This is a genomic window from Pseudomonas guariconensis (assembly GCF_040822035.1).
Taxonomy (GTDB): Bacteria; Pseudomonadota; Gammaproteobacteria; order Pseudomonadales; family Pseudomonadaceae; genus Aquipseudomonas; species Aquipseudomonas guariconensis.
In genome coordinates this window covers 4358368-4414822 of sequence record NZ_CP162012.1, presented here as the reverse complement: position 1 = coordinate 4414822, position 56455 = coordinate 4358368, and the positions used below count along the sequence as shown (strand labels likewise).

Here is a 56455-nt window from a genome sequence, read left to right as displayed (position 1 = left end):
TGGAACTGACCAACGACCTCAAGCAGATCGAAGCGATCCGCCGCGAGGTGGGCATGGTGTTCCAGCACTTCAACCTGTTCCCGCACTTGAGCATTCTGGAAAACTGCACCCTGGCACCGATGTGGGTGCGCAAGATGCCCCGGCGCAAAGCCGAGGAAATCGCCATGCACTATCTGGAGCGGGTGCGCATTCCCGAGCAGGCGCACAAGTATCCGGGGCAACTGTCCGGTGGCCAGCAGCAGCGGGTGGCGATCGCCCGGGCCCTGTGCATGAAGCCCAAGATCATGCTCTTCGACGAACCGACCTCGGCGCTGGATCCGGAGATGGTCAAGGAAGTGCTCGATACCATGGTGGGGCTCGCCGAGGACGGCATGACCATGCTCTGCGTGACCCACGAGATGGGCTTTGCCCGGACCGTGGCGAACCGGGTGATCTTCATGGACAAGGGTGAGATCGTCGAACAGGCTGCGCCGGATGATTTCTTCGACCGGCCGCGCAGTGATCGGACCAAGCTGTTCCTGAGCCAGATCCTGCATTGATGTGACGGGGGCCGCGGCGCGGCCCTTTCGCAGGCTACGCCGGTTCACCGCTTTGGGAAGGGTGCAAGCCTGCATCAGGGCTGCAAAGCAGCCCTTTTTGTTACTTTTCTTCTTGGGCGGCGACCGGCGCAGGTGGCGGTCGCAGCCCCACCTCGGCGATCAGCTTGAGCTGTTGCCCGTTGCGCATCACTTCGATGGTGATCTTCTCGTTGGGCTTGATCCGCGCCACCTGGTTCATCGACTTGCGACCATCGCCGGCAGGTTCGCCGTTGATGCTCATGATCACGTCGCCCAGTTGCAGGCCGGCACGTTGGGCCGGGCCATCGCGGAAGATGCCCGCCACGACGATGCCTGGACGACCCTGCATGCCATAGGACTCGGCCAGCTCCTGGCTCAGCGGTTGCACCTCGATGCCCAGCCAGCCACGAATGACCTGGCCATGCTCGACGATCGATTTCATCACCTCCAGCGCCAGCTTGACCGGGATGGCGAAGCCGATGCCTTGGGAGCCGCCGGACTTGGAGAAGATCGCGGTGTTGATGCCGATCAGGTTGCCGTTGGCGTCGACCAGGGCGCCGCCGGAGTTGCCGGGGTTGATCGCCGCGTCGGTCTGGATGAAGTCTTCGTAGTTGTTCAGGCCCAGCTGGTTGCGGCCGGTGGCGCTGATGATGCCCATGGTCACGGTCTGGCCGACGCCGAAGGGGTTGCCGATGGCCAGGGACACGTCGCCGATATGGATATTGTCGGAGCGACCGATGGTGATCGCAGGCAGTTTCTTCAGGTCGATCTTCAACACCGCGAGGTCGGTTTCCGGGTCGCTGCCGATGACCCGGGCCAGGGTCTCGCGACCGTCTTTGAGCGCCACCACGATCTGGTCGGCACCGCTGGTCACGTGGTTGTTGGTCAGCAGATAGCCTTCGGGGCTCATGATCACTGCCGAACCCAGGCTGGACTCCCAACGCCGCTGCTTGGGCAGGTTGTCGCCGAAGAAGCGGCGGAATTGCGGGTCTTCGAATAGCGGATGGGCACTCTTGTTGACCACCTTGGTGGTGTACAGGTTGGCCACTGCCGGCGCGGCCAGCGTCACGGCATCGGCATAGGACACCGGGCCCTGCACGATCCGCGAGGTCTGCGGAGCCTGCTGCAGGTTGACGTCCTGGCTGGGCAGGCCGACCCACTGGGGAAAGCGCTGGATGATCAGCAGGGCGACCAGCACACCGGTAAGCAGGGGCCAGCCAAAGTAACGCAGAGCCTTGAGCATCGAATGAATCCTGGGAGTAGGGCAGGGGCCAGTGGCTACGCAGCAAGGGTGCGAGCGCGCGCGATCATACACGTGAAAGCGTTGATCAGGCGACGGTCTTGAACGTGGTGCAGCGTCCGCGGGTTTACTCGCGGATGAGCGTGCCACGAGCTGATCCCCAGGCGGGTTGCAGCCGGTTTCCCCGAAGCCGGCGACGGCCCATAATGGCGGCCATTATACGGGCGTTGTGCCCGCCGAACGTGCAGATTTCGAGGAGATTTTCCATGGCCGTCGCCCTGAACACTCTGGTCGAGGAAGCCGAGCGCTACCTGGGCAGCGCGAAGATCCAAGACTACTGCCCCAACGGCCTGCAGGTCGAAGGCCGTCCGCAGGTCAGCCGGATCGTCAGCGGCGTCACTGCCAGCCAGGCATTGCTGGATGCGGCAGTTGAGGCCGAGGCCGATCTGGTGCTGGTGCACCATGGTTACTTCTGGAAAGGCGAGAACCCGTGCATCACGGGCATGAAGCAGCGCCGGATCAAAACCCTGCTCAAGCATGACATCAGTCTGCTCGCCTACCACCTGCCGCTGGACGTACACCCTGAGGTGGGCAACAACGTGCAGTTGGCCCGTCAACTGGACATCACCGTCGAGGGGCCGCTGGACCCGCAGAACCCCAAAGTAGTCGGTCTGGTGGGCTCTCTGGCCGAGCCGATGTCGGCACGCGATTTTGCCCGCCGGGTGCAGGAAGTGATGGGGCGTGAGCCGTTGGTGATCGAGGGCGAACAATTGGTGCGCCGGGTCGGTTGGTGCACAGGTGGCGGTCAGGGCTACATCGACACAGCCATCGCTGCCGGCGTGGATCTGTTCCTCAGTGGCGAGGCGTCCGAGCAGACCTTCCACAGCGCCCGGGAGAACGGCATCAGTTTCATCGCGGCCGGGCACCATGCCACCGAGCGTTACGGCGTGCAGGCGCTGGGCGACTACCTGGCACGGCGCTTTGCGGTGGAGCACCTGTTCATCGACTGCCCCAACCCCATCTGATCTCGGCCATTTCAAAGGTGAATCCGCTCCCGCAGACGATTGGCTGTGGCAGCGGGTTTAGCCGCGAAGGCGCGCTCCACGTCCCCAAACCCGCAGTCATATCGTTAGATTCTTTCGGTCTAGTCAGCCTCCTAAATAGAATCAGGCGCTGTGATACAGTTCCTCGCTCGAACACGGCCCGCAGGCCGTCCATAAGATCGTTTTTCGTGAGTAGCCATGGTCGACAAACTGACGCACTTGAAACAGCTGGAGGCGGAGAGCATCCACATCATCCGCGAGGTGGCCGCCGAGTTCGACAACCCGGTGATGCTGTACTCGATCGGCAAGGACTCCGCCGTGATGCTGCACCTGGCGCGCAAGGCCTTCTTCCCAGGCAAGCTGCCGTTCCCGGTGATGCACGTCGACACCCAGTGGAAATTCCAGGAGATGTACCGCTTCCGCGACAAGATGGTCGAGGAGATGGGCCTGGAGTTGATCACCCACGTCAACCCTGAAGGTGTGGCGCAGGGCATCAACCCGTTCACCCATGGCAGCTCCAAGCACACCGACATCATGAAGACCCAGGGCCTGAAGCAGGCGCTGGACAAGCATGGCTTCGACGCCGCGTTCGGCGGCGCCCGCCGCGACGAGGAGAAGTCCCGCGCCAAGGAGCGTGTGTATTCGTTCCGCGACAGCAAGCACCGCTGGGACCCGAAGAACCAGCGCCCTGAGCTGTGGAACATCTACAACGGCAAGGTCAACAAGGGCGAGTCGATCCGCGTCTTCCCCCTGTCGAACTGGACCGAGCTGGACATCTGGCAGTACATCTACCTCGAAGGTATCCCGATCGTGCCGCTGTACTTCGCTGCCGAGCGTGAAGTCATCGAGAAGAACGGCACCCTGATCATGATCGACGACGAGCGCATCCTCGAGCATCTGACCGATGAAGAGAAAGCGCGCATCGTCAAGAAGAAGGTGCGTTTCCGTACCCTGGGCTGCTACCCGTTGACGGGTGCTGTCGAATCGGAAGCCGAGACCCTGACGGACATCATTCAGGAAATGCTCCTGACCCGTACGTCCGAGCGCCAGGGCCGCGTCATCGACCACGATGGCGCCGGTTCCATGGAAGACAAGAAACGCCAAGGCTACTTCTAATTTCAGGGTTACTCCATGTCGCACCAATCTGATCTGATCAGCGAGGACATCCTCGCCTACCTGGCCCAGCACGAGCGCAAGGAACTGCTGCGCTTTTTGACCTGCGGCAACGTCGACGACGGCAAGAGCACCCTGATCGGGCGCCTGCTGCATGACTCGAAGATGATCTACGAGGACCACCTCGAGGCCATCACCCGTGACTCGAAAAAGGTCGGCACCACCGGCGAGGAAGTGGATCTGGCGCTGCTGGTCGACGGTCTGCAGGCCGAGCGTGAGCAGGGCATCACCATCGATGTCGCCTACCGCTATTTCTCCACCGCCAAGCGCAAGTTCATCATCGCCGACACTCCGGGCCACGAGCAGTACACCCGCAACATGGCCACCGGCGCCTCGACCTGCGACCTGGCGATCATCCTGGTCGATGCGCGCTATGGCGTGCAGACCCAGACCCGTCGCCACAGCTACATCGCCTCGTTGCTCGGCATCAAGCACATCGTCGTCGCGGTCAACAAGATGGACCTGAAGAACTTCGACGAACAGGTCTTCGAATCGATCAAGGCCGACTATCTTAAGTTCGCCGAAGGCATCAACCTCAAGCCGTCGAGCCTGCACTTCGTGCCGATGTCGGCGCTCAAGGGCGACAACGTAGTCAACCGCAGCGAGCGTTCGCCGTGGTACACCGGCCCTGCGCTGATGGAAATCCTCGAAACCGTGGAAGTGGCGGCCGACCGCAACTTCACCGACCTGCGCTTCCCGGTGCAGTACGTGAACCGTCCGAACCTGAACTTCCGCGGCTTTGCCGGCACCATCGCCAGCGGTGTCGTGCACAAGGGGGACGAAGTGGTCGTGCTGCCGTCGGGCAAGAGCAGCCGGGTCAAGTCCATCGTCACCTTCGAAGGTGAGCTGGAAAACGCAGGCCCAGGCCAGGCCGTGACCCTGACCATGGAAGACGAGATCGACATCTCCCGTGGCGATTTGCTGGTGCATGCCGACAACGTTCCGCCGGTCACTGACCAGTTCGACGCCATGCTGGTATGGATGTCCGAGGAGCCGATGCTCCCAGGCAAGAAGTACGACATCAAGCGCGCCACCAGCTACGTGCCGGGCTCGATCGCCAGCATCACCCACAAGGTCGATGTGAACACCCTGGAGCAGGGCGCTGCCAGTGCCCTGCAACTGAACGAGATCGGTCGCGTCAAGGTCAGCCTGGATGCCGCCATCGCCCTGGACGGCTACGACAGCAACCGCACTACCGGCGCGTTCATCGTCATCGACCGCCTGACCAACGGTACCGTCGGTGCCGGCATGATCATCGCCCCGCCAGTCCTGCCGCACGGCAGCACCGGCCATCATGGCAAGCTGGCCCACGTCTCCACCGAAGAGCGTGCCCTGCGCTTCGGCCAGCAGCCAGCCACCGTGCTGTTCAGCGGCCTCTCCGGTGCCGGCAAGAGCACCTTGGCCTATGCCGTGGAGCGCAAGCTGTTCGACATGGGCCGTGCGGTCTATGTACTCGACGGTCAGAACCTGCGCCACGACCTGAACAAGGGCCTGCCACAGGACCGCGCCGGTCGTACCGAAAACTGGCGTCGCGCCGCCCACGTGGCGCGCCAGTTCAACGAAGCCGGCATGCTGACCCTGGCCGCCTTCGTGGCCCCGGACGCCGAAGGTCGCGAGCAGGCCAAAGCGCTGATCGGCAAGGAGCGCCTGGTCACTGTCTACGTCCAGGCCTCGCCGATCGCCTGCCGCGAACGCGACCCTCAAGGCCTGTACGCTGCTGGTGGCGACAACATCCCGGGCGAAAGCTTCCCGTACGATGTGCCGCTGGACGCGGACCTGGTGATCGATACCCAGACCACCAGCGTTGAAGACGGCGTCAAGCAGGTGCTGGATGTGCTGCGTCAGCGCGGCGCGATCTGATCCGCTTGCCATAAACAGAAAACCCCGCTTCGGCGGGGTTTTTTGTTTATGGCACCTGACTAGTTGCGCAACAGGCGCCGGGTCTGTTTTTCGGTCCTGATCATTTCCAGGTGCCGGTCATAATCGCTGTGTTGCGCGCACGCTGGGCTGTAGGGGGACATGTCGCAGTTGAAGTGTTGATCTGGGTTGTCTGGCCCGAGGTAGGGGCCGCCGGCGCTACAGGCTGATAGGAGCAGGAGGCCGGTGAGCGCTGACGTTTCATAAGGGGCCTTGACTGGCCCAATTTTATGAAGCTCTGAAGCCGTCCTTGCCATTTGCCAAGCGCCACTCTTTGACAATTCGAACAATTTGCTCTGGCTTTCCTAATTCAGCCGTTTCTGGCCAGAAAATTAGATCAGTCCCCAGCGGGTGTTCGGTAATGTTTTCAAAATGATCCAGTAATGGGTCCAGTATTTCATCAGGGCTGGACCCGTTTGTCTCGAATATTAATTTTAAAAAGTCGAGGAACTCTGATTCAGTATAGTCAGAGATTTTGCTTTTCTCTTTCATGGCTGCTCTCCGTAATGAATTTGTAAGTGAGCTTTTGGCGTTCAGCTTCAGCCCTCTGCTGAGCTTCTTTTGCTCTGCGTTCAGCCTCGGTTTTTTGGCGTGCGAGCTCTTCGGCTTTGCGCGCTGCGTCCGCTTTTTGCTGAGCCAACTCTTTGGCTTTGCGTTCAGCTTCTGCTTTTTTGCGAGCCGCTTCCTGCGCGTTGGCGGCGGTTCGCTGTTGCTCCACTCGTTTTGCACGGGCATTCAGTCCGGAAAATGCCGTCAGTGTGTCGTTCAGTATCCGAGCAGACTCTTTGTTGAGCAGTGACTTGTGATAGTCGAGCCAACGTGGCCCGACACCTTTGAGCTGTTGATGTTGGATCAGGCTATCAAGTGCTTCCAGCTCAGCGCTTGTCAGAGGGGCCTTAATGTTGGGATTGGCCTTGAGATAAGGGGTTATCGCTTTAGCCCTATTAGCAGCCAACGTCCGTAGTGCTTGTTCATAGTAGGCCAACGTTTGTACCGAGTTTTGTTGGCTTGCCTTCGGAGATGCCCTCAGTAAATCATTTTGTAAGAAGCCAGGGAGGGCCTGGAAATAAAATATTTGTTCGATCCGGATGGCGTCGGCTTTTTCATCGAGGGTTTTTATTGTTAGGGCGTAATCAAGTTGGGCAAGATTTTCAGTGGTTTCCAACGCTTTCGCTGTGGCATGAAGGTGCGGGCGGATGGCTTCGAATATTCGGTCAATTATTTTTCGCTCATGGGCGGATTGTAAAGAGGTTTCGTATCCCAAGAATGCCGCATCTAGTTTGTTTTTCTTCAGGAGCTTCGTGCCTTTGGAAATAAAATAGATTGGGGGTTTGTAGAAGATGTTGCTACCCCAGAATGAAAGCTCTCTTTCAAGGTGGGTGGGGACTGAACGAAGGCCCACGTAGGGGAGAGTGGCAAGGGTCTGATATAGAGGCCTTCATCTAGATAATAAGTGCTTCCGATTTTTTGTGGGGCCATGAGCCTCTCCAAGTTGAACGGTCATGGAGATTATTGAGAATTGGCTGAGAGGATTCTGTCGCGTATATAGCAGGGCTGTGAACGAAGGCGCGGTAAGCGCCGTAGGAGCACGTTGTAGGATTCATATGTACCTTCTAACTATGGAACTACACCCTGGGGAAAAATTTTCCATACGATGTGCCGCTGGACGCGGACCTGGTGATCGATACCCAGACCACCAGCGTTGAAGACGGCGTCAAGCAGGTGCTGGATGTGCTGCTGATCCGCTTGCCATAAACAGAAAACCCCGCTTCGGCGGGGTTTTTTGTTTATGGCACCTGACTAGTTGCGCAACAGGCGCCGGGTCTGTTTTTCGGTCCTGATCATTTCCAGGTGCCGGTCATAATCGCTGCGTTGCGCGCACGCTGGGCTGTAGGGGGACATGTCGCAGTTGAAGTGTTGATCTGGGTTGTCTGGCCCGAGGTAGGGGCCGCCGGCGCTACAGGCTGATAGGAGCAGGAGGCCGGTGAGAAGTGATTGTTTCAAGAGGCCTAGTGCTGGGGTTGCTTGATCCATCGAAAGTACTCCTGATAGTCCATTTGCCGTTCGTGGCCATGCCGGAAAGGATCCATGTCGCATTTGAAATGAACCGCTTATCGGTCCGGGAAGAATAAAGGCATTTGTTATTGCGTCCTGCTAGAAAGATTACTGATAGAGCGGTCAGCTCTTTAATGGTTGGGTAGGGTAAGCCGTTCATTGATTATTCTTTTGTGGGGGTGACGTGTTTTGGATTTCTAAGTCTGACAAGTAAGCCTGGTAAAATCTGGATTGTATGTTGTGCGACATCTCGGCTGCGGCTGTAGGGAGAGTCTGATGACTATAGGGGGAGGGTTTCCGGTTCGCTTAGGCTTTGCACGACTTGTAATTGTTGTGGGGCTAGTTTTGGTAGGCCGGCTTTACCAAGCCCTTTCAGCTCAATAATTAAAGGTGGTGTAATGGGGAAGTATTCAAAAGTGAAGGTTGCACGATTCAGCGGGTCTGGAGGCACCGTCCTTCCTCCCAACCAATCTATGCGTGCGGGCGATTTCATAAAATCTCCTAATGGGCGCTATGCGCTGCGTCTTCGCCCTGATGGAAACTTAGTACTTGAAGATCGTGGCGCTGTAATCTGGGTGGCTAACGAGAAACAACCGCACAGCGACACTTTCAAATTGAGACAGCGGGAAACACTTCACTTCGTTATCCAGAATTCTGGCTTTCTCTATGATCCATCCCGTGGTCGGGTATGGTCCGCTCAAGCTACAGAGACTCGAGACAAGTCCTATTGGCGTCATAATCACCTAGGGGTAACCGATACAGGTAATCTGGAAATTTATGATGGAAGGAATGGAGAGATTAGATGGGCGCGCTCAAGGTTTGTGCCAAGCCGCCTTCGGCGTAGGGAAAAGATATGGCCGCACTCTGACCTGCCTGAGCTTCCTCCGCTATTCCAAGTAAAGCATGATTATCCCTAGCTTTAGGGGTAGCCGAATATAAGTGGCTCCAAGTTTAATCTCCTGGGTCCGGTGACATGGCTTGGAGCTATCGGCTGACTTTAAGTAAGAAGTTGTGATGAACTTAGTGTCGCGGCTTTTGGATCAGTTTGTAATGCTCTTGATAATCTATTCTTCTTTCGCAACCTTGCCGATAGGGGTCCATGTCACATTTGAATTTTATGTCTTGTCTATCAGGGATCCACATCCAGTCGTTGCCGCACCCGGAAAGAAAAAACATGAGCATAAGGTTGAGGTGTTTCATGGTGTGCTCGCGCATCTAAGGGGGCATTTATTTTCACCACGAACCCTGTTGCGGGATACTTCATTTTTTCACAAGCTTAAGTAGGAAGCTCTCCTCGTTAGCGGGAGACGGGTCTTACATAGGAAGGTGGTGCATGCCTTCATGGGGGCATAGATGAATCGACCGGATGAAAACATGCGCTAGTTAGTTTTTGTGGTGTCGTGTGGAGTCGCTGGGTATAAGGTTTTCAGCTATTTCATATGTGTTTTTCCGACACCGGAATCACTCGGCGTTCCTTCACCGCCTTGTACGAAAAACTCGAATAGATCTCTTTAACGCCCGGCAAACGCTGCAACACCTCCCGGGTAAATTCCCCGAACGATTCCAGGTCCCGCGCAAGGATCTCCAACAAGAAGTCATAGCGCCCGGAAATGTTGTGGCAGGAGACGATCTCGGGGATTTCCAACAGCCGTTTCTCGAAGGCCAGGGCCATTTCCTTGGTGTGCGAGTCCATCATGATGCTCACGAAGGCGGTCACGCCAAAGCCCAGTGACTTGGGCGAGAGGATGGCTTGATAGCCGGTGATGTAGCCGTTGTCCTCCAGCAGTTTGACGCGACGCCAGCAGGGCGAGGTGGTGAGGGAAACCTGGTCGGCAAGTTCAGCGACGGTGAGGCGGGCGTTGTCCTGCAAGGCCGCGAGCAGGGCGCGGTCGGTGCGGTCTAGGGTCGAAGGCATGATTTGCCCTCCTGGTGTTTGGTTTGTTGTTTTTATGCCAAAAGATAGGCGAATGCGTGGGCGATTTTGGAAAATTACCCGCGACCCGGTGGCATAAGCTTATAACAAACCATCAGAGGCTGTTGCCATGCGCGACTCCAATAACAACACCGGTTTTTCAACACGGGCCATCCATCATGGCTATGACCCGCTTTCCCACGGCGGCGCGCTGGTGCCGCCGGTGTATCAGACCGCCACCTATGCCTTCCCGACTGTCGAGTACGGCGCCGCCTGTTTTGCAGGTGAGGAGAGTGGGCATTTCTACAGCCGCATTTCCAACCCGACCCTGGCCTTGCTCGAACAACGCATGGCATCGCTCGAAGGTGGCGAAGCAGGACTGGCGTTGGCCTCGGGCATGGGCGCCATCACCTCGACGCTATGGACGCTACTACGTCCGGGCGATGAGCTGATCGTTGGGCGTACCCTGTACGGCTGCACCTTTGCCTACTTGCACCATGGCATCGGCGAATTCGGAGTCAAGATCCAGCACGTTGACCTTAACGACGAAAAGGCGTTGAAGGCGGCCATAACCTCTAAGACCCGGATGATCTATTTCGAAAGCCCGGCCAACCCCAACATGCAACTGGTCGATATCGCGGCCGTCGCACAGGCGGTGCGTGGTCGCGACATCCACGTCGTGGTCGACAATACTTACTGCACGCCCTACTTGCAGCGTCCGCTGGAGCTGGGTGCCGACCTGGTGGTGCATTCGGCCACCAAGTACCTGAGCGGCCATGGCGATATCACTGCGGGCCTGGTGGTCGGGCGCAAGGCGCTGATCGACCGGATCCGCCTGGAAGGCCTGAAGGACATGACCGGCGCGGTCCTCTCGCCTCACGATGCCTCGCTGCTGATGCGCGGCATGAAGACCCTTGCCCTGCGCATGGAGCGCCACTGCAGCAACGCTCAGCAGTTAGCCGAGTACCTGGCGCGCCAGCCCCAGGTGGAGTTGATCCACTATCCGGGCCTGCCGAGTTTTGTCCAGCATGCGTTGGCTCAGCGGCAGATGCGCCTGCCGGGCGGGATGATCGCGTTCGAGCTCAAGGGTGGGATCGAGGCGGGGCGTCGGTTCATGAATGCCCTGCAGTTGTTCAGCCGGGCGGTGAGCTTGGGCGATGCCGAGTCACTGGCCCAGCATCCGGCGAGCATGACCCATTCGAGCTATACGCCGCAGGAGCGCGCGCACCATGGCATCTCTGAGGGCCTTGTGCGGCTGTCGGTGGGGTTGGAAGACATCGATGACTTGGTGGCTGATATCGCCCAGGCATTGAAGGCCTGCGCCTGAAGCCGCGCCAAGCGCTGTGCGAGCGGGTTTACCCGCGAATCGTGTCCGGAAACCGAAGGAAAAGCCCGATGGTGGCGATGATGAATCCGAACGAGCCGTTGACGGCCCAGGATACCGACCTGGACAGCGACCCGGCTGAAACCCGCGAATGGTGCGAAGCGCTCGAGTCCACCCTGGCCCATTGCGGCCCGGCGCGGGCGCGCTATCTGCTACAGCGTTTGCAAAGCCATGCACTGGAATTGGGGCTGGCGCGCGATACCTTGCCGTTCTCGGCCTACCGCAACACCTTGTCGGTAGACCAGCAAGGCGCCTATCCGGGCGACCTGGAGATGGACGAGCGCATCACTGGCATCCTGCGCTGGAACGCGCTGGCCATGGTGGTGCGGGCCAATCATGCCTATGGCGATCTGGGTGGGCATATCGCCAGTTATGCCTCGGCGGCGGAGATCTTCGAGGTGGGCTTCCAGCACTTTTTCCGGGGCGAGAGCGGTGGCGAGCGACGCTCGGCAGACCTGGTGTTCTTCCAGCCTCATTCCGCCCCGGGTATCTATGCCCGGGCATTTCTCGAAGGGCGTTTGAGCGAGGCGCAACTGGCCAGCTATCGCCAGGAAGTCGCCGGCAATGGCCTGTGCTCTTACCCACACCCTTGGTTGATGCCCGACTTCTGGCAGTTTCCCACCGGTTCCATGGGGATCGGTCCGCTCAATGCCATCTACCAGGCGCGTTTCATGCGCTATCTGCAGCACCGTGGTGTGCTCGAGACGGAGTCACGGCATGTCTGGGGCGTGTTCGGTGATGGCGAAATGGACGAACCGGAGTCCACCGCAGGCCTGACCCTGGCGGCGCGCGAAGGCCTGGACAACCTGACGTTCATCGTCAACTGCAACCTGCAACGCCTGGATGGCCCGGTGCGCGGCAACGGGCAGATCATCCAGGAACTGGAAGCGCTGTTCAGCGGCGCCGGTTGGAATGTGATCAAGGTGCTCTGGGGCTCGGAGTGGGATGCTCTGTTCGCCCGCGACCATGACCATGTGCTGCTGCGTCAACTTGCAGCGACGCCCGATGGCCAGTTCCAGACCCTTGGCGCCAACGACGGCACCTACAACCTGGAGCATTTCTTCAACCAGCACCCGGCACTGCAACAGCTGGTGGCGCACATGAGCTCCGACGAGATCAACGCCCTCAAGCGTGGCGGTCATGATTTTCGCAAGCTATACGCCGCCTATGCCGCGGCCAAGGCATGCAAGGGCCGGCCGACGGTGATCCTGGCCAAGACCAAGAAGGGCTATGGCATGAGCAGCGCTGGCGAGTCGCGGATGACTGCGCACCAGGCCAAGAAGCTCGACGTTCAGGCACTGCTGGCATTTCGGGATCGCTTCCATCTCCCCCTGTCGGACGAAGCCGTGGAGCAACTGCGCTTCTACCGGCCTGACGAGGACAGCCCGGAGATGCGTTACCTGCGCAAGCAGCGGGCTGCGTTGGGCGGGCCGTTGCCGATGCGGCGCAGCGACTGTCCTCGCCTGCCGTTGCCTGATCTTGAAACCTTCGGTGGTTTTGCCTTGCACGCTGAGGGCAAGGAAATGTCCACCACCATGGCCGCCGTGCGCCTGCTCGGCCACTGGTTGAAGGCGCCGGAGCTGGGCCCGCGGGTGGTACCGATCGTCGCCGATGAGGCGCGTACGTTCGGTATGGCCAGTTTGTTCAGACAGATCGGTATCTATTCGTCTTGCGGGCAGCGTTACGAGCCTGAGGATGCCGGGTCTTTGCTCACCTACAAAGAGGCGCGTGACGGCCAGTTGCTCGAAGAGGGCATCACCGAGGCAGGGGCGATTTCTTCTTGGGTAGCGGCGGCCACGTCCTACGCGGTACACGGCGAGCCTATGTTGCCGGTGTACATCTATTACTCGATGTTCGGATTCCAGCGGGTCGGTGACCTGATCTGGGCTGCCGCCGACCAGCGCGCCCGTGGCTTGTTGCTGGGGGCTACGGCCGGGCGCACCACCTTGGGTGGCGAAGGATTGCAGCACCAGGACGGCTCCAGCTTGGTGATGGCGGCCTTGGTGCCCAACTGCCGGGCCTGGGACCCATGCTTTGCCGGCGAGCTGGCCGTGATTCTCGATCATGCAGCCCGGCGCATGCTGGTGGAGCAGTGCGACGAATTCCACTACGTGGCGGTGATGAACGAAAACTATCCACAGCCCTCGTTGCCCGAGGCGATGCACGGCGATGTGCTTCGCGGCATGTACCGTTTCGCCAGGCAGCAGGCCCTGCAGCCACGTGCCAAGGTGCGTCTGCTGGGCTCAGGGGCGATTCTGCGCGAGGTGATTGCCGCCAGTGAGCTGCTCGCTACCGAATGGCAGGTGGACAGTGATGTGTTCAGTGTCACCAGTTTCAGCGAACTGGCACGCGAGGCACGGGAAGTGCAGCGAGCGGCGACCCAAGGGCGAGGCGGGGTCAGCCACGTGAGCCTGTGCCTGGCGGGTGATGACCCGGTGGTTGCCGCCACAGACTATGCCCGGGCCTGGCCGCAGTTGATCGCCGAATACGTACCGGCACCTTACATGACCCTGGGTACCGATGGCTTCGGGCGCAGCGATACACGTCAGCAACTGCGGCGGTTCTTCGAGGTGGATCGTTACGGTGTGGTGATGGCAGCGCTGTACAGCCTGGTCAGGCAGGGGCGGTTGGACGAGCAGGTATTGGAGCAGGCGAGGGCGCGGTACGAAATCGCTGGCGGGGTGGCCCCTTGGTGTCGATGAGCGGCAGCTTGGCAAGGGCTTGTGTTTGAAGGCAAGCCCATTTCGTCCTCGTGGTGCTTTGCAGCTCATCGCAGGCTTCGCCAGCTCTTATGGGCGTTGCTAGGAAGTTGCTTACAAACGCCCACAAAAAAAGGCCTCTTGCGAGGCCTTTTTCATGTTCAGCGTTTTAGGCCGTAGCTCTCGTCGAGCATGCCCGGCGAGTTCGGTGCCTTGGGCGCGTAGTCGCGAGGCACTTCGGCGGTGTCCTTCGGCGGAGTCAGGCGATCACGCGGGCCCTGGGCCGCTTCGGAGTGCAGGGCGGCCAGCAGGCGCTGGCGGGTCACGTCGTCGAGGGCCAGACGGTTGGCGCCGTCGGCCAAGTGGTCCTGGACGTCCTGGTAGCTCTGGGTCAGTTTCTTGACCAGCGCTGCTGTGCTGTTGAAGTGGGTGACCACTTCGTTCTGGTAGCTATCGAAGCGCTGCTGGATGTCATCCAACTGACGCTGGGTGCTGCTGGGCGCTGCGTTGGGCAGCAGACGGGCGACGACAAAGCCCACCACCACGCCGACGACGAGGGCCAGGGTCGGCAACAACCAAACAAGGAGCGAGAGTTCCACGAGTCCTTCCTCTATAAACGGCTTTGCTTTACGTTAACGGCTCAGACCTGCGCTGTATACCGCGAGCGATCGCAAATCAGAACAGAATTCTTCAGCTAGACGAGTCGACCTTCACCGAGGTCACGGAGTAGTGCCTTGCTTATCCGCGAAACCCCCTTGTTCATTGATGGCCCGAGCGGCCAGCTGGAAGCCTTGTACCTGGATGTGGCCGACGCCCGCGGTGCGGTGCTGATCTGCCATCCCAACCCGGTCCAGGGTGGCACCATGCTCAACAAGGTGGTCTCGACCCTGCAGCGCACCGCCCGTGATGCAGGTTACATCACCTTACGCTTCAACTACCGCGGCGTGGGTCAGAGTGCGGGCAGTCATGACATGGGGGCCGGCGAGGTCGCCGATGCCGAGGCGGCCGCGGCCTGGCTGCGGGCCAAGCACCCTGAGCTGCCGCTGGTGCTGATGGGCTTCTCCTTCGGCGGATTTGTCGCGGCCAGCCTGGCCGGACGCCTGGAAGCCGACGATGTGGCGTTGCAGCATTTGTTCATGATCGCCCCGGCGGTAATGCGCTTGAGCGAGCAGTTCCCGCTGGCCCAGCGTTGCCCGCTGACCGTGGTGCAGCCGGACACCGATGAAGTCGTCGATCCTCAGCTGGTCTACGACTGGTCCGACAACCTGCAGCGCCCCCATGAGCTGCTGAAAGTGGCAGAATGCGGACACTTTTTCCATGGCAAGCTGACCGATCTGAAGGATCTGGTGCTGCCGCGTCTTTCGAACTGAGCCAAGCCTGATCAAGCGAACACCCATGACTACGCGTATTCTCACCGGTATCACCACCACCGGAACCCCGCACCTGGGCAACTACGCCGGCGCCATCCGCCCTGCGATCGTCGCCAGCCAACAGCCCGGTGCCGATTCGTTCTATTTCCTGGCCGACTACCACGCCCTGATCAAATGCGACGATCCGCTGCGCATCCAGCGCTCGCGTCTGGAAATTGCCGCCACCTGGCTGGCCGGTGGCCTGGACCCGGACAAGGTCACCTTCTACCGCCAGTCCGACATCCCTGAGATTCCCGAGCTCACCTGGCTGCTGACCTGCGTCGCCGCCAAGGGCCTGCTCAACCGCGCCCATGCTTACAAGGCCTCGGTGGACAAGAACGTCGAAGCCGGCGAAGACCCCGATGCCGGCGTGACCATGGGCCTGTTCAGCTACCCTGTGCTGATGGCCGCGGACATCCTGATGTTCAACGCCCACAAGGTGCCGGTCGGTCGTGACCAGATCCAGCACGTGGAGATGGCCCGCGACATCGGCCAGCGTTTCAACCACCTGTTCGGCCAGGGAAAGGACTTCTTCACCTTGCCGGAGGCGGTGATCGAGGAAACCGTGGCGACGCTGCCGGGCCTGGACGGTCGCAAGATGTCCAAGAGCTACGACAACACCATTCCGCTGTTCACCAGCGCCAAGGACATGAAGGATGCGATCTCGCGCATCGTCACCGACTCCCGCGCGCCGGGCGAGCCGAAGGATGCGGACAACTCGCACCTGTTCACCCTGTTCCAGGCCTTCGCCACCCCCGCGCAGGCGGCCGAGTTCCGTGAAGAGCTGCTGCAGGGCATTGGTTGGGGCGAGGCCAAACAGCGCCTGTTCCAACTGCTCGACGGCCAGTTGGCCGAAAAGCGCGAACACTATCACCAATTGATCTCGCGCCCCTCGGACCTGGAAGACATTCTCCTGGCCGGTGCGGCCAAGGCCCGCAAGAGCGCCACGCCGTTCCTCGAGCAACTGCGCGAGGCAGTGGGCCTGCGTTCGTTCCGCACCAGTGTCCAGGCCAGCACCGAAGTGAAGAAGAAAGCCGCCAAGACCGCGCGCTTCGTCAGTTTCCGCGACGACGATGGCAGCTTCCGCTTCCGTTTGCTGGCAGCCGATGGCGAACAGCTGCTGCTTTCGCGCAGCTTCGCTGACGGCAAGAGCGCCGGCGCTGTTAGCAAGCAGTTGCAGCAGGGCGGTGAGGCCGATGTGCGCGTCGACGGCCTGGGCTTCTCGCTCTGGCTGAACGGTGAGCAGGTGGCCGATGGGCCACAGTTCCAGACCGGCGAGGCCCGTGACGCCGCCATCGAGAGCCTGCGCGCGGCATTGCAGCCTCAAGACTGAGGCGTAGGGTCCCGGCTGTTCGCCGGTATCGGCGGATGAATCCGTTGCCACAAGTCCTGCGGTGTCAATGAGAACGCTGCTGTACCTGTGGGAGCGGGTTTGCCCGTGAAAGGGCCGGAACAGACAAGCCGGATAGAGGCTTGTGTACCGGTAGCTTACGGCCCTGCGGCGCGATGGCCGTATGTATGATTGCCATTAAGCGGGCCTGTCGCTACAGTGACGGCCCGTTTTTTGTTGCCTCGCTAACGAATCATGACGCCCCTCGAACGATATCAAGCAGATCTGAAACGTCCCGACTTCTTCCATGATGCGGCGCAGGAAACTGCGGTGCGTCACCTGCAGCGCCTGTACGATGACCTGTTGGCGGCGCAGAACAACAAGCCGGGCGTGTTCGGCAAGCTGTTCGGCAGGAAGGAGCAGGCACCGGTCAAGGGCTTGTACTTCTGGGGGGGGGTGGGACGCGGCAAGACCTATCTGGTCGACACTTTCTTCGAGGCGCTGCCGTTCAAGCAGAAGATGCGCACGCACTTCCACCGCTTCATGAAGCGTGTTCACGAAGAGATGAAAACCCTCAAGGGGGAGAAGAACCCGCTCACCATCATCGCCAAGCGCTTCTCTGAGGAAGCCAAGGTGATCTGCTTCGATGAGTTCTTCGTGTCCGACATCACCGATGCCATGATCCTCGGCACGTTGATGGAAGAGCTGTTCAAGAATGGCGTCACCTTGGTGGCGACTTCGAACATCGTCCCCGACGGCCTGTACAAGGACGGCCTGCAACGCGCGCGTTTCCTGCCGGCTATCGCGCTGATCAAGCAGAACACCGAGGTGGTCAACGTCGACAGCGGGGTCGACTACCGCCTGCGTCACCTGGAGCAGGCCGAGCTGTACCACTTCCCGCTCGACGAAGCCGCCCATGAAAGCCTGCGCCAGAGTTTCCGTGCCTTGACGCCCGAGTGCACCCAGGCTGTGGAAAACGACGTGCTGGTGATCGAGAACCGCGAGATCCAAGCCATCCGCACCTGCGATGACGTCGCTTGGTTCGACTTCCGCGCCCTGTGCGACGGCCCGCGTAGCCAGAACGACTACATCGAGCTGGGCAAGATCTTCCATGCCGTGTTGCTGAGCAATGTCGAGCAGATGGGCGTGACCACCGACGACATCGCCCGCCGCTTCATCAACATGGTGGATGAGTTCTACGACCGCAACGTCAAATTGATCATCTCCGCCGAGGTCGAACTCAAGGATTTGTACACTGGCGGCCGCCTGAGCTTCGAATTCCAGCGCACGCTCAGCCGCCTGCTGGAGATGCAGTCCCACGAGTTCCTGGCGCGGGCGCACAAGCCCTGAGGGAAGCTACAAGCTGCAAAAAAGCCAGAGCAGTTCGCGAACTGCTCTGGCTTTTTCTTTTTCTCGTGGCTTGCCGCTAGAAGCTTGCCACTCAAGAAAGCCCTCAGGCTTCCTGCACGAACTGCTGCCGGTACTGATTCGGGGACAGTTCGGTGTGCTGACGGAACAGCCTGGCGAAGAAGCTGGCGTCGTCGTAACCCACTTCATAGCTGATGGTCTTGATGCTCTTGCGCGTACTCGACAAGAGCCCCTTGGCCGTCTCGATACGCAGACGTTGGAGGTAATGCAGGGGCTTGTCGCCGGTGGCGCTCTGGAAACGGCGCATGAAGTTGCGGATGCTCATGCCGTGGTTGCGCGCTACGTCCTCGAAGCGGAACTTGTCGGCGAAGTGCTCCTCCAGCCAGTGCTGGATCTGCAGGATGATCAGGTCCTGGTGCAGCTTCTGTCCGCCAAAGCCCATGCGTCCCGGGGTATAGCTGCGCTGGACTTCGTAGAGGATGTCTCGGGCCACGGCGCGGGCGACGTTGGGGCCGCAGAATCGCTCGATCAGATAGATGTACAGGTCGCACGCCGATGTGGTGCCACCAGCGCAATACAGGTTGTCGGCATCGGTCAGGTGCTTGTCCTGGTTCAGCCGGACATTGGGGAAGCGCTCTGCGAAGCTGTTGAAGAAGCGCCAGTACGTAGTTGCCTCCTTGCCATCGAGCAGGCCTGCCTCTGCCAGCCAGAACACACCACTGGCCTCGCCGCACAACACCGCACCGCGGGCATGCTGCTCGCGTAGCCAGGGCAGGACCTGGGGGTAGCGCTGTTGCAGGTTATCGAAGTCTTCCCAGAACGCCGGGAGGATGATCACGTCGGCATCGACCAGGCCGCTGTCGACCGGTACCTGCACATTGCTGAAGCTGTCCACGGGCTTGCCGTCCGGGCTCACCAGGCAGATCTCGAACATCGGTTGCAGCCCCAGGCCCAGCTGCTTGCTGTAGCGCAGGCTGGCCAGGTGGAAGAAATCCTTTGCCTGCATCAGTGTCGAGGCGAACACCTTGTCAATGGCCAGGATGCTGACGCGCCGCAACGACGCGGAGGGTTGGGTAAACATCATTGTCATTGTTCTTATAGGGTAGAGTGGTCAATCACCGGCTGGATCGTCTTATTTTTTCTGTTGGGCTGCAAGCTTCTTCAAGCGGTAAGTGGCACGCGGCAAGCGGCAAGAAAAAAGCCAGAGCAGTCCGCGGACTGCTTTTGCTTGCCACTTGCAGCTTGCCATTGCCGCAGCCCTCAAGGCGCCGGGTTGGGCTGGTCCTGGTGGATGGCCTCGATGGCTGCAAGCAATTCATCGCTGAGGGTCAAGGCCTGGCTGTCCAGGTTGCTTTGCAGTTGCTCAACGCTGGTAGCCCCGATGATGTTGCTGGTCACGAACGGCTGACGGGTGACGAAGGCCAGGGCCATCTGGGCCGGGTCAAGACCATGCTGGCGGGCCAGCTGCACATAGCGGCTGCAGGCGGACACAGTCTGCGGATTGGAGTAGCGCGAGAACCGGCTGAACAACGTCAGGCGTGCCTGTGCCGGCCGTGCGCCGCCTTCGTACTTGCCCGAGAGCATGCCGAAGGCCAGAGGCGAATAAGCCAGCAGGCCGCACTGCTCACGGATCGCCACCTCCGCCAGGCCTACCTCGAAGCTGCGATTGAGCAGGTTGTAGGGGTTCTGGATCGACACGGCTCGCGGCCAGCCGCGAGTCTCGGCCAGGTGCAAGAACTTCATGGTGCCCCATGGCGTTTCGTTGGACAGGCCGATATGGCGGATCTTGCCGGCGCGCACCTGTTCGTCGAGTACTTCGAGGGTTTCTTCCAGTGGCGTGAACAGGTCGTGAGGCAGATGCTGGTAGCCCAGTTTGCCGAAGAAGTTGGTGCTGCGCTCGGGCCAATGCAGCTGGTACAGGTCGATGCGATCGGTGTGCAGGCGCTGCAGGCTGTCGTCCAGCGCAGCGACGATATGCTGGCGGTTGTGCTTGAGCTGGCCGTCGCGGATATGGCTGATGCCGTTGCCGGGACCTGCGACTTTGCTCGCGAGGATCCAGTCGTCACGATCGCCATGACGGCGGAACCAGTTGCCGATGATGCGCTCGGTGGCGGCGTAGGTTTCGGGCCGTGGCGGCACCGGGTACATCTCTGCCGTGTCGATGAAATTGACCCCGCTGGCCTTGGCCAGTGCGATCTGGGCAAAGGCCTGGGCTTCGTCGTTCTGTTCGCCCCAGGTCATGGTGCCCAGGCACAGGGCGCTGACATTGAGGTCGGTTCGGCCGAGTTGGCGATATTCCATGGGGTACCGTCTCCTGCAAATCGAACCATCAAATCAGGTTGAATTTTTTTCTGCAATCTGGATAATTCGGCACCTCTCCGTGTGGCGGAAGTGATGCACCACCATGCAGGAGGAACCCTTGTCGAACATTGGACGCGCCGACCCGAGCCCCCAATAGCGTCCGTGTGCGGCTGCGCGCTTGCCCTTGGCAAGCTGTGCACTATCCAGTAAGATTCGCCGTCTATTTTTCGCTGGGCGGCCTCTGAGGCTTTAGAGAATGAAAACTTTTACTGCTAAACCGGAAACAGTAAAGCGCGACTGGTACGTAGTTGACGCCGCTGGTCAGACCCTGGGTCGTCTGGCTACCGAAATCGCTCGTCGTCTGCGTGGCAAGCACAAGCCAGAATACACCCCTCACGTTGACACCGGCGACTACATCGTCGTCATCAACGCCGAGCAGGTACGTGTCACTGGTGCCAAAACTTCGGACAAGATGTACTACTCCCACTCCGGTTTCCCAGGTGGCATCAAGGAAATCAGCTTCGAGAAGCTGATCGACAAAGCCCCTGAGCGTGTCATCGAGACCGCGGTCAAAGGCATGCTGCCGAAGAACCCGCTGGGTCGCGACATGTACCGCAAGCTGAAAGTGTACGCGGGTGCTGCTCACCCACACACTGCTCAGCAGCCTCAAGAACTGAAGATCTAACGGGATAGTTCATTATGTCGGCGACTCAAAATTACGGCACTGGCCGTCGCAAGACCGCAACCGCTCGCGTTTTCCTGCGTCCGGGCACTGGTAACATCTCCATCAACAACCGTTCTCTGGACGTGTTCTTCGGTCGCGAAACTGCTCGCATGGTTGTTCGTCAGCCGCTGGAACTGACCGAGACCGTTGAGAAGTTCGACATCTACGTCACCGTTTCCGGTGGTGGTGTCAGCGGTCAAGCCGGTGCGATCCGTCACGGTATCACCCGCGCTCTGATGGACTACGACGAATCCCTGCGTGGCGCTCTGCGTCGTGCTGGTTACGTCACCCGCGACGCTCGTGAAGTCGAGCGTAAGAAAGTGGGTCTGCGTAAAGCGCGTAAGCGTCCTCAGTACTCCAAGCGTTAATACCGCTTCGGCAGTCGAAAAAAAGCCCGGTTCCGTTTATGGAGCCGGGCTTTTTTTATGTCTTGAACTAACCTGTCAGCATGTCAGTGACAACTTGCCGCATAGACGCAGATCAAGCAAAGCGAGGGTTGCAGCCCGCCTGGGGGGTAATCACCTTGTCAGTGTGTGGACTTGTTCCTTACCATTGCGGCCAACTTTAAGTGCCACAGACACAACTAAGTAGATGCCTGATCCAACAGGCCAAAGCAGCTGATGGGAGAGGACTGAATGAGCAATGACGGCGTCAACGCAGGCCGGCGCCGCTTCCTCGTAGCCGCCACATCCGTGGTAGGCGCAGCGGGGGCAGTGGGGGCTGCGGTACCGTTCGTGGGGTCATGGTTCCCCAGTGCCAAGGCGAAGGCCGCCGGCGCACCGGTGAAGGTCAATATCGCCAAGGTCGAACCAGGTCAGCAGATGGTGGCTGAGTGGCGGGGGCAACCTGTGTTCATCGTGCGACGGACTGAGGAGATCCTCGGGAATCTCAAGAAAATCACCGGGGAATTGTCCGACCCCGAATCCAAGGCTTCGGTGCAGCCGACCTATGTCGACCCGCAAAATCGCTCGATCAAGCCCGAAATCCTCGTCCTTGTTGGCTTGTGCACCCACTTGGGTTGTTCGCCGACCTTCCGTCCCGAGGTTGCGCCCGCCGACCTGGGGCCGAAATGGGTCGGGGGCTACTTCTGCCCTTGCCACGGTTCGCACTATGACCTGGCTGGTCGCGTCTACAAATCGCAGCCGGCACCTCTCAACCTGCCAGTGCCTCCGCACTCGTATGAGTCGGACGACATCATTGTCATCGGCATCGATCAGGAGAAGGCATGATGAGCAAGTTCATGGACTGGATTGATGCTCGCTTCCCCGCGACAAAGATGTGGGAAGACCACCTGAGCAAGTATTACGCGCCCAAGAACTTCAACTTCTTGTACTTCTTCGGCTCCCTGGCGCTGCTGGTGCTGGTCAACCAGATCGTTACCGGTGTGTGGTTGACCATGAGCTTCACGCCCTCGGCGGAAGAGGCATTTGCCTCGGTCGAGTACATCATGCGTGACGTCGAATATGGCTGGATCCTGCGCTACCTGCACTCGACCGGCGCCTCGGCGTTCTTCATCGTTGTGTACCTGCACATGTTCCGCGGCCTGCTCTATGGCTCCTACCAGAAGCCGCGCGAGCTGGTCTGGCTGTTCGGCATGCTGATCTACCTGGCGCTCATGGCCGAGGCATTCATGGGCTACCTGCTGCCATGGGGGCAGATGTCGTACTGGGGCGCCCAGGTGATCATCTCGCTGTTTGGTGCCATTCCGGTGATCGGGGGTGACCTGACCCAGTGGATCCGTGGCGACTACCTGATTTCGGGTATTACTCTGAACCGCTTCTTCGCTCTGCACGTGGTTGCCCTGCCGATCGTGATCCTGGGTCTGGTGGTGCTGCACATCCTCGCGCTGCACGAAGTGGGTTCGAACAACCCGGACGGCGTCGACATCAAGAAGAAAAAGGATGAAAACGGCATTCCGCTCGACGGTATCCCGTTCCACCCGTACTACACCGTCAAGGACATTGTCGGCGTGGTGGTGTTCCTGTTCGTGTTCTGTGCGGTGGTGTTCTTCTTCCCTGAAATGGGCGGTTACTTCCTGGAAAAACCGAACTTCGAGCAGGCCAACGCCTTCAAGACCCCTGAGCACATCGCGCCGGTCTGGTACTTCACGCCGTTCTACGCGATCTTGCGTGCTGTCCCTGACAAATTGTTCGGCGTGATCGCCATGGGGGCCGCCATTGCCGTGCTGTTCGTGTTGCCCTGGCTTGACCGCAGCCCAGTGCGCTCGATGCGCTACAAGGGCTGGCTGAGCAAAGTGTTCCTGCTGGTGTTCTGCATTGCCTTCGTGATTCTCGGTGTCTTGGGCGTACTGGCGCCTACGCCGGGTCGGACCTTGCTGTCGCAGGTCTGCACCGTGCTGTATTTCGCCTACTTCCTGTTGATGCCGTTCTACACAAGGCTCGAGAAGACCAAACCGGTTCCGGAAAGGGTGACTGGCTGATGAAAAAGCTAATTGCAGTACTGTTCCTGGCAATGATGCCCGCCTTGTCCTTCGCCGCCAGCGAGCACGGCCCGGTGCTGGACAAGGTCGATATCGATCTGACCGACAAAGCCGCCATGCAGGATGGCGCGCGTACCTTCGCCAACTATTGCATGGGCTGCCACAGCGCCAAGTTCCAGCGCTATGAGCGCGTGGCCGACGACTTGGGCATTCCGCACGAGCTGATGCTCGAGAAACTGGTATTCACCGGTGCCAAGATCGGCGATCACATGAAGATCGGCATGCAGCCAAGCGATGCCAAGACCTGGTTCGGTGCGGCACCGCCCGACCTGACCCTGGTCGCTCGTGTGCGTGGCACCGACTGGCTGTACACCTATCTGCGCAGCTTCTATGAGGACAAGTCGCGTCCTTATGGGGTCAACAACAAGGTGTTCCCGAACGTGGGTATGCCCAACGTCCTGGTTGGCCTGCAAGGTAACCAGGTGATCGGTTGCAAGCAGGTGCAGATGGTGGTCGACGGCAAGAAGCAGTTTGACCCGCTGACCGGCAGCCCGTTGACCCATGAGGCCTGTGACCAGCTGACCATCGAGCCGAAATCCGGTACCCTGACGCCCGAGCAGTTCGACGAGAAGGTCAAGAACCTGGTGACCTTCCTGGCCTATTCGGCCAACCCGGTCAAACTGGAAAGCCAGCGCATCGGTACCTATGTGTTGCTGTACCTGGCTTTCTTCTTCGTATTCGCCTATTTGCTCAAGCGCGAGTACTGGAAGGACGTGCACTGATCACGCAGTAGTTTCTGGTAGTTGAACGCGCCCTGGGGCGCTCCATCGCTGATGCGGTGGAGCCCTCCAGGGCGCGTTTGCATTTAGAGTTTCACAAAGCATCCCCATGCGAGGAGGCGCTACATGGGCGCAACCAACCGGTTAGCCTGCTATTCCGACCCCGCTGATCATTATTCTCACCGGGTACGCCTTGTTCTCGCCGAGAAGGGCATCAGTGTGCAGATCGTCGATGTCGATCCTGCGCGTCTGCCGCCCAAGCTGGTCGAAGTAAACCCCTACGCCAGCGTGCCGACCCTGGTCGATCGCGATCTGGCCCTGTACGAATCGACCGTGATAATGGAGTACCTCGAGGAGCGTTATCCGCATCCGCCGCTCATGCCGGTTTATCCGGTGGCGCGCGGCAACAGTCGGCTACTGATGCATCGTATCCAGCGTGACTGGTGCGCGTTGGCCGATACGATTCTCGATGCGCGCAGCACGGAGGCGGCGCGCGTTGATGCGCGTAAAGCGTTGCGCGAGAGCCTGACCGGCGTCTCTGCGTTGTTCGGAGAATTTCCTTGCTTCATGAGTGAGGAGCAAAGCCTGGTCGATTGTTGTCTATTGCCCATATTGTGGCGGTTGCCGGTATTGGGTATCGAATTGCCGCGGCAGGCCAAGCCGCTATTGGATTACATGGAGCGGCAGTTTGCCCGCGAGCCTTTTCAGGCGAGCCTGTCCGCTGCAGAACGTGAAATGCGCAAGCTTTAAGGAGCCGTTGATGAACTCCAGTCGCCCCTATCTGGTTCGAGCGCTGTACGAGTGGATCGTCGACAACGATTGCACCCCCCACATGCTGGTCAATGCTGAGTTTCCAGCGGTCCAGGTTCCCCAGGGATTCGCCAGCGATGGTCAGATCGTCCTGAACATCTCCCCTAATGCCGTGCGTAACCTGCACATGGACAACGATGCGGTCAGTTTCGAAGGTCGCTTCAGCGGCGTGGCGCATTCGTTGTTCGTGCCTGTGGGTGCGATCTTGGGTATCTATGCCCGGGAGAATGGCCAGGGCATGGTCTTCGAGCTGGAGCCGCCACTGGACAGCGATGAGCTGGACGACGAGGGTGTCGAGCCTGATGATGATGGGCCGCCGGAGGGCGGTGGTCAGCCGCCACGTCCCAGTGGCCGACCCAGTCTCAAGGTGGTCAAGTAATAAAAAAGGCGATCCGGATGGATCGCCTTTTTTGTTGGCTTCAGGGCTTGGCTTACAAGTCTTGAATGCTGCGGACCTGGTCCTTGTTGACGCGGGTGCGCTTGCCATCCAGTTGCTCGAACTCGTAGAAGCCGGCATCGCTGTCGAACTTCGGTGCGTCGACGGTCTGGATTTCACGGCCATCGTTGAGGGTGATCTGGCTTGGGGTCGAGCAGCCGGCCAGGGCGGCGAAGGCGCCGATTGCGAGGACGGACAGCAGGGACTTCTTCATGGGTACTTCCTGAGGATAACGAGGGGTGGAACGAAACTTGGGGCAGCGTGCCGCTCCGCAGGGGGATCACTGCAGGAGCGGGCTGGTATCGCGGTCAGGCGTTACGCTGCCAGGTGGGTCAGTCGATGTACTCGAACAACTTGACGATCTTCTGCACACCCGACACGCCCTGTACCACGTTGGTGGCGGCGTTGGCTTCCCCTTGGGTCACCAGGCCCAGCAGATAGACGATGCCGTTCTCCGTGATCACCTTGATGCGGGTGCTGGGCACATTGGCATCGCCCAGCATCTGGGCCTTGATCTTGGTGGTCAGCCAGGCGTCGTTGTTGCGGGCGAGGATCGAGGATGGCTGCATGACCTGCAGCTCGTTGTGGACCTTCTTGACGCGTTGGACCTGGCTGGCGGTTTGTTCGGCCAGGCTCTTGAGGTCTGCACGTGGGGTCTGGCCGGCCAACAGGACGATGCCGTTGTAGCTGCTGACGACAATGTGAGAGCCCTTGTCGAGGTCGGCATTGGCTTTGGCGATGTTGACCGAAACCTTGGTCTCGATCAGCGAGTCATCGATCTTGCTTCCGATGGTGCGGGTGCCGCGATCGTCCTCGATGGGCGAGTTGCGGGTGGAGGTCAGTACCGAGCTGCAACCCGAGATGCTCAGGCACAGGGTCAGGGCCATCAGGCCGAGGCGCTTGGGGTTCATTCTTCACTCCCGAACAGTTGGCTGTCGATCAGGTCGCACAGGCAATGGATCGCCAGCAGGTGGACTTCCTGGATTCGCGCGGTGATGTTCGACGGCACGCGAATCTCCACGTCTTCAGGCAGCAACAGCGAGGCCATGCCTCCACCGTCGCGCCCGGTCAGTGCCACGACGATCATTTCACGGTCGTGCGCAGCCTGGATCGCTTGTATCACGTTGGCGGAATTGCCGCTGGTAGAGATCGCCAGCAATACATCCCCGGGCTGCCCCAGAGCACGGATCTGCTTGGAGAAGACCTCGTTGTAGCTGTAATCGTTGGCGATCGACGTGAGGGTCGAGCTGTCGGTGGTCAGGGCGATGGCTGGCAGGCTCGGGCGTTCACGCTCGAATCGATTGAGCAGCTCCGAGGAGAAATGCTGGGCATCGCCTGCCGAGCCGCCGTTGCCGCACGCGAGCATCTTGCCCTCGTTGAGCAGGGCATTGACCATGACCAGGCTGGCCTGCTCGATGTGAGGTGCCAGGATGTCCATCGCCTGTTGCTTGGTATCGATGCTGGCCTGGAACAGCCGGCGAATTCGGGATTGCATGTCCATCTGGTGTGACCTTAAGAGGGGCGGTGGCCAGCGCGACGCGCGACAGGAACCAGCCCGCGAAACATAGAGCTAAAAAATCGGAATGGGTTCAGCATTCGAAGGCGTTTTTCAGCCATTGCAGCGGTTGGCCCGCGTGGTGGCTGCCCTGCAGGGCGACAACGTCGAAGCGGCAGGGCTGATCGGCCCAGCGAGGCTCCTTCTGCAGGAACAGGTTGGCGGCTAGCGCCAGTCGCTTCTGCTTGCGTGTGTCGATGCTCCCGACGGCTCCGCCGAAGGCCGCATGCAACCGGTAGCGGACTTCGACGAATACTACTGTATCGGCGTCGAGCATGACCAGATCGAGCTCACCGCCCTTGCATCGCCAGTTGCGCGCCAGCAGCTGCAAACCGTGCCCTCGAAGAAATGCGAGGGCGTGGTTTTCCGCAGCCAGGCCTGCGCTGGCAGGCGATGCGTCGGGCATCAGCGAGGGGTATCCGGCAGGCGCTTGACTTGGCCGCCAGAGAACTCGGCCCAGGGCAGTTGGCGTTCGACGCGCTGGCTGGGGTTCATGGTCAGGCTGCCGGAGAGGCCCTCGACTCGGTTGTCAGGCAGGGCCTTGAGCTGGTTCAGGCGCGGCGCCAGGCTGTAGGCGTCGACACCCATGGCGTACAGGCGCCCGAGGCTGCCGGCGGCCTGAGGCCACTGCTGGACCACTTGCTGACGCAAGCTGTTGGTGGAGTCGAGCAGCCATGGGGTTTCGCAGAAGCGAATGCCGTTCATGTCGTTGTACTGGTTCACGTCACCGCTGGCGCTGTACAGGTTCGAGGTGGCGTAGACCGGAACGTCACCGGCGTATTGGAAGTTCAGGGTCGGCTTGATCTGCTGCGCCTGTTGTGGAGTAGAGGCGAGGAAGATGAAGTCGATATCCTGGCGACGCGAAGGTTGTGCGGCGATGGTGCCGCCGACAGTGCTTTGCAAGCTCTTGGCGCGGCCTTCGCTCTGACGCAGTTGGAAGAGCTCGGCGATCTGCTGGGCGAGGGCGACCGGCTGGGCGATGCGTTCGGCGGCCAGCAGGGTGCCGCCATGGCTCTCCCAGTCCTGACGGAAGGCGGCCAGCACGCGGTCACCCCATTCACCGCTTGGCACCAGTGCCACGGCACGAACCATGCCGTCGGCCCTGGCGCGGCGGGAGACTTCGCGGGCTTCGTCCTCGGCGGCAAGACCGAACTGGAACAGTTGTGGCGGTGCTTTCTGGCCGGCATCGGCGTAGTTCAGCGCCAGGGTGGTGATCGGCAGCTGCGGGTAAGCCGCGAGCTTTTTCACCAAGGGTTTTTCCAGCGGGCCGACGACCAGCTGTACACCGGCGGCCTGGGCCTGGCGGTAGAACTCGTCGAGCGAGGTCATGCGCGAGCTGTCGAAGACCTGTACGGCCGGCGCAGGTTGACCGGACTGCTGAGCCTGGAAGTGAGCGGCCATGAAGCCGTCACGCAGGGCGCGGGCAACGCCGGCCAGTGGGCCTTCCTGAGGCAGCAACAGGGCGATCTTGGTCAGCGGCTGGCTGGCCAGTTCCTTCAGTTTGACCAGGGCCTGCGGCAGTTGCTTGGCGGCTGGGTGATCCGGGTGCTGATCGCGCCAGGTATCAATGGCTGCCTGTTGTTGCTCCAGGGTGCCAGCACGCTTGACGGCCAGCGCCAGGCTCGTCCAGCCGGCGAGGGTTTCGTTGCTGGCAGGCTGTTGCAATTGCTCGGCCGGCAGCGAGGCGACGAGGGCCCAGATGGCGTCGTCGTTCGCGGCAGCGGCCTTGTCGCTGAGCAGCGGGGCAAGCAGGACACGCTGCTGGGCGGCGGCCAGGGTCTGGCCGTCGGCCTCCAGGGCGGCGGCGTGGACGCTGTAGGTACGTGCCTGCTGGTCCTTTGGCAGTTCGTCCAGGCGTTGCAGGCTCGGATGGGAGAGGGCGCTCAGGGCCGCCTTGGGCTGGTTTCGGCTCATGGCGAGCTCGGCGGCCAAGGTGCTGGCGAACACTTGTTGGGCAGGCTTGAGCGAGTCCATCGGGACCTGCTCGAGAATGCGTGCGGCGCGTGGGTAGTCCTTCTGCTTGTAGGCCAGATCGGCGGCGCTAAGGCGCAGGAGCGCGGCATCTTCCGCGGACTTGCTGGTGGCTGCCTTGTCGAGCAGTTGCTCGATGCTGGCATCCGGGGTGCGCGGCAGTTCACCCAGGCTGGATGAGGGCGAGCTGGCGCAAGCTGCCAGCAGGGCAGCGAAGCAGAGGGCTGTGAACAGCCGCAGGCAAGCGATCATGTAAAAGTCCTGTTACTCGATCAAGGTGGCCGGCAATTGTACCCAAGCGTCGGCCGGGGCGCGATGTTGCTGACGTGGAATCCTTCACTATAGGTCGTCTGCAGGAGCAGGTCCGTGAAGTTCTTTGCGCGCTGTTGCGGGTGCTCGGGCTACAATAGCGCCTTTGATCCACAAGACAGGTGTGCGCAGTGACTGATGTTGCAGGGGCTTCGAAATCCATGATGGGCACGCTTTATGTCGTCGCCACGCCGATCGGCAATCTGGACGACATGAGTGCCCGGGCCCTCAAGGTCCTGGCGAATGTGGCGCTGATCGCTGCTGAAGATACCCGTCACTCGGTGCGCCTGCTTCAGCATTTCGGTATTGACACTCCACTGGCAGCTTGCCACGAACACAACGAGCGAGATGAAGGCGGGCGGTTCATCACTCGGCTTCTGGCGGGAGACGACGTGGCCTTGGTATCGGATGCCGGCACGCCGCTGATCTCCGATCCAGGCTACCACTTGGTGCGCCAGGCGCGTGCGGCAGGGGTGCAGGTGGTGCCAGTGCCCGGCGCCTGCGCATTGATCGCCGCGTTGTCGGCGGCGGGGCTGCCGTCGGACCGATTCATTTTCGAAGGCTTCCTGCCGGCCAAGGCGGCGGGCCGCCGGGCCCGGCTCGAGCTGGTCAAGGAGGAGCCGCGGACCCTGATTTTCTATGAAGCCCCGCACCGCATCCTCGAATGCCTGGAGGACATGGAAGCGGTGCTCGGTGCGGATCGCCCGGCAGTGCTGGGGCGTGAGCTGACCAAGACCTTCGAGACCCTCAAGGGGTTGCCGCTGGGTGAGTTGCGCGCCTTTGTCGAGGGCGACAGCAATCAGCAGCGCGGTGAGTGTGTGGTGTTGGTCGGTGGTTGGAGCGCACCTGAGGATGAGCAAGCCATCAGCGGCGAAGCGCAGCGGGTGCTCGACCTGTTGCTGGCGGAGTTGCCGCTCAAGCGCGCGGCTGCGCTGGCGGCGGAAATCACTGGCGTTCGCAAGAACTTGCTCTATCAATTTGCCCTGGAAAAACAGAAAGCCAAATAGTGGCAAATTGATATTCTTTGGTGCGTCACTTGTTCTTGAGCGCGCCTGCCGTTAACCTTGTCGGCGGAGAGTCGATCGGACAGTCGCTGCCTTCTTTTGTTCCGCAAAAGAGGGGGGAGGAAAGTCCGGGCTCCATAGGGCAGAGTGCCAGGTAACGCCTGGGGGGCGCGAGCCTACGGAAAGTGCCACAGAAAACAACCGCCTAAGCACTTCGGTGCCGGTAAGGGTGAAAAGGTGCGGTAAGAGCGCACCGCACGACTGGTAACAGTTCGTGGCTAGGTAAACCCCACTCGGAGCAAGACCAAATAGGGTTCCTTACGGCGTGGCCCGCGTCGGAACCGGGTAGGTTGCTAAAGGCGTCCAGTGATGGCCGTCGTAGAGGAATGACTGTCCTCGACAGAACCCGGCTTACAGATCGACTCTCCACCTTCCTCCTTCCCTGCTTGAATCGATAGCAGATATGTCCTGGTAATACCGAAAAATTCTTACTCTTAATAAATCACTTTAACTTCACGCTGCATCTGTCCGCGTGTCTTTGATTTTTCTCGCCAAATTTCTTCGCTGGTAGTCGTTCCTCCTTCCTTTGTTGCGCTAAATCGCCGTCCTGTAAGGGATTTCCTTATGAACGTGCCTTGACGGTGTGGCGGACGGATTCCTATAGTGTGCGCAAGTGGCAGAAAGTGGGATGAAGTGGGTTTTCTGACCAAATAAAGCTAACCTCAGTGGGGAATCGCAGCCGTGTTCCGCGGAGCCAACGCCGTCAGCCTCGATGCAAAGGGCCGACTCGCCATGCCGAGTCGGTACCGTGACGAGCTCGATTCGCGTTGCAATGGTCAATTGATCGTGACCATTGACGCAGTAGACCCCTGCTTGTGTGTTTATCCCCTCGATGAGTGGGAACAGATCGAAGCCAAGTTGCGTGCCTTGCCGTCGTTGCGTGAGGAAAACCGCCGCCTGCAGCGTTTGCTGATCGGCAATGCGGTGGACCTGGAGCTCGATGGCAGCGGTCGTTTCCTGGTGCCGCCCCGTCTGCGCGAATACGCCAAGCTCGACAAGAAGGCGATGCTGGTGGGGCAGCTGAACAAATTCCAGCTGTGGGATGAAGATGCCTGGAACGCGGTTTCGGCAGCCGACCTTGCAGCTATTCAACAACCGGGCGCCATGCCCGATGATTTGCGTGACCTGATCCTGTGACGATAGATAGCGGCTTCAACCACATCACCGTGCTGCTCGACGAGGCTGTCGAGGCATTGGCCCTGCGCGCCGACGGTTGCTATCTGGATGGCACCTTCGGGCGGGGTGGGCACAGTCGCCTTATTCTCAGCAAGCTCGGGCCGCAAGGACGGTTGCTGGGTTTCGACAAAGATCCACAAGCGATTGCGACAGGGCAAGCGCTGGCGGCCGAAGACGGCCGCTTTGTCATTGTGCAGCGCAGCTTTGCCGAGATGGGCGATGAAGTCGCGCGACGTGGCCTCGATGGCAAGGTCAGCGGCATTCTGCTGGACCTGGGCGTCTCCTCGCCGCAATTGGATGACCCCGAGCGTGGCTTCAGTTTCCTCAACGACGGCCCGTTGGACATGCGCATGAATCCCGACCAGGGCATCAGCGCCGCCGAGTTCATCGCCTCTGCCCCCGAAGACGAAATCGCCCGGGTCTTCAAAGAATACGGTGAGGAACGTTTCGCCAAGCGCATGGCGCGCGCCGTCGTGCAGCGCCGAGAGCAGCAGCCGTTCACTCGCACGGGTGACCTTGCCGAAGTGCTCAAGGTCGCCAACCCTGCCTGGGAAAAGGGCAAGAATCCCGCCACCCGCGCCTTCCAGGGGCTGCGTATTCACGTCAACAACGAACTGGGCGACCTCGAGACCGGCCTTGAAGCTGCTATCGAGGCGCTGGAGGTTGGTGGCCGACTGGCGGTGATCAGCTTCCATTCGCTCGAGGACCGCATCGTCAAGCTGTTCATGCGCAAGCTGGCCAAGGGCGAGGCAGACAACCTGCCGCGCAACCTGCCGGTGCAGCACAAGGTCTTCGAACCCCGGATCCGCCTGATCGGCAAGGCGCAGTTCGCCTCCGATGCAGAGCTTCAGGCCAACCCGCGCGCACGCAGTGCCGTGATGCGGGTGGCGGAGAAACTGCGGTGAGCCGGCTGTTTGCCAAACCTTTGCCAGGCGGAAGCTTCCTGATGCTTCTGCTGTTTATCGGTGTTCTGGTGTCGGCGATCGCCGTGTCTTACAGCGCCCACTGGAACCGCCAGTTGCTCAACACTCTCTATGGCGAGCTTAACGAGCGTGACAAAGCCCAGGCCGAGTGGGGTCGGTTGATTCTCGAGCAAAGCACTTGGACCGCCCACAGCCGTATCGAGAACCTGGCCAGCGAGCAACTGAAAATGCGTGTGCCGGCCGCTGACGAAGTGCGGATGGTGGCGCCATGATGAAGCTCGAAGGCGCACTCTACCCCTGGCGCTTCCGGGTTGTGATCGCTTTGCTGGCGCTGATGGTCGGCGCCATCGCCTGGCGTATCATCGACCTTCAGGTGATCGACCGTGACTTCCTCAAGGGCCAGGGCGATGCCCGCAGCCTGCGTCATATTCCTATTCCCGCGCACCGTGGCCTGATTACCGACCGCAACGGTGAGCCGTTGGCCGTCAGTACGCCGGTCACCACCCTGTGGGCCAACCCCAAGGAAATGCAGGTTGCCCGTGATCGCTGGCCACAACTGGCTGCCGCGCTTGGGCAGAACGCTCAGCAACTGACCGAGCGCCTGACCCAGCAAGCCAACAAAGAATTCATCTACCTGGTCCGCGGGCTGACGCCGGAGCAGGGCCAGCAGGTGCTCGACCTCAAGGTGCCGGGCGTCTACGGCATGGAAGAGTTCCGCCGCTTCTATCCGGCGGGCGATGTCACCGCGCACATGGTGGGCTTCACAGACCTGGACGACCATGGTCGCGAAGGGGTCGAGCTGGCCTATGACGAGTGGCTCGCCGGGGTGCCTGGCAAACGCCAGGTGATCAAGGATCGGCGTGGTCGGCTGATCAAGGACATCCAGGTCACCAAGAACGCCAAGGCCGGCAAGACCTTGGCGTTGTCCATCGACCTGCGCCTGCAGTACCTGGCCACCCGTGAGCTGCGCAATGCCATCGCCGAGCAGGAAGCCAAGGCCGGCAGTCTGGTGATCATGGACGTCAAGACCGGCGAGGTCCTGGCGATGGTCAACCAGCCGACCTACAACCCGAACAACCGCCGCAGCATGTTCCCGGCGGCCATGCGCAACCGGGCGATCATCGACGTGTTCGAGCCGGGCTCCACCGTCAAGCCGATCTCCATGAGTGCGGCCCTGCAGAGCGGCCGCTGGAAACCCACCGACAAGGTCGAAGTGTATCCGGGCAGCCTGCAGATTGGCCGCTACACCATCAAGGACGTGTCCAAGAGCGAGGGGCCAATCCTCGACCTGACCGGCATCCTGATCAACTCCAGTAACGTCGGCATGAGCAAGATTGCTTTCGACATCGGTGGCGAGGCGATCTATCGGGTCATGTCCCAAGTCGGCCTGGGGCAGTACACCGGCCTGGGTTTCCCGGGCGAGCGTGTCGGCAATCTGCCCAACCACCGCGAATGGCGCAAGGCCGAGACCGCCACCCTGTCCTACGGCTATGGCGTTTCGGTGACGGCCTTGCAGTTGGTGCATGCCTACGCGGCGATTGCCAACGACGGCAAGATGGTGCCGCTGTCGATTCTCAAGGTCGACAAGGCGCCGGAAGCCGTGCAGGCGATACCGGCCGACACCGCCGAAACCGTCCAGGCCATGTTGCAGCAGGTCATCGAAGCTCCGCGCGGTGTGTTCCGCGCCCAGGTGCCGTTCTATCACGTGGGAGGTAAGTCCGGTACCGCGCGTAAGGCCACTGTCGGTTCCAAGGGCTACACCGAAAACGCCTACCGTTCGCTGTTCGCAGGATTCGGTCCGATGAGCGATCCGCGCTACGCCATCGTGGTGGTCATCGATGAGCCGAGCAAAGGTGGCTATTTCGGCGGCCTGGTCTCGGCGCCTGTATTCAGCAAGGTGATGTCGGGCACCCTGCGCCTGATGAACGTTCCGCCAGACAACCTGCCGCCCCCCGCGACCCAGCAGGCCAGCGCAGTACCCGCCAATGGAGGGCGTGGTTGATGACAATGCCATTGAGCAAGCTTTTCGCCCATGCCAGCCGCGATCCACTGATCCGCGAGCTGACGCTCGACAGCCGCCAGGTACGGCCGGGCGACCTGTTCCTGGCTGTTCCAGGGGCGAAGGTCGACGGCCGCGAGCACATCGCCGATGCCTTGGCCCGCGGCGCCGCCGCCGTGGCCTATGAAGAGCAGGGGGCGAGCGTTCTGCCGATCACCGAGGCGCCGCTGATTCCGGTGCGGGGCCTGATTGGCCAACTGTCGGAAATCGCCGGGCGGTTCTATGGCGAACCAAGCCGTCAGCTGGATCTGGTGGGTGTCACCGGCACCAACGGCAAGACCAGCGTTACCCAACTGGTGGCCCAGGCCCTTGATGCCCTGGGGCAGCGCTGCGGGCTGATCGGCACGCTGGGCACAGGTTTCTATGGCGAGCTACGCAGCGGCCGCCTGACCACACCTGACCCGATCGCTGTGCAGGCGACCTTGAACGACCTCAAGCATGGCGGCGCCAAGGCCGTGGCCATGGAAGTGTCGTCCCATGCCCTGGAGCAGGGCCGTGTCGCGGCACTGGCATTCGACATCGCGGTGATGACCAACCTGTCCCGTGATCACCTGGACTACCACGGCAGCATGGAGGCCTACGAGGCTGCCAAGGCCAAGCTGTTCGCCTGGCCGAACCTGCGTTGCCGCGTGGTCAACCTGGACGATGAGTTCGGTCGTCGCCTGGCCCAGAGCCACGGCGAGTCCCGTCTGATCAGCTACAGCCTGCTGGATCCGACCGCCACGTTGTTCTGCAAGCAAGCCCGCTTCGATGACGACGGCGTGCGTGCTGTGCTGGTGACCCCGCAGGGCGAGCATGCGCTGCGCAGTCGTCTGCTGGGCCGCTTCAACCTGAGCAACATGCTCGCTGCGGTGGCCACCCTGCTCGCGCTGGACTACCCGTTGGACGAAATCCTGAAGGTCACCCCGCAGCTGCAGGGCCCTATCGGGCGCATGCAGCGCCTGGGGGGGGGCGAGAAGCCGCTGGTGGTGGTCGATTACGCCCATACGCCCGATGCGCTGGAAAAGGTCCTCGAAGCCCTGCGTCCGCACGCCCATGGTCGCCTGCTGTGCCTGTTTGGCTGCGGTGGCGATCGTGATCGCGGCAAGCGTCCGTTGATGGCTGAAGTGGCCGAGCGCCTGGCTGACCGCGTGCTGGTCACCGACGACAATCCGCGTACCGAAGACCCGCAGCGGATCTTCGATGATATTCGCCCTGGGTTCGCCAAGCCGGCCGACGTCGAATTCGTCGCCGGCCGAGGCGATGCCATCGCCCATCTGATCGCCACCGCTGCCGCCGACGATGTCATCGTCCTCGCTGGCAAGGGGCATGAGGATTATCAGGAGATCAATGGCGAACGCCATGACTTCTCCGATCTGGTCGAGGCCGAGAAGGCACTTGCAGCCTGGGAGGCTCCGCATGCTTAAGCCCATGACACTTAGCCAGCTGGTCGCGCCGCTCGCGGGACGCCATGTCGGTGCCGATGCGAGCTTCAGCGGCGTCAGCATCGACAGCCGCACCGTGGGGGCCGGACAGTTGTTCGTCGCTCTGGCCGGGCCGCGTTTCGATGGTCACGACTATTTGGCCGACGTCAAGGCCAAGGGCGCCGTGGCTGCGCTGGTGGAGCGCGAAGTGGAAGGCGTCGACTTGCCACAGCTGGTGGTTGCCGACAGCCGGCTCGCCCTGGGCCAGCTCGGTGCCCTGAATCGCGCTGCCTTCGACAAGCCGGTCGCGGCCATCACCGGTTCCAGCGGCAAGACCACGGTCAAGGAGCTGCTGGCCAGCATCCTGCGCACGCGCGGCTTGGTACTTGCCACTCGCGGCAATCTCAACAACGACCTCGGCGCACCGCTGACCTTGCTGGAGATTTCCCCGGAGCACAGCGCAGCGGTGATCGAGCTGGGCGCCTCGCGTATCGGCGAGATCCGCTATACCGTCGGTCTGACCCAGCCTCAGGTCGTCATCATCAACAACGCCGGGACCGCCCACGTTGGCGAATTCGGCGGTCCCGAGAAGATCGTCGAGGCCAAGGGCGAGATCCTCGAGGGCCTGGGCGAGGGCGGCACGGCTGTCCTTAATCTGGCCGACAAAGCCTTCGAGGTCTGGCGCAAGCGCGCCGGCCAGCACCGCATCCTCAGCTTTGCACTGGACAATCCTCAGGCTGATTTCCACGCCAGCGACATCGGGCGCGACGCCCGTGGCTGCCCGTCCTTCACCTTGAACGGGCCGCAAGGCTCGGTGAAGGTGCAACTGAACCTGCTGGGCACCCACAACGTCAGCAACGCGCTGGCCGCCGCCGCCGCTGCCCATGCCTTGGGCGTGAGCCTGGAAGGCATTGCAGCCGGGTTGGAGGCAGTCCAGCCAGTCAAAGGCCGCACCGTTGCCCAGATCGCTGCCAACGGCGTGCGTGTGATCGACGACAGCTACAACGCAAATCCCACCTCGATGTGCGCTGCCATTGATATACTCGCCGGCTTTTCCGGACGCACCGTTCTGGTGCTCGGGGATATCGGCGAACTGGGGCAATGGGCAGAAGAAGGCCACCGTCAGGTGGGTGACTACGCCCGCGGCAAGGTCGACGCCCTGTACGCGGTGGGTACCAACATGGCCCACGCGGTCGCGGCGTACGGCGCCAATGGCCGCCATTTCACCACCCAGGCTGAGCTGATCGATGCCGTTCGCGCCGAGACTGCCAGTGACACCACTATCTTGATCAAGGGTTCGCGCAGCGCTGCGATGGAAAACGTCGTGGCGGCCTTGTGCGGTCCCAGCGGGGAGAAACATTAATGCTGCTGCTGTTGGCCGAGTATCTGCAACAGTTCTACAAGGGCTTCGCGGTCTTCCAGTACCTGTCCCTGCGCGGGATCCTGGGTGTGTTGACCGCGCTGTCCCTGGCGCTGTGGCTCGGGCCGTGGATGATCCGCACCCTGCAGATCCGCCAGATCGGTCAGGCTGTCCGTAACGACGGCCCGCAATCGCACCTGTCCAAATCCGGCACCCCTACCATGGGCGGTGCCCTGATCCTGTCTGCCATCGGCATCAGCACACTGTTGTGGGCCGACCTGACCAACCGCTACGTCTGGGTCGTACTGATCGTGACCATGCTGTTCGGCGCCATCGGCTGGGTCGACGACTATCGCAAGGTGATCGAGAAGAACTCCCGTGGCTTGCCGAGCCGCTGGAAGTACTTCTGGCAATCAGTGTTCGGTCTGGGCGCGGCAGTGTTCCTTTACACCACCGCACCGACCAGCGTCGAGACCACCCTGATCGTGCCGATGCTCAAGGACCTCACCATTCCCCTGGGCGCGTTCTTCATCGTGCTGACCTATTTCGTCATCGTCGGCTCGAGCAACGCGGTCAACCTGACCGACGGCCTCGATGGCCTGGCGATCATGCCAACCGTGATGGTCGGCGGCGCCCTGGGCATCTTCTGCTACTTGTCCGGCAACGTTAAGTTCGCTGAATACCTGCTGATCCCGTACGTACCGGGGGCAGGTGAGCTGATCGTGTTCTGCGGCGCGCTGATCGGTGCCGGCCTGGGCTTCCTGTGGTTCAACACCTACCCGGCCCAGGTCTTCATGGGTGACGTCGGCGCGCTGGCGCTGGGCGCTGCGCTGGGCACCATCGCCGTCATCGTTCGCCAGGAAATCGTCCTGTTCATCATGGGCGGCGTGTTCGTCATGGAGACCCTGTCGGTGGTGATCCAGGTGGCCTCCTTCAAGTTGACCGGCAAGCGGGTGTTCCGCATGGCGCCGATCCATCACCATTTTGAACTCAAGGGTTGGCCCGAGCCGCGGGTGATCGTCCGATTCTGGATCATCACCGTGATTCTGGTGCTGATCGGCCTTGCCACCCTGAAACTGAGGTAAGTGAGCGTGTCATTGATCGCTTCCGACCAATTCCGCATCGTTGTCGGCCTCGGCAAGAGCGGCATGTCCCTGGTTCGCTTCCTGGCGAGCCGGGGCATTGCCTTTGCGGTCGCCGATACCCGCGAGCAGCCGCCGGAACTGGAAACCCTGCGTCGTGAATATCCGCAGGTGGAAGTGCGCTGTGGCGAGCTGGACGTGGACTTCCTGTGCCGCGCCAACGAACTCTATGTCAGCCCTGGCCTGGCCCTGGCCACCCCGGCCCTGCAGCAGGCTGCGGCCCGCGGCGTGACGCTGTCCGGCGACATCGAGTTGTTCGCGCGTCATGCCAAGGCGCCCATCGTGGCGATCAGCGGCTCCAATGCCAAAAGCACCGTGACCACCCTGGTCGGCGAAATGGCCGCCAAGGCGGGCAAGCGTGTGGCGGTGGGCGGCAACCTGGGTACGCCAGCGCTGGATCTGCTGGATGACACGGTGGAACTGTATGTTCTGGAGCTTTCCAGCTTCCAGCTGGAGACCACCGACCAGCTCAACGCTGAAGTGGCCACTGTGCTGAACATCAGCGAAGACCACATGGACCGCTACAGCGGCCTGCCGGCCTATCACCTGGCCAAGCACCGGATCTTCCGTGGCGCTCGCCAGGTGGTGGTCAACCGCCAGGATGCCTTGAGCCGGCCGTTGCCGGTCGAGGGCCGCCCGTGCTGGACCTTTGGCTTGAACGTTCCAGACTTCAAGGCTTTCGGCCTGCGTGAAGTGGACGGCGAGAAGTACCTGGCCTTCGAATTCCAGACCCTCATGCCGGTGCGTGAACTGAAGATCCGCGGTGCCCACAATCAGAGCAACGCCCTGGCCGCCCTGGCCCTGGGTCATGCCGTGGGCCTGCCGTTCGCGCCGATGCTCGAAGCGCTGCGTGAGTTCACCGGGCTCGCCCACCGTTGCCAATGGGTGCGTGAGCGCAACGGTGTCAACTGGTACGACGACTCCAAGGCCACCAACGTCGGTGCTGCCCTGGCGGCGATCGAAGGTCTGGGAGCGGATATCGACGGCAAACTGGTGCTCATCGCCGGTGGCGACGGTAAGGGAGCGGACTTCTCGGCATTGCGTGAGCCGGTGGCGCGTTTCTGCCGCGCCGTGGTCCTGCTGGGGCGGGATGCCGAGCGCTTGGCCCAGTCGCTGGGCGAGGGCGTGCACCAGGTTCGGGTCAAGACCCTGGATGAAGCCGTGCAGCAATGCGCCGAGCTGGCCGAGCCAGGCGATGCCGTGCTCTTGTCGCCGGCCTGCGCCAGCCTCGACATGTTCAAGAACTTCGAAGAGCGCGGACGTCTGTTCGCCCGGGCAGCGGAGGGGCTGGCATGATCTTCGGCATCCTCAAGCCTTATCCATCGCCGCTGATCAGCGGCCGCGGCATCGACCTGGACTTCGCCTTCCTCGCCGGTTGTCTGGCGCTGCTGGGCCTGGGCCTGGTGATGATCACCTCGGCCTCCTCGGAAGTGGCCGCAGTGCAGTCGGGCAACCCGCTGTATCACATGTTCCGCCATCTGGTGTACGTGGCCCTGGGCCTGGTCGCCTGTGGCGCGACCATGATGGTGCCGATCGCCACCTGGCAGCGCATGGGCTTCATGATGCTGGTCGGTGCCTTTGGCTTGCTGTTCCTGGTATTGGTGCCAGGCATTGGCCGGGAAGTGAACGGTTCCATGCGCTGGATCGGCTTCAGCTTCTTCAACGTCCAACCCTCCGAGATTGCCAAGGTTTTCGTGGTCATCTACCTGGCCGGCTACCTGGTACGCCGCCAGCAGGAAGTCCGTGAGAGCTGGATGGGCTTCTTCAAACCCTTCATCGTCCTGCTGCCCATGGCCGGCCTGCTGCTGATGGAACCGGACTTCGGCGCCACCGTCGTGATGATGGGCGCAGCCGCAGCCATGTTGTTCCTCGGCGGGGTGGGGTTGTTCCGCTTCAGCTTGATGGTGGTGCTGGCGGTGGTGGCGGTGTTCATTCTGGTCCAGGCCCAGCCCTACCGGATGGCGCGTCTGATCACCTTCACCGACCCCTGGGCCGACCAGTTCGGCTCCGGCTACCAGCTGACCCAGGCACTGATTGCCTTCGGGCGTGGCGAATGGCTGGGCGTGGGCCTGGGCAACAGCGTGCAGAAGCAGTTCTACCTGCCTGAAGCGCACACCGACTTCGTGTTCTCGGTCCTGGCCGAGGAACTGGGCGTGGTCGGCTCGCTGTGCACCGTGGCGCTGTTCGTCTTCGTCACCGTGCGGGCCCTGTACATTGGCCTGTGGGCGGAAAAGGCCAAGCAGTTCTTTGCCGCCTACATGGCGTTCGGCCTGGCGTTCCTGTGGATCGGCCAGTTCCTGATCAACATCGGCGTGAACGTCGGCCTGCTACCGACCAAAGGCCTGACCCTGCCGTTCCTCAGCTACGGCGGCAGTTCGCTGGTGATCTGCTGTGCCTGCGTGGGATTGCTGCTGCGCATCGAGTGGGAAAGCCGCACGCACCTGGGCAGCGAGGAGCACGAGTTCAAGGAAAGCGATTTTGCCGAGGAGACCTACCATGGCCGCTGACGGCAAAAACGTTCTGATCATGGCCGGTGGCACCGGGGGGCATGTCTTCCCGGCCCTGGCCTGCGCCCGTGAATTCCAGGCCCGTGGCTACAGCGTGCATTGGCTGGGTACCCCGCGCGGTATCGAGAACGAACTCGTGCCCCAGGCAGGTCTGCCCCTGCACCTGATCCAGGTCAGCGGCCTGCGCGGCAAAGGCAAGCTTTCGCTGCTCAAGGCGCCGTTCACGCTGGTCAAGGCGGTGCTCCAGGCGCGACGTATCATCCGTCAGCTCAAGCCGGTCTGCGTGCTGGGCTTTGGCGGCTACGTGACCGGCCCGGGCGGTGTTGCCGCGCGGCTGTGTGGTGTGCCGCTGGTCATCCATGAGCAGAACGCCCGCGCCGGTACCGCCAATCGGCTGCTGGTGCCGCTGTCGGCGCGAGTCTGCGAAGCTTTCCCGGACACGTTCCAGGCCAGCGGCAAGCGCCGCACTACCGGCAATCCGGTGCGCCCGGAGCTGTTCCTGGAGGCACCACGCGCCCCGTTGGCCGAGCGCCGCGCACGCCTGTTGGTGCTCGGTGGCAGCCTGGGTGCGGAACCATTGAACAAATTGCTGCCTAAGGCCCTGTCGGAAGTGCCTGCGAGCCTGCGCCCCGAGGTGTTCCATCAGGCCGGCAAGCAACACGCGCCGATCACCGCCGAGCGTTATCGCGAGGCGGGGGTCGAGGCTCAGGTAGAGCCCTTCATCAAGGACATGGCCCATGCCTATGGCTGGGCTGACATGGTGGTATGCCGGGCGGGTGCCCTGACCGTCAGCGAACTGGCTGCGGCAGGCCTGCCCTCGGTGCTGGTGCCTTTGCCCCACGCCATCGACGACCACCAGACCCACAACGCCCAATACCTGGCTCGTGAAGGCGCTGCCTTCCTGATGCCACAAGCGACAACTGGCGCAGCGCAGCTCGCTGAACGCCTGAACGAGGTGCTGATGCAACCCGAGAAACTCAACACCATGGCCAGCACCGCACGGCGCCTGGCCAAACCTGCCGCAACCAGCACCGTGGTCGATATCTGCCTGGAGGTGGCCCATGGTTGAGAGCCAGAAAGCCATGCCCCAGCCGAAAATGGGCCGCATCCGTCGCATCCACTTCGTCGGTGTCGGCGGCGTGGGCATGTGCGGCATCGCCGAAGTGCTGCTGAACCTGGGCTACCAGGTGTCCGGTTCGGACCTCAAAGCGTCCCCGGTCACCGAGCGCCTGGAGTCGTTCGGCGCCGAGATTTTCGTCGGCCACCGTGCCGAGAACGCCGCCAACGCTGATGTACTGGTGGTGTCCAGCGCCATCAATCCGGCCAACCCGGAAGTCGCCACCGCCCTCGAGCGGCGCATTCCTGTGGTGCCGCGCGCCGAAATGCTCGCCGAGCTGATGCGCTACCGTCATGGCATCGCCGTGGCCGGTACCCATGGCAAGACCACCACCACCAGCCTGCTGGCATCGGTGTTCGCCGCCGGCGGCCTGGATCCGACCTTCGTCATCGGTGGGCGCCTGACCGCAGCCGGCACCAACGCCCAGCTCGGCACCAGCCGCTACCTGATCGCCGAGGCCGATGAGAGCGACGCCAGCTTCCTGCACCTGCAACCGATGGTCGCGGTCGTCACCAACATCGATGCCGACCACATGGCCACCTACGAAGGCGACTTCAACAAACTGAAGAAAACCTTCGTCGAGTTCCTGCACAACCTGCCGTTCTACGGTCTGGCCGTGATGTGCCTGGACGATCCGGTGGTGCGCGAGATCCTGCCACAGGTCAAGCGTCCGACCGTCACCTACGGCTTCAGCGAAGAAGCTGACGTGCGCGCCATCAACGTTCGCCAGGAAGGCATGCAGACCCACTTCACCGTGTTGCGCCGCGACTGCGAGCCATTGGAGGTTTCGGTCAACATGCCGGGCAACCACAACGTGCTCAATGCCCTGGCCACCATTGCCATCGCCACCGACGAAGGCATCAGCGACGACGCCATCGTCCAGGGCCTGTCCGGCTTCCAGGGCGTGGGCCGGCGTTTCCAGGTGTACGGCGAGCTGCCGGTCGAAGGCGGCAGCGTGATGCTGGTCGACGACTACGGACACCACCCGACCGAAGTGGCCGCGGTAATCAAGGCCGTGCGTGGCGGTTGGCCGAGCCGGCGTCTGGTGATGGTCTATCAGCCGCACCGCTACAGCCGCACCCGCGACCTGTACGACGACTTTGTACAGGTACTGGCCGACGCCAACGTATTGCTGCTGATGGAGGTCTACCCGGCCGGCGAGGAGCCGATCCCGGGGGCCGACAGTCGCCAGCTGTGCCACAGCATCCGTCAGCGCGGCCAACTGGACCCGATCTACATCGAACGGGGTGTCGATCTTGCGCCGCTGGTCAAACCATTGCTGCGCGCCGGCGACATCCTGCTGTGCCAAGGCGCCGGTGACATCGGCGGCCTGGCCCCGCAACTGATCAAGAGCCCGCTGTTCGCTGGCGCCGTCGCCAGCCAGGAGAAGTCGAAATGAGCAGCGCCTACGACCAATTGCACTCGACCCTGGACGTAAAAGCCTTCGGTCGCGTCGCTGTGCTGTACGGCGGCAAGAGCGCCGAGCGCGAGGTGTCGCTCAAGTCCGGCAAGGCGGTGCTCGAAGCGCTGACCAGCGCCGGTGTCGACGTGGTCGGCATCGATGTGGGCGATGACCTGCTGGCACGCCTGCAGAGCGAGAAGATCGACCGCGCCTTCATCATTCTCCATGGCCGTGGGGGAGAAGATGGCAGCATGCAGGGCCTGCTGGAGTGCCTGGACATTCCCTACACCGGCAGCGGCATCCTGGCGTCTGCGCTGGCGATGGACAAACTGCGCACCAAGCAGGTCTGGCAGAGCCTGGGCATTCCGACCCCGCGCCATGCCGTGCTGGGCAGCGAGCACGATTGTGTCGAGGCCGGTAAGGAACTGGGCTTCCCGTTGATCGTCAAACCGGCCCATGAAGGTTCCAGTATCGGCATGGCCAAGGTGAACAACGAGCAGGAGCTGGTCGCTGCCTGGCGCGATGCCGCCCGCTACGACTCCCAGGTGCTGGTCGAGCAGTGGATCCATGGTCCGGAGTTCACCGTGGCCGTGCTGCGCGGTCAGGTGCTGCCTCCGATTGCCTTGGGCACGCCGCACGTGTTCTACGACTACGACGCCAAGTACCTGGCCAACGATACCCAATACCGCATCCCGTGCGGCCTGGACAACGCCAAGGAACAGGAACTGATCGAACTGACCGCACGCGCCTGCGATGCCATTGGCATCGAAGGCTGGGGGCGTCTGGACGTGATGCAGGACGAGCAGGGCCGGTTCTGGCTGCTCGAAGTCAACACCGCACCCGGCATGACCGACCATAGCCTGGTGCCGATGGCGGCCCGCGCGGCCGGTCTGGACTTCCAGCAACTGGTGCTGGCGATCCTGGCCGAAAGCGTAGCGACGCGAGGTTAAGAGCCATGCACGGCGCGATGATACGTCAGCAGCAACCCGTTACCGGCCGTAGCAAGCCGGTGCCGCGTGGTGCCAGCCGACTGGTGGCCGACGAGCCCGTATCGGCGCGCCTGCCGCGGCCCAGCCTGGGCGGCCTCAAACGCTTGCTGTGGCCGGTGTTGCTGGTCGCTGCAGGCTTCGGGGCCTATGAAGGCGCCGTGCGCCTGATGCCGTATGCCGACCGGCCGATCACCAAGATCGCCGTGCAGGGCGACCTGAGCTACATCAGTCAGCAGGCAGTGCAGCAGCGGATCGCGCCGTACGTGGCCGCAAGCTTCTTCAGTGTCGACCTGACGGCGATGCGCCTGGAGCTCGAACAGATGCCATGGATCGCCCATGCCGAAGTCCGCCGGGTATGGCCGGACGAGGTGGTGATCCGCCTGGAAGAACAGTTGCCGGTGGCGCGCTGGGGCGACGAAGCCTTGCTCAACAACCAGGGCCAGGCCTTCACCCCGCGCGAACTGGCCAACTACGAGCACCTGCCGCAGCTGTTCGGGCCGCAGCGCGCTCAGCAACAAGTCATGCAGCAGTATCAAGTATTGAGCCAGATGCTGCGCCCCCTGGGCTTTTCCATCGCTCGCCTGGAGCTGCGCGAGCGAGGCAGTTGGTTCCTCACCACCGGCGCGGGTAGCGCCGGGCCTGGGATCGAGCTGCTGCTGGGGCGCGACCATCTGGTGGAGAAGATGCGCCGTTTCATTGCCATTTACGACAAGACACTCAAAGAGCAGATCACCAACATCGCCCGCGTTGATCTGCGGTACGCCAACGGGCTTGCCGTTGGCTGGCGGGAACCGATTGCACCGACGACGGCCCAACCCGCCGTTGCGAAGAATTAGAGAGAGGCAGGACCATGGCAAACGCGCATAGCGGCAAAATGATCGTCGGGCTGGACATCGGCACCTCCAAGGTGGTGGCGCTGGTGGGTGAGGTAGCCGCTGACGGCACACTGGAAATCGTGGGCATCGGTACCCATCCCTCCCGCGGCCTGAAGAAAGGCGTGGTGGTGAACATCGAGTCCACCGTGCAGTCGATCCAGCGCGCGGTGGAAGAGGCGCAGCTGATGGCCGGCTGCCGCATTCACTCGGCGTTCGTCGGCGTCGCCGGTAATCACATTCGCAGCCTCAACTCCCACGGCATCGTCGCGATTCGCGATCGCGAAGTCAGCACCGCTGACCTCGAGCGCGTACTGGACGCCGCCCAGGCCGTGGCCATCCCGGCAGACCAGCGGGTGCTGCACACCCTGCCGCAGGACTACGTGATCGACAACCAGGAAGGCGTGCGCGAGCCTCTGGGCATGTCCGGTGTGCGTCTGGAAGCCAAGGTCCACGTGGTCACCTGCGCAGTCAACGCCGCCCAGAACATCGAAAAGTGCGTGCGCCGCTGTGGTCTGGAAATCGACGACATCATCCTCGAACAACTGGCGTCGGCCTATTCGGTGCTGACCGATGACGAGAAGGAACTGGGCGTGTGCCTGGTGGACATCGGTGGTGGTACCACCGACATCGCCATCTTCACCGAGGGTGCCATCCGCCACACCGCGGTGATCCCGATCGCGGGCGACCAGGTGACCAACGATATCGCCATGGCCCTGCGGACCCCGACCCAGTACGCCGAGGAAATCAAGATCCGCTACGCCTGTGCCTTGGCCAAGCTGGCCGGCGCTGGCGAGACCATCAAGGTGCCGAGCGTGGGCGACCGCCCACCGCGCGAGCTGTCGCGCCAGGCCTTGGCCGAGGTGGTGGAGCCCCGTTACGACGAGCTCTTCACCTTGATCCAGGCCGAGCTACGTCGCAGCGGCTACGAGGATCTGGTGCCGGCCGGCATCGTCCTGACCGGCGGCACCTCCAAGATGGAAGGCGCTGTGGAACTGGCCGAGGAAATCTTCCACATGCCGGTGCGCCTTGGCGTACCGCACAGCGTTCGGGGGCTCAGCGATGTCGTGCGCAACCCGATCTATTCCACCGGCGTGGGCTTGCTCACCTACGGCCTGCAAAAGCAGACCGAGGACCTGCCCCTGACCGGCAACAGCAGCAACAACAGCTATGGCGATGAACCGAAGGCTCCGGTGCTTGAACGATTCAAGCGTTGGGTCCAGGGCAACTTCTAAGTTTCAAAGCAGTAGTGGTAGGCGCAAAAACTAGAGAACAGTTAAGGAGAGGGAAAATGTTCGAGCTCGTAGACAACGTCCCGCAAAGTCCGGTCATCAAAGTGATCGGTGTCGGTGGTGGTGGTGGCAACGCCGTCAACCACATGGTCAAAAGCAACATCGAAGGCGTCGAGTTCATCTGCGCCAACACCGATGCCCAGGCGCTGAAGAACATCGGCGCGCGCACCATCCTGCAGCTGGGTACCGGTGTCACCAAGGGCCTGGGTGCCGGTGCCAATCCGGAAGTCGGCCGTCAGGCCGCGCTGGAAGACCGTGAGCGTATCGCTGAGGTGCTGCAGGGCACCAACATGGTCTTCATCACCACTGGCATGGGCGGCGGTACCGGTACCGGTGCTGCGCCGATCATCGCCGAAGTGGCCAAGGAAATGGGCATCCTCACCGTTGCGGTGGTGACCCGTCCGTTCCCGTTCGAAGGTCGCAAGCGCATGCAGATCGCCGACGAGGGCATCCGCATGCTGGCCGAAAGCGTCGACTCGTTGATCACCATCCCCAACGAGAAGCTGCTGACCATCCTGGGCAAGGATGCAAGCCTGCTGTCGGCCTTCGCCAAGGCCGATGACGTACTGGCTGGCGCCGTGCGTGGTATCTCCGACATCATCAAGCGTCCGGGCATGATCAACGTCGACTTCGCCGACGTGCGCACCGTAATGGGTGAGATGGGCATGGCAATGATGGGTACCGGCTGCGCCAGCGGTCCGAACCGTGCCCGCGAAGCCACCGAGGCGGCGATCCGCAACCCGCTGCTCGAAGACGTCAACCTGCAGGGCGCCCGCGGCATCCTGGTGAACATCACCGCAGGTCCGGACCTGTCCCTGGGCGAGTACTCCGACGTCGGTAGCATCATCGAAGCCTTCGCCTCCGACCATGCCATGGTCAAGGTCGGCACCGTGATCGATCCGGATATGCGCGACGAGCTGCACGTGACCGTGGTTGCCACTGGTCTGGGCGCACGTATCGAGAAACCGGTCAAAGTCGTCGACAACACTCTGCAGAGCGCGGCCGCCGCCTACGAGGCGTCCAACCCTGCACCGGTGCGTCAGGAGCAGCCTGCCGTCAATTACCGCGACCTGGAGCGTCCGACCGTGATGCGCAACCAGGCCCACGGAGGTGCCGCAGCAGCGGCTAAACTCAACCCACAGGATGATCTGGACTACCTCGACATCCCGGCGTTCCTGCGTCGCCAGGCCGATTAATGGAATTTATCAGGGGTATAGGGGTGATTGGTGTTCAGCAAAGGCCGGGTCTGTTATCATCCCCAGCCTTTGTTGATACCTGTTCGCAATTTGCGCTGAAGCGGCCAAAGCCATGATTAGACAACGCACCCTGAAGAATACCATCCGTGCCACAGGTGTCGGCCTGCACTCCGGGGAGAAGGTCTACCTGACCCTCAAGCCAGCGCCTGTGGACACCGGCATCGTCTTCCGCCGTGCCGACCTCGACCCCGTCGTCGAGATCCCGGCCCGTGCGGCCAACGTCGGCGAGACAACCATGTCGACGACGCTGGTCAACGGTGACGTAAAGGTCGATACGGTCGAGCACCTGCTCTCCGCCATGGCGGGCCTGGGCATCGATAACGCCTACGTCGAGCTCTCCGCCTCGGAAGTACCGATCATGGATGGCAGCGCGGGCCCCTTCGTATTCCTGATTCAATCCGCCGGCCTGGAAGAACAGGACGCCGCCAAGAAGTTCATCCGCATCCTGCGCGAAGTGACGGTGGAGGAGGGCGACAAACGCGCCACCTTCCTGCCTTTCGACGGGTTCAAGGTGAGCTTTGAGATCGACTTCGATCATCCGGTACTGCGCAACCGGACCCAGAGCGCCAGTGTCGACTTCTCCAGCACGTCGTTCGTGAAGGAAGTCAGCCGCGCCCGTACCTTCGGTTTCATGCGTGACATCGAGTACCTGCGCAAGCACAACCTTGCGTTGGGCGGCAGTGTGGAAAACGCCATCGTGGTCGATGAGGACGGCGTGCTCAACGAAGACGGCCTTCGTTACGAAGACGAATTCGTCAAGCACAAGATCCTCGATGCCATCGGCGATCTCTACCTGCTGGGCAACAGCCTGATCGGCGAGTTCAAGGGCTACAAGTCCGGACACGCGCTGAACAACCAGTTGCTGCGCAAGCTCATCGCTGAGAAGGACGCCTGGGAAGTGGTCACTTTCGAAGATGCCAGCACGGCACCGATCTCCTACATGCGCCCTGTTGCGGCCGTGTAAGTTCGAACACTCTCTAGTTCATTGAGGCCACCTTCGGGTGGCCTTTTTTATGGGGCGTTTTCAGCCCTTTTCCTTGCCTTGGGCATGCGCTGCCAGCCGTTCCAGGGCTGCCCGCAGCTTGGGGTCGGCGATGCCCTCGGCCGAATCGCGGATACTCTCGGCGGCCTTGCAGGACAGCTCCACACCTTGGCCATCCCGTTTGGCCGGCACCAGCGGGGGTTGCACCTTGAACAAGATGCGCTGCAAATTGCCGAATGCCTCCAGTGCCTGAAGCTGGCGTTGCAGGCGCTTCTGCTGATAGCGCAGACGCGTAGCCCAGTGACCGTCCGTCACCACCAGCAGCAAGGTGCCATCTCGCCAGGACGCCACATGGCAATGCTCGCGAGCGGCCGGTTGCAGCTGGCTTTCCAGCAGACGCTGCAAATGGGCCAAGCGCTCGGCCTGGTTGAGCAGCAGGCGCAGTGGCCTGGCCTGACGCAACAGCGCGGCCGGAGGCTGGGCGGGGGAGGGCTTGTAGGCCATGGGGGTACGCAGGTGGTTACAGATTGGCCATCTTAACAGAAGCCATGGCGCTGGACTGACCGCAGGACACTCCCGCTGTGGCGGTTTTTATAGCTCAATTGAGAGGGCAGGCTGACCTGCAAGGGCGGCAACCCCATGATCTCTTTGGGAAATGTCCCTGAGACGTTTCATCTTCCAGCACCTTGAACTTGTTCGAAAAGGCCTTATGTTAGGAGGGCCCCCGCCAAAGCGCTGTGCCAGCATCGTGGAAATCCACCACTTTCCTCACCATCGTTTCCGGGTAGAATGCTCGTTCGCATGCGGCCTCAGGGCTGCACGGGCGACTCATGGGGCCGCCCTCCATCCCTACGTGTGGAAGATCCTGCCGATATGTTTGCGCCTTTGTTAAAAAAACTTTTTGGAAGCAAGAACGAGCGTGAAGTCAAACGCATGCTCAAGACGGTGAACATCGTCAATGCCTTCGAAGAGAAGATGGTGGCCCTCTCCGACGAGCAGCTGCGGAGCAAGACCGCAGAGTTCAAGGAGCGCCTGGCCAAAGGCGAGACCCTCGACCAACTGCTGCCGGAAGCCTTCGCCGTGGCCCGCGAGGCCGGCAAGCGTGTCATGGGCATGCGTCACTTCGACGTGCAGCTGATCGGCGGTATGACCCTGCACGAAGGCATGATCGCAGAAATGCGTACCGGTGAAGGCAAGACCTTGGTCGGTACCCTGGCGGTCTATCTCAACGCGCTGTCCGGCAAGGGCGTGCACGTGGTGACCGTCAACGACTACCTCGCCCGCCGCGATGCCAACTGGATGCGCCCGCTGTACGAGTTCCTCGGTCTGTCCGTGGGCATCGTGTCGGCTTTCCAGCCGCCGGAAGAAAAGCGCGCTGCCTACGCCGCGGACATCACCTACGGCACCAACAACGAATTCGGTTTCGATTACCTGCGCGACAACATGGCGTTCAGCCTGGAAGAGAAGTTCCAGCGTGAGCTGAACTTCGCCGTGATCGACGAAGTCGACTCGATCCTCATCGACGAAGCCCGTACGCCGCTGATCATCTCCGGCCAGGCCGAGGACAGCTCCAAGCTGTACATCGAGATCAACCGCCTGATCCCGCGCCTGAAGCAGCACATCGAGGAAGTCGAAGGCCAGGTCACCCAGGAAGGCCACTTCACCATCGACGAAAAGAGCCGTCAGGTGGAGCTCAACGAAGCCGGTCACCAGTTCATCGAGGAGATGCTGACCCAGGCCGGCCTGCTGGCCGAGGGCGAGAGCCTCTACTCGGCGCACAACCTGGGCCTGCTGACCCACGTCTATGCCGGTCTGCGCGCCCACAAACTGTTCCATCGCAACGTCGAGTACATCGTCCAGGACGGCCAGGTCCTGCTGATCGACGAGCACACCGGTCGTACCATGCCGGGCCGCCGTCTCTCCGAAGGCCTGCACCAGGCCATCGAAGCGAAGGAAAACCTGAACATCCAGGCCGAGAGCCAGACCCTGGCTTCGACCACCTTCCAGAACTACTTCCGCCTCTACACCAAGCTGTCCGGTATGACCGGCACCGCTGACACCGAGGCCTTCGAGTTCGCCCAGATCTACAACCTCAACGTGATGGTCATTCCGCCGAACAAGCCGTTGGCGCGCAAGGACTTCAACGACCTGGTGTACCTGACTGCCGACGAGAAGTACGCGGCGATCATCGCCGACATCAAGGAAAGCATGAAGCAGGGGCGTCCGGTGCTGGTCGGTACCGCCACCATCGAGACCTCCGAGCACATGTCCAACCTTCTGAAAAAAGAAGGTATCGACCACAAGGTGCTCAACGCCAAGTACCACGAAAAAGAAGCCGAGATCATCGCCCAGGCCGGTGCGCCAGGTGCGCTGACCATCGCCACCAACATGGCCGGCCGTGGTACCGACATTCTGCTGGGCGGCAACTGGGAGGCAGAAGTGGCCGCCCTTGAGAACCCGAGCGCCGAGCAGATCGCCCAGATCAAGGCCGACTGGCAGAAGCGTCATCAGCAGGTGATCGAGGCCGGTGGCCTGCACGTGATCGCGTCCGAGCGTCACGAGTCCCGCCGTATCGACAACCAGCTGCGTGGTCGTGCCGGTCGTCAGGGCGACCCAGGCTCGAGCCGCTTCTACCTGTCTCTTGAAGACAGCCTGATGCGTATCTTTGCCTCCGACCGCGTGAAGAACTTCATGAAGGCGCTGGGCATGCAGTCCGGCGAGGCCATCGAACACCGCATGGTCACCAATGCCATCGAGAAGGCCCAGCGCAAGGTCGAGGGTCGCAACTTCGACATCCGCAAGCAGTTGCTCGAATACGACGATGTGGCCAACGAACAGCGCAAGGTGATCTACCACATGCGCAACAGCTTGCTGGCCGCCGAGAACATCGGTGACACCATCGCCGAGTTCCGCCAGGAAGTGCTCGATGCCACCATCAGCCAGCACATCCCGCCGCAATCGCTGCCTGAGCAGTGGGACGTGGCAGGCCTGGAGGCCGCGCTGGCCAGTGATTTCGCCATCAAGCTGCCGATCCAGCAGTGGCTCGACGAGGACGAGCGCCTCTACGAAGAGACCCTGCGCGAGAAGCTGCTCCACGAAATCACCACTGCCTATAACGAGAAGGAAGACCAGGCTGGCATCGAGGCCCTGCGCACCTTCGAGAAGCAGATCCTGCTGCGCGTGCTGGACGATCTGTGGAAAGACCACCTGTCGACCATGGACCACCTGCGCCACGGTATCCACCTGCGCGGTTATGCGCAGAAGAACCCGAAGCAAGAGTACAAGCGCGAATCCTTCACCCTGTTCCAGGAACTGCTGGAGTCGATCAAGCGCGATACCATCCGCGTGCTTTCCCACGTCCAGGTTCGCCGCGAGGATCCGGCCGAAGAAGAGGCCCGTCTGCGCCGCGAAGCCGAGGAACTGGCTCAGCGCATGCAGTTCCAGCATGCTGCTGCCCCTGGCCTGGAAAGCGAGCAGCAGCTCGCCGAGGAAGGCGCCGAGGTGGCTGTGGCTGCCGCGCCGGTACGCAACGAGCAGAAGCTGGGTCGCAACGAGCCGTGCTGGTGCGGTTCGGGCAAGAAGTTCAAGCACTGCCACGGCCAGATCGAGTGATCGGATAGCCCTGGCGCTGACTGTTGATCAGGGCTGCTTTGCAGCCCACCGCGACACAAGGCCGCTACCACAGGTGCAGCGCGTGACTCCAAAACGCTGCAACCTTGTGATAGCGGCCTTGTGTCGCAAAAGGGCCGCATAGCGGTCCCGCTCTTCCATCCGCGCGTTGGCCGCTATTAAGATCGTGCGGCATCGCCACATCCCCTTTGGTTTCTCTAGGAGCGCTTACATGGCTGTTGGTCTTGGTCCTTTGCCCACCCTGCACCCGGTTCCCGGTTTCGAACTCGGCATCGCCTCGGCGGGTATCAAGCGCCCTGGGCGCAAGGACGTGGTGGTGATGCGTTGCGCCGAAGGGTCCAGCGTCGCCGGTGTGTTTACCCTCAACGCCTTCTGCGCAGCGCCTGTGATCCTGTCCAAGCAGCGCGTGCAGGGCACCGTGCGCTACCTGCTGACCAACACTGGCAACGCCAACGCAGGTACCGGCGCACCGGGCCTGGCCGCTGCCGAGCGCACCTGTGCCAAGCTGGCGGAACTGGCGGGCGTGGAGGCCAGCGCTGTGCTGCCGTTTTCCACTGGCGTGATCGGCGAGCCGCTGCCGGTCGAGAAGATCGAGGGCGCGCTGCAAGCTGCCCTGGATGACCTGTCGGAAAACAACTGGGCCGAGGCCGCCACCGGCATCATGACCACCGACACCCTGCCCAAGGGGGCCAGCCGCCAGTTCCAGCACGACGGCGTGACCGTCACCGTGACCGGCATCAGCAAGGGCGCCGGGATGATCCGTCCGAACATGGCCACCATGCTCGGCTACATCGCCACCGACGCCAAGGTGGCTCCTGCGGTGCTTAAGGACCTTCTGCTCGATGGCGCCAACAAGTCGTTCAACCGCATCACCATCGACGGCGATACCTCGACCAACGACTGCTGCATGTTGATCGCGACCGGCAAGGCCGATCTGCCGGAAGTCACCCAGGCCAGCGGTGCGCTGTTCGAGGCCCTGAAAAAGGCTGTCTTCGAGGTGTGCATGGAAGTTGCCCAGGCCATCGTTCGCGACGGTGAAGGCGCGACCAAGTTCGTTACCGTTCAGGTCAACGGTGGTGGCAATCACCAGGAGTGCCTGGACGTCGGCTACGCCGTGGCCCACTCGCCGCTGATCAAGACCGCGCTGTTCGCCTCCGACCCCAACTGGGGCCGCATCCTCGCCGCCGTCGGCCGTGCCGGCGTGCCCGCGCTGGATGTCAGCCTGATCGACGTGTTCCTCGATGATGTGTGCATCGCCAGCAAGGGCGGCCGCAGCCCGAGCTACACCGAGGACCAGGGCGCCAAGGTGATGGCCCAGGAAGAAATCACCATTCGCATCGAGCTTGGTCGTGGCCAATGCAGCGAAACCATCTGGACGACCGACCTGTCCCACGAGTATGTGAAGATCAACGCCGAATACCGCACCTGATGGCCTCTTCGCGGGTAAATCCGCTCCCATGCAGCATATGCAAACGTTGTGGGAGCGGGTTCGCCCGCGAAGCGCTGCACAGCAGTCCCTAGTATTCCGATCCAATGGAGCCGAACCATGAGCTATCACCTGATCATCGGCGACAAGCTGTACTCATCCTGGTCGCTACGCGGTGCCCTGGCCCTTGAGCTGGCTGGCGTGCCGTATGAAGAGACGCTGATCACCCTGAACCAGCCCGATACCCGCAAACGTATCCTCGAATTCTCCGCTACCGGCAAGGTGCCGCTGCTCAAGACCGAGCACGGCGTCATCGCCGACTCCTTGGCCATTGCCGAATACCTTGCCGAACGTCATCCCGAGGCCCAACTGTGGCCGGCGGACATCGCTGCCCGTGCCCAGGCGCGTTCAGCGTGTGCGCAGATGCACAGTGGTTTCATGGCGCTGCGCAGCACGATGCCGTTCGATCTGTCTCGCGATGAAGCGTTGGAGAACATGCCGCTGGACGTGCAAGTCGATATCGACCGAATCGTTGCCCTGTGGTCTGAGTGCCGACTGGCGGCCAAGGAGCCTGGGCCGTTCCTGTTCGGCAAGCCGAGCCTGGCCGATGCGTTCTTCGCGCCGGTGGCGGTGCGTCTGCGCACCTACCGCGTCGAAGTTCCGGCCGAAGCGGCCGCTTACATTGAAACCATTTATCAATGGCCGGCCTTCCAGGCCTGGCAGAAGGCTGGCCTGGCGGAGCGAGAAGGGTGAAACGGATTCATGTTGTTGCGGCGGTCATTCGTGGCGCAGACGGGCGCATCCTGATTGCCCGACGCGCCGATACCCAGCACCAGGGCGGCCTGTGGGAGTTCCCTGGCGGCAAGGTGGAAGAGGGTGAGGCCGTCGAGGTGGCGCTGGCGCGTGAGTTGCGCGAAGAGCTGGGTATCGAGGTGACGGGCTCGCGACCACTTATCAAGGTCAGCCACGACTACCCGGACAAACAGGTGCTGCTGGATGTCCGTGAGGTGGACGCCTTCACCGGCGAACCCCATGGCGCCGAGGGCCAGCCCCTGGCTTGGGTAGCGCCACGGGACTTGGGGCAATACGAGTTCCCTGAGGCCAACAAGCCGATCGTTGCTGCCGCGCGACTGCCGGACCAGTACTTGATCACCCCCGATGGCCTGGAGGCGCCCGAATTGCTGCGCGGCATCCAGAAGGCCATCGCAGGCGGCATCCGTCTGATCCAGCTGCGTGCGCCGGACATGTACGATCCCAAATACCGTGATGTGGCAGTGGATGCGGTCGGGCTGTGTGCCGGCAAGGCCCAGCTGATGCTCAAGGGACCGCTGGAATGGCTGGGCGACTTCCCGTCGGCGGGGTGGCACCTGACGTCCGCACAACTGCGCAAGTACGCCGCCAATGGGCGACCGTTCCCGAAGACGCGCTGGTTGGCGGCTTCGTGCCACAACGCTGAAGAGCTGGCCTTGGCCGAGCAGATGGGAGTGGATTTCGTCACCTTGTCGCCTGTGCAAGCGACCCAGACTCATCCAGAGGCTACCCCGTTGGGTTGGGAGGAGGCTGGGCGGTTGATCCAGGGGATCAATCATCCGGTGTTCCTGCTGGGAGGGGTTGGCGCCGGGGAGCGTGAGCGTGCCTGGGAAGCTGGTGCCCAGGGCGTGGCAGGTATCAGGGCGTTCTGGCCGCAGTCCTGATCTCGGTCATTGGCCGGTAAACCCGCTCGTACACGGTCAACACCTTCCCTGTATGAGCGGGTTTAGCTGCGATATCAGGCCTGCGGTTTGGCCGCAGCCTGCCACAGCACCTCTGCGACCCCTTGGCGACGCCCGATGATCCGCGCTGCGACGAACAACAGATCGGACAGCCGGTTGATGTACGCCAAGCCCACCCCATCCAGCGGCTCGATGGCATTCAACTGCTGGCACCGACGCTCTGCGCTGCGCGCCTGGCTTCGACACACGTGGGCCTGGGCCACCAGCGCCGAACCACTGGGCAGGATGAAGTTCTTCAGGGGGCCGAGCTCCTCGTTCCAGCGATCGATGGCCGCTTCCAGCCGCTCTACTTCGACTTGGTCCAAGGCTTGATAGCTGGGCATCGCCAATTCGCCGCCCAGGTCGAACAGCCGGTGCTGACAAGGCGCCAGAATCTCGATCAACTCCTCCAGCCCTTCGCTCTGCAGCCCGGCGAGCAGCACGCCCAGTTGACTGTTGAGGCTGTCCACCTCGCCGATCGCCTCGATCCGCGGATGATCCTTGGGTACCCGGCGACCGTCGCCAAGGCCTGTTTCGCCCTTGTCGCCGGTGCGGGTGTAGATCTTCGACAGCCGATAGCCCATGTCATGCCTCCGAGTTGGCCGACGCCATCGGTGCCGGCTGACCTAGGGGCAGGCGCAGGGTGAAACAGGTGCCCTGGCCGGGTGCGGAGTGAACCTCCATCTGCCCCT

General features: G+C 61.8%; 52 protein-coding genes and 1 other RNA gene (2 of these 53 running past the window's edge). 38 read left to right on the top strand and 15 right to left on the bottom strand.

The genetic code is table 11. The features are described 5' to 3' along the window. Positions 1-539: the 3' portion of an amino acid ABC transporter ATP-binding protein gene (locus AB1N67_RS20425; RefSeq protein ID WP_043207442.1), read on the top strand. Its footprint begins 226 nt before the window's first position; 539 of the gene's 765 nt are visible here — the last part of the coding sequence; the start codon falls outside the window, past its left edge; it ends in the stop codon at positions 537-539. A 100-nt stretch (positions 540-639) separates the two neighbouring features. Here AB1N67_RS20425 and algW read toward each other — a convergent pair whose 3' ends face one another. Next, positions 640-1800, bottom strand: a complete 1161-nt coding sequence (algW, locus tag AB1N67_RS20420; protein ID WP_043207443.1) for a Do family serine endopeptidase AlgW — start codon at positions 1798-1800, stop codon at positions 640-642. A gap of 263 nt (positions 1801-2063) precedes the next feature. Between algW and AB1N67_RS20415 the strand changes: the two genes are divergently transcribed. The 3 genes from AB1N67_RS20415 to cysN all read left to right on the top strand — a co-directional run bounded on the left by AB1N67_RS20415 (position 2064) and on the right by cysN (position 5873). Next, positions 2064-2822 (top strand): Nif3-like dinuclear metal center hexameric protein, encoded by a 759-nt coding sequence (locus AB1N67_RS20415; protein WP_070576226.1) that lies wholly within the window; start codon positions 2064-2066, stop codon positions 2820-2822. Positions 2823-3038: 216 nt separating this feature from the next. Beyond that, the gene (gene cysD, locus AB1N67_RS20410) at positions 3039-3956 is read left to right on the top strand and encodes a sulfate adenylyltransferase subunit CysD (protein WP_043207446.1); all 918 of its coding nucleotides are present in this window, start codon (positions 3039-3041) and stop codon (positions 3954-3956) included. A 15-nt stretch (positions 3957-3971) separates the two neighbouring features. Continuing rightward, the gene (cysN, locus tag AB1N67_RS20405) at positions 3972-5873 is read left to right on the top strand and encodes a sulfate adenylyltransferase subunit CysN (protein ID WP_182816349.1); all 1902 of its coding nucleotides are present in this window, start codon (positions 3972-3974) and stop codon (positions 5871-5873) included. Positions 5874-6158: 285 nt separating this feature from the next. Here cysN and AB1N67_RS20400 read toward each other — a convergent pair whose 3' ends face one another. From AB1N67_RS20400 to AB1N67_RS20390, 3 genes are all read right to left on the bottom strand, one after another. After that, positions 6159-6422 carry a bacteriocin immunity protein gene (locus AB1N67_RS20400; RefSeq protein ID WP_043207449.1) on the bottom strand — a complete coding sequence of 88 codons (264 nt, stop codon included), beginning with the start codon at positions 6420-6422 and terminating at the stop codon, positions 6159-6161. Beyond that, the gene (locus tag AB1N67_RS20395; protein ID WP_367863339.1) at positions 6397-7194 is read right to left on the bottom strand and encodes a hypothetical protein; all 798 of its coding nucleotides are present in this window, start codon (positions 7192-7194) and stop codon (positions 6397-6399) included. The genes AB1N67_RS20400 and AB1N67_RS20395 overlap by 26 nt, the downstream gene beginning before the upstream one ends. 2226 nt (positions 7195-9420) lie before the next feature. Next, on the bottom strand, positions 9421-9900 hold the full coding sequence (locus AB1N67_RS20390) for an Lrp/AsnC family transcriptional regulator (protein ID WP_043207451.1): 480 nt from the start codon (positions 9898-9900) through the stop codon (positions 9421-9423). Positions 9901-10027: 127 nt separating this feature from the next. Between AB1N67_RS20390 and AB1N67_RS20385 the strand changes: the two genes are divergently transcribed. Next, positions 10028-11224 (top strand): methionine gamma-lyase, encoded by a 1197-nt coding sequence (locus AB1N67_RS20385; RefSeq protein WP_102081625.1) that lies wholly within the window; start codon positions 10028-10030, stop codon positions 11222-11224. Positions 11225-11292: 68 nt separating this feature from the next. Continuing rightward, positions 11293-13983: an alpha-ketoglutarate dehydrogenase gene (mdeB, locus tag AB1N67_RS20380; protein ID WP_367863338.1), complete on the top strand. Its 2691-nt coding sequence runs from the start codon at positions 11293-11295 to the stop codon at positions 13981-13983. Positions 13984-14141: 158 nt separating this feature from the next. On the opposite strand, the gene AB1N67_RS20375 is transcribed toward mdeB, so the two are convergent. Beyond that, positions 14142-14579, bottom strand: a complete 438-nt coding sequence (locus AB1N67_RS20375) for a YhcB family protein (RefSeq protein ID WP_043207459.1) — start codon at positions 14577-14579, stop codon at positions 14142-14144. A gap of 135 nt (positions 14580-14714) precedes the next feature. On the opposite strand from AB1N67_RS20375, the gene AB1N67_RS20370 reads away from it, so the two are divergent. The 3 genes from AB1N67_RS20370 (at position 14715) to zapE (ending at position 18069) form a co-directional block, all read left to right on the top strand. After that, positions 14715-15350, top strand: coding sequence for an alpha/beta hydrolase (locus AB1N67_RS20370; RefSeq protein ID WP_102081626.1), 636 nt, complete (start codon positions 14715-14717; stop codon positions 15348-15350). A 25-nt stretch (positions 15351-15375) separates the two neighbouring features. Next, entirely contained in the window at positions 15376-16722 is a 1347-nt protein-coding gene (locus tag AB1N67_RS20365) for a tryptophan--tRNA ligase (RefSeq protein WP_090344882.1), read from the top strand. Between the two features lie 252 nt (positions 16723-16974). Beyond that, positions 16975-18069: a cell division protein ZapE gene (zapE, locus tag AB1N67_RS20360; RefSeq protein ID WP_090344884.1), complete on the top strand. Its 1095-nt coding sequence runs from the start codon at positions 16975-16977 to the stop codon at positions 18067-18069. Positions 18070-18172: 103 nt separating this feature from the next. Here zapE and AB1N67_RS20355 read toward each other — a convergent pair whose 3' ends face one another. Next, positions 18173-19069: a GlxA family transcriptional regulator gene (locus AB1N67_RS20355; RefSeq protein ID WP_167358094.1), complete on the bottom strand. Its 897-nt coding sequence runs from the start codon at positions 19067-19069 to the stop codon at positions 18173-18175. Between the two features lie 278 nt (positions 19070-19347). Beyond that, positions 19348-20388, bottom strand: a complete 1041-nt coding sequence (locus AB1N67_RS20350; protein WP_070576205.1) for an NADP(H)-dependent aldo-keto reductase — start codon at positions 20386-20388, stop codon at positions 19348-19350. Between the two features lie 256 nt (positions 20389-20644). On the opposite strand from AB1N67_RS20350, the gene rplM reads away from it, so the two are divergent. The 7 genes from rplM to AB1N67_RS20315 all read left to right on the top strand — a co-directional run bounded on the left by rplM (position 20645) and on the right by AB1N67_RS20315 (position 25520). Next, positions 20645-21073 carry a 50S ribosomal protein L13 gene (rplM, locus tag AB1N67_RS20345; RefSeq protein WP_043207468.1) on the top strand — a complete coding sequence of 143 codons (429 nt, stop codon included), beginning with the start codon at positions 20645-20647 and terminating at the stop codon, positions 21071-21073. 14 nt (positions 21074-21087) lie between these two features. Continuing rightward, complete coding sequence (gene rpsI, locus AB1N67_RS20340; protein ID WP_043207470.1) at positions 21088-21480, top strand: 30S ribosomal protein S9; 393 nt, start codon at positions 21088-21090, stop codon at positions 21478-21480. A 267-nt stretch (positions 21481-21747) separates the two neighbouring features. Next, a complete protein-coding gene (gene petA, locus AB1N67_RS20335; RefSeq protein WP_043207473.1) occupies positions 21748-22341 on the top strand; it encodes a ubiquinol-cytochrome c reductase iron-sulfur subunit in 594 nt (197 codons plus the stop codon). Further along, positions 22341-23552 carry a cytochrome bc complex cytochrome b subunit gene (locus AB1N67_RS20330; RefSeq protein ID WP_043207474.1) on the top strand — a complete coding sequence of 404 codons (1212 nt, stop codon included), beginning with the start codon at positions 22341-22343 and terminating at the stop codon, positions 23550-23552. The genes petA and AB1N67_RS20330 overlap by 1 nt, the downstream gene beginning before the upstream one ends. After that, positions 23552-24334, top strand: coding sequence for a cytochrome c1 (locus AB1N67_RS20325; protein WP_070576202.1), 783 nt, complete (start codon positions 23552-23554; stop codon positions 24332-24334). Before AB1N67_RS20330 ends, AB1N67_RS20325 begins: the two co-directional genes overlap by 1 nt. Before the next feature lie 123 nt (positions 24335-24457). Then, positions 24458-25081, top strand: a complete 624-nt coding sequence (locus tag AB1N67_RS20320; RefSeq protein ID WP_043207478.1) for a glutathione S-transferase N-terminal domain-containing protein — start codon at positions 24458-24460, stop codon at positions 25079-25081. A 10-nt stretch (positions 25082-25091) separates the two neighbouring features. Next, on the top strand, positions 25092-25520 hold the full coding sequence (locus AB1N67_RS20315; protein ID WP_043207479.1) for a ClpXP protease specificity-enhancing factor: 429 nt from the start codon (positions 25092-25094) through the stop codon (positions 25518-25520). A gap of 52 nt (positions 25521-25572) precedes the next feature. Here the strand turns inward: AB1N67_RS20315 and AB1N67_RS20310 are convergent, their stop codons facing one another. The 5 genes from AB1N67_RS20310 to AB1N67_RS20290 all read right to left on the bottom strand — a co-directional run bounded on the left by AB1N67_RS20310 (position 25573) and on the right by AB1N67_RS20290 (position 29355). Further along, positions 25573-25791: a YgdI/YgdR family lipoprotein gene (locus tag AB1N67_RS20310; protein ID WP_043207481.1), complete on the bottom strand. Its 219-nt coding sequence runs from the start codon at positions 25789-25791 to the stop codon at positions 25573-25575. A gap of 118 nt (positions 25792-25909) precedes the next feature. Next, on the bottom strand, positions 25910-26488 hold the full coding sequence (locus tag AB1N67_RS20305) for a BON domain-containing protein (protein WP_043207483.1): 579 nt from the start codon (positions 26486-26488) through the stop codon (positions 25910-25912). Further along, entirely contained in the window at positions 26485-27078 is a 594-nt protein-coding gene (locus AB1N67_RS20300; protein WP_102081628.1) for a phosphoheptose isomerase, read from the bottom strand. The genes AB1N67_RS20305 and AB1N67_RS20300 overlap by 4 nt, the downstream gene beginning before the upstream one ends. An 88-nt stretch (positions 27079-27166) precedes the next feature. Beyond that, positions 27167-27538, bottom strand: coding sequence for a YraN family protein (locus tag AB1N67_RS20295; RefSeq protein WP_043207488.1), 372 nt, complete (start codon positions 27536-27538; stop codon positions 27167-27169). Next, complete coding sequence (locus AB1N67_RS20290; protein ID WP_043207490.1) at positions 27538-29355, bottom strand: penicillin-binding protein activator; 1818 nt, start codon at positions 29353-29355, stop codon at positions 27538-27540. Before AB1N67_RS20290 ends, AB1N67_RS20295 begins: the two co-directional genes overlap by 1 nt. A 221-nt stretch (positions 29356-29576) precedes the next feature. On the opposite strand from AB1N67_RS20290, the gene rsmI reads away from it, so the two are divergent. The 18 genes from rsmI to lpxC all read left to right on the top strand — a co-directional run bounded on the left by rsmI (position 29577) and on the right by lpxC (position 48938). Then, a complete protein-coding gene (gene rsmI, locus AB1N67_RS20285) occupies positions 29577-30419 on the top strand; it encodes a 16S rRNA (cytidine(1402)-2'-O)-methyltransferase (protein WP_177343707.1) in 843 nt (280 codons plus the stop codon). A gap of 67 nt (positions 30420-30486) precedes the next feature. Beyond that, an RNA gene (gene rnpB / locus AB1N67_RS20280) (RNase P RNA component class A) lies at positions 30487-30846 on the top strand. Between the two features lie 311 nt (positions 30847-31157). Beyond that, on the top strand, positions 31158-31613 hold the full coding sequence (gene mraZ, locus AB1N67_RS20275) for a division/cell wall cluster transcriptional repressor MraZ (RefSeq protein ID WP_011535546.1): 456 nt from the start codon (positions 31158-31160) through the stop codon (positions 31611-31613). A 2-nt stretch (positions 31614-31615) separates the two neighbouring features. Then, positions 31616-32557 carry a 16S rRNA (cytosine(1402)-N(4))-methyltransferase RsmH gene (gene rsmH, locus AB1N67_RS20270; RefSeq protein ID WP_367863878.1) on the top strand — a complete coding sequence of 314 codons (942 nt, stop codon included), beginning with the start codon at positions 31616-31618 and terminating at the stop codon, positions 32555-32557. Then, complete coding sequence (ftsL, locus tag AB1N67_RS20265) at positions 32554-32847, top strand: cell division protein FtsL (RefSeq protein WP_043207496.1); 294 nt, start codon at positions 32554-32556, stop codon at positions 32845-32847. Before rsmH ends, ftsL begins: the two co-directional genes overlap by 4 nt. Then, a complete protein-coding gene (locus AB1N67_RS20260) occupies positions 32847-34577 on the top strand; it encodes a penicillin-binding protein 2 (protein ID WP_167358096.1) in 1731 nt (576 codons plus the stop codon). Before ftsL ends, AB1N67_RS20260 begins: the two co-directional genes overlap by 1 nt. Further along, on the top strand, positions 34577-36040 hold the full coding sequence (locus tag AB1N67_RS20255) for a UDP-N-acetylmuramoyl-L-alanyl-D-glutamate--2,6-diaminopimelate ligase (protein WP_090344892.1): 1464 nt from the start codon (positions 34577-34579) through the stop codon (positions 36038-36040). The genes AB1N67_RS20260 and AB1N67_RS20255 overlap by 1 nt, the downstream gene beginning before the upstream one ends. Continuing rightward, a complete protein-coding gene (murF, locus tag AB1N67_RS20250; protein WP_043207503.1) occupies positions 36033-37400 on the top strand; it encodes a UDP-N-acetylmuramoyl-tripeptide--D-alanyl-D-alanine ligase in 1368 nt (455 codons plus the stop codon). The genes AB1N67_RS20255 and murF overlap by 8 nt, the downstream gene beginning before the upstream one ends. Beyond that, positions 37400-38482, top strand: a complete 1083-nt coding sequence (mraY, locus tag AB1N67_RS20245) for a phospho-N-acetylmuramoyl-pentapeptide-transferase (RefSeq protein ID WP_043207506.1) — start codon at positions 37400-37402, stop codon at positions 38480-38482. Before murF ends, mraY begins: the two co-directional genes overlap by 1 nt. Positions 38483-38488: 6 nt before the next feature. Next, positions 38489-39835 (top strand): UDP-N-acetylmuramoyl-L-alanine--D-glutamate ligase, encoded by a 1347-nt coding sequence (gene murD, locus AB1N67_RS20240; protein WP_043207556.1) that lies wholly within the window; start codon positions 38489-38491, stop codon positions 39833-39835. Further along, complete coding sequence (ftsW, locus tag AB1N67_RS20235) at positions 39835-41046, top strand: putative lipid II flippase FtsW (protein ID WP_177343705.1); 1212 nt, start codon at positions 39835-39837, stop codon at positions 41044-41046. The genes murD and ftsW overlap by 1 nt, the downstream gene beginning before the upstream one ends. Further along, positions 41036-42115 (top strand): undecaprenyldiphospho-muramoylpentapeptide beta-N-acetylglucosaminyltransferase, encoded by a 1080-nt coding sequence (gene murG / locus AB1N67_RS20230; protein WP_043207510.1) that lies wholly within the window; start codon positions 41036-41038, stop codon positions 42113-42115. The genes ftsW and murG overlap by 11 nt, the downstream gene beginning before the upstream one ends. Beyond that, positions 42108-43562, top strand: coding sequence for a UDP-N-acetylmuramate--L-alanine ligase (murC, locus tag AB1N67_RS20225; protein ID WP_102081629.1), 1455 nt, complete (start codon positions 42108-42110; stop codon positions 43560-43562). The genes murG and murC overlap by 8 nt, the downstream gene beginning before the upstream one ends. Further along, positions 43559-44515, top strand: coding sequence for a D-alanine--D-alanine ligase (locus AB1N67_RS20220; protein WP_043207514.1), 957 nt, complete (start codon positions 43559-43561; stop codon positions 44513-44515). Before murC ends, AB1N67_RS20220 begins: the two co-directional genes overlap by 4 nt. Positions 44516-44520: 5 nt before the next feature. Beyond that, positions 44521-45390 (top strand): cell division protein FtsQ/DivIB, encoded by an 870-nt coding sequence (locus tag AB1N67_RS20215; protein ID WP_043207518.1) that lies wholly within the window; start codon positions 44521-44523, stop codon positions 45388-45390. A gap of 14 nt (positions 45391-45404) precedes the next feature. Then, positions 45405-46661: a cell division protein FtsA gene (ftsA, locus tag AB1N67_RS20210; protein ID WP_043207521.1), complete on the top strand. Its 1257-nt coding sequence runs from the start codon at positions 45405-45407 to the stop codon at positions 46659-46661. Positions 46662-46717: 56 nt separating this feature from the next. Continuing rightward, positions 46718-47914, top strand: coding sequence for a cell division protein FtsZ (gene ftsZ, locus AB1N67_RS20205; protein ID WP_043207523.1), 1197 nt, complete (start codon positions 46718-46720; stop codon positions 47912-47914). A 112-nt stretch (positions 47915-48026) separates the two neighbouring features. Beyond that, positions 48027-48938, top strand: a complete 912-nt coding sequence (gene lpxC / locus AB1N67_RS20200; RefSeq protein ID WP_070092350.1) for a UDP-3-O-acyl-N-acetylglucosamine deacetylase — start codon at positions 48027-48029, stop codon at positions 48936-48938. A 60-nt stretch (positions 48939-48998) separates the two neighbouring features. On the opposite strand, the gene AB1N67_RS20195 is transcribed toward lpxC, so the two are convergent. Further along, on the bottom strand, positions 48999-49460 hold the full coding sequence (locus tag AB1N67_RS20195) for a DUF721 domain-containing protein (RefSeq protein ID WP_043207527.1): 462 nt from the start codon (positions 49458-49460) through the stop codon (positions 48999-49001). A gap of 369 nt (positions 49461-49829) precedes the next feature. Between AB1N67_RS20195 and secA the strand changes: the two genes are divergently transcribed. The 4 genes from secA to AB1N67_RS20175 all read left to right on the top strand — a co-directional run bounded on the left by secA (position 49830) and on the right by AB1N67_RS20175 (position 55706). Next, positions 49830-52568, top strand: a complete 2739-nt coding sequence (gene secA, locus AB1N67_RS20190; protein ID WP_043207530.1) for a preprotein translocase subunit SecA — start codon at positions 49830-49832, stop codon at positions 52566-52568. Positions 52569-52797: 229 nt separating this feature from the next. Next, on the top strand, positions 52798-54015 hold the full coding sequence (gene argJ, locus AB1N67_RS20185; protein WP_043207533.1) for a bifunctional glutamate N-acetyltransferase/amino-acid acetyltransferase ArgJ: 1218 nt from the start codon (positions 52798-52800) through the stop codon (positions 54013-54015). A 117-nt stretch (positions 54016-54132) separates the two neighbouring features. Next, on the top strand, positions 54133-54765 hold the full coding sequence (locus tag AB1N67_RS20180) for a glutathione S-transferase family protein (protein ID WP_043207534.1): 633 nt from the start codon (positions 54133-54135) through the stop codon (positions 54763-54765). After that, positions 54762-55706 carry a Nudix family hydrolase gene (locus AB1N67_RS20175; protein ID WP_182816336.1) on the top strand — a complete coding sequence of 315 codons (945 nt, stop codon included), beginning with the start codon at positions 54762-54764 and terminating at the stop codon, positions 55704-55706. The genes AB1N67_RS20180 and AB1N67_RS20175 overlap by 4 nt, the downstream gene beginning before the upstream one ends. Positions 55707-55780: 74 nt before the next feature. Here AB1N67_RS20175 and AB1N67_RS20170 read toward each other — a convergent pair whose 3' ends face one another. Together AB1N67_RS20170 and AB1N67_RS20165 are read right to left on the bottom strand one after the other, a co-directional pair. After that, entirely contained in the window at positions 55781-56347 is a 567-nt protein-coding gene (locus tag AB1N67_RS20170; RefSeq protein ID WP_043207538.1) for a cob(I)yrinic acid a,c-diamide adenosyltransferase, read from the bottom strand. 1 nt (position 56348) lies between these two features. Continuing rightward, positions 56349-56455 carry the final stretch of an ATP-binding protein gene (locus AB1N67_RS20165; protein ID WP_043207541.1) on the bottom strand. Its footprint extends 1924 nt past the window's final position, so the window shows 107 of its 2031 coding nt (coding positions 1925-2031); the start codon falls outside the window, past its right edge — the gene reads right to left on this strand; it ends in the stop codon at positions 56349-56351.

What these genes read in the sequence shown, in the direction of transcription:
- algW (WP_043207443.1), bottom strand. Translation starts at nt 1,800, where the DNA reads ATGCTCAAGGCTCTGCGTTACTTTGGCTGGCCCCTGCTTACCGGTGTG.
- AB1N67_RS20415 (WP_070576226.1), top strand. Translation starts at nt 2,064, where the DNA reads ATGGCCGTCGCCCTGAACACTCTGGTCGAGGAAGCCGAGCGCTACCTG.
- cysD (WP_043207446.1), top strand. Translation starts at nt 3,039, where the DNA reads ATGGTCGACAAACTGACGCACTTGAAACAGCTGGAGGCGGAGAGCATC.
- cysN (WP_182816349.1), top strand. Translation starts at nt 3,972, where the DNA reads ATGTCGCACCAATCTGATCTGATCAGCGAGGACATCCTCGCCTACCTG.
- AB1N67_RS20400 (WP_043207449.1), bottom strand. Translation starts at nt 6,422, where the DNA reads ATGAAAGAGAAAAGCAAAATCTCTGACTATACTGAATCAGAGTTCCTC.
- AB1N67_RS20390 (WP_043207451.1), bottom strand. Translation starts at nt 9,900, where the DNA reads ATGCCTTCGACCCTAGACCGCACCGACCGCGCCCTGCTCGCGGCCTTG.
- AB1N67_RS20385 (WP_102081625.1), top strand. Translation starts at nt 10,028, where the DNA reads ATGCGCGACTCCAATAACAACACCGGTTTTTCAACACGGGCCATCCAT.
- mdeB (WP_367863338.1), top strand. Translation starts at nt 11,293, where the DNA reads ATGGTGGCGATGATGAATCCGAACGAGCCGTTGACGGCCCAGGATACC.
- AB1N67_RS20365 (WP_090344882.1), top strand. Translation starts at nt 15,376, where the DNA reads ATGACTACGCGTATTCTCACCGGTATCACCACCACCGGAACCCCGCAC.
- zapE (WP_090344884.1), top strand. Translation starts at nt 16,975, where the DNA reads ATGACGCCCCTCGAACGATATCAAGCAGATCTGAAACGTCCCGACTTC.
- AB1N67_RS20350 (WP_070576205.1), bottom strand. Translation starts at nt 20,388, where the DNA reads ATGGAATATCGCCAACTCGGCCGAACCGACCTCAATGTCAGCGCCCTG.
- rplM (WP_043207468.1), top strand. Translation starts at nt 20,645, where the DNA reads ATGAAAACTTTTACTGCTAAACCGGAAACAGTAAAGCGCGACTGGTAC.
- rpsI (WP_043207470.1), top strand. Translation starts at nt 21,088, where the DNA reads ATGTCGGCGACTCAAAATTACGGCACTGGCCGTCGCAAGACCGCAACC.
- petA (WP_043207473.1), top strand. Translation starts at nt 21,748, where the DNA reads ATGAGCAATGACGGCGTCAACGCAGGCCGGCGCCGCTTCCTCGTAGCC.
- AB1N67_RS20330 (WP_043207474.1), top strand. Translation starts at nt 22,341, where the DNA reads ATGAGCAAGTTCATGGACTGGATTGATGCTCGCTTCCCCGCGACAAAG.
- AB1N67_RS20325 (WP_070576202.1), top strand. Translation starts at nt 23,552, where the DNA reads ATGAAAAAGCTAATTGCAGTACTGTTCCTGGCAATGATGCCCGCCTTG.
- AB1N67_RS20320 (WP_043207478.1), top strand. Translation starts at nt 24,458, where the DNA reads ATGGGCGCAACCAACCGGTTAGCCTGCTATTCCGACCCCGCTGATCAT.
- AB1N67_RS20315 (WP_043207479.1), top strand. Translation starts at nt 25,092, where the DNA reads ATGAACTCCAGTCGCCCCTATCTGGTTCGAGCGCTGTACGAGTGGATC.
- AB1N67_RS20310 (WP_043207481.1), bottom strand. Translation starts at nt 25,791, where the DNA reads ATGAAGAAGTCCCTGCTGTCCGTCCTCGCAATCGGCGCCTTCGCCGCC.
- AB1N67_RS20305 (WP_043207483.1), bottom strand. Translation starts at nt 26,488, where the DNA reads ATGAACCCCAAGCGCCTCGGCCTGATGGCCCTGACCCTGTGCCTGAGC.
- AB1N67_RS20300 (WP_102081628.1), bottom strand. Translation starts at nt 27,078, where the DNA reads ATGGACATGCAATCCCGAATTCGCCGGCTGTTCCAGGCCAGCATCGAT.
- AB1N67_RS20295 (WP_043207488.1), bottom strand. Translation starts at nt 27,538, where the DNA reads ATGCCCGACGCATCGCCTGCCAGCGCAGGCCTGGCTGCGGAAAACCAC.
- AB1N67_RS20290 (WP_043207490.1), bottom strand. Translation starts at nt 29,355, where the DNA reads ATGATCGCTTGCCTGCGGCTGTTCACAGCCCTCTGCTTCGCTGCCCTG.
- rsmI (WP_177343707.1), top strand. Translation starts at nt 29,577, where the DNA reads ATGGGCACGCTTTATGTCGTCGCCACGCCGATCGGCAATCTGGACGAC.
- AB1N67_RS20260 (WP_167358096.1), top strand. Translation starts at nt 32,847, where the DNA reads ATGAAGCTCGAAGGCGCACTCTACCCCTGGCGCTTCCGGGTTGTGATC.
- AB1N67_RS20255 (WP_090344892.1), top strand. Translation starts at nt 34,577, where the DNA reads ATGACAATGCCATTGAGCAAGCTTTTCGCCCATGCCAGCCGCGATCCA.
- murF (WP_043207503.1), top strand. Translation starts at nt 36,033, where the DNA reads ATGCTTAAGCCCATGACACTTAGCCAGCTGGTCGCGCCGCTCGCGGGA.
- mraY (WP_043207506.1), top strand. Translation starts at nt 37,400, where the DNA reads ATGCTGCTGCTGTTGGCCGAGTATCTGCAACAGTTCTACAAGGGCTTC.
- murG (WP_043207510.1), top strand. Translation starts at nt 41,036, where the DNA reads ATGGCCGCTGACGGCAAAAACGTTCTGATCATGGCCGGTGGCACCGGG.
- murC (WP_102081629.1), top strand. Translation starts at nt 42,108, where the DNA reads ATGGTTGAGAGCCAGAAAGCCATGCCCCAGCCGAAAATGGGCCGCATC.
- AB1N67_RS20220 (WP_043207514.1), top strand. Translation starts at nt 43,559, where the DNA reads ATGAGCAGCGCCTACGACCAATTGCACTCGACCCTGGACGTAAAAGCC.
- AB1N67_RS20215 (WP_043207518.1), top strand. Translation starts at nt 44,521, where the DNA reads ATGCACGGCGCGATGATACGTCAGCAGCAACCCGTTACCGGCCGTAGC.
- ftsA (WP_043207521.1), top strand. Translation starts at nt 45,405, where the DNA reads ATGGCAAACGCGCATAGCGGCAAAATGATCGTCGGGCTGGACATCGGC.
- ftsZ (WP_043207523.1), top strand. Translation starts at nt 46,718, where the DNA reads ATGTTCGAGCTCGTAGACAACGTCCCGCAAAGTCCGGTCATCAAAGTG.
- lpxC (WP_070092350.1), top strand. Translation starts at nt 48,027, where the DNA reads ATGATTAGACAACGCACCCTGAAGAATACCATCCGTGCCACAGGTGTC.
- AB1N67_RS20195 (WP_043207527.1), bottom strand. Translation starts at nt 49,460, where the DNA reads ATGGCCTACAAGCCCTCCCCCGCCCAGCCTCCGGCCGCGCTGTTGCGT.
- secA (WP_043207530.1), top strand. Translation starts at nt 49,830, where the DNA reads ATGTTTGCGCCTTTGTTAAAAAAACTTTTTGGAAGCAAGAACGAGCGT.
- argJ (WP_043207533.1), top strand. Translation starts at nt 52,798, where the DNA reads ATGGCTGTTGGTCTTGGTCCTTTGCCCACCCTGCACCCGGTTCCCGGT.
- AB1N67_RS20180 (WP_043207534.1), top strand. Translation starts at nt 54,133, where the DNA reads ATGAGCTATCACCTGATCATCGGCGACAAGCTGTACTCATCCTGGTCG.
- AB1N67_RS20170 (WP_043207538.1), bottom strand. Translation starts at nt 56,347, where the DNA reads ATGGGCTATCGGCTGTCGAAGATCTACACCCGCACCGGCGACAAGGGC.